Source organism: Rhodoluna sp., from assembly GCF_024641065.1.
In the GTDB taxonomy this organism is placed as follows: Bacteria; Actinomycetota; Actinomycetes; order Actinomycetales; family Microbacteriaceae; genus Rhodoluna.
Genome location: NZ_JAHEDV010000002.1, coordinates 1 through 56,259, shown reverse-complemented (window position 1 = coordinate 56,259; position 56,259 = coordinate 1). Strand labels below are relative to the sequence as shown.

The 56,259-nt window shown below is 52.5% G+C and carries 57 protein-coding genes and 4 tRNA genes (1 of these 61 only partly in view); 47 read left to right on the top strand and 14 right to left on the bottom strand.

The window, feature by feature from the left end; translation table 11 throughout:
• The 3 genes in view from Q0L26_RS02390 to Q0L26_RS02380 are tightly spaced (at most 19 nt apart) and all read left to right on the top strand, a layout consistent with a single transcriptional unit that may run on beyond the window.
• A protein-coding gene (locus Q0L26_RS02390; protein WP_296646864.1) for a helix-turn-helix transcriptional regulator crosses the window boundary here: on the top strand, positions 1–773 show its 3' portion. 109 nt of this gene lie to the left of the window's left edge; 773 of the gene's 882 nt are visible here — the last part of the coding sequence; the start codon falls outside the window, past its left edge; it ends in the stop codon at positions 771–773.
• Positions 774–792: 19 nt separating this feature from the next.
• Positions 793–1,302: an amino-acid N-acetyltransferase gene (locus Q0L26_RS02385; protein WP_296646863.1), complete on the top strand. Its 510-nt coding sequence runs from the start codon at positions 793–795 to the stop codon at positions 1,300–1,302.
• An 11-nt stretch (positions 1,303–1,313) separates the two neighbouring features.
• Positions 1,314–1,979: a hypothetical protein gene (locus Q0L26_RS02380; RefSeq protein WP_296646860.1), complete on the top strand. Its 666-nt coding sequence runs from the start codon at positions 1,314–1,316 to the stop codon at positions 1,977–1,979.
• Positions 1,980–1,983: 4 nt separating this feature from the next.
• Here the strand turns inward: Q0L26_RS02380 and Q0L26_RS02375 are convergent, their stop codons facing one another.
• On the bottom strand, positions 1,984–2,673 hold the full coding sequence (locus Q0L26_RS02375; protein WP_296646858.1) for a LuxR C-terminal-related transcriptional regulator: 690 nt from the start codon (positions 2,671–2,673) through the stop codon (positions 1,984–1,986).
• A gap of 302 nt (positions 2,674–2,975) precedes the next feature.
• Between Q0L26_RS02375 and Q0L26_RS02370 the strand changes: the two genes are divergently transcribed.
• Both Q0L26_RS02370 and Q0L26_RS02365 read left to right on the top strand, forming a co-directional pair.
• Positions 2,976–4,076, top strand: a complete 1,101-nt coding sequence (locus Q0L26_RS02370) for a hypothetical protein (protein ID WP_296646855.1) — start codon at positions 2,976–2,978, stop codon at positions 4,074–4,076.
• 85 nt (positions 4,077–4,161) lie between these two features.
• Positions 4,162–4,587, top strand: coding sequence for a hypothetical protein (locus tag Q0L26_RS02365; protein ID WP_296646853.1), 426 nt, complete (start codon positions 4,162–4,164; stop codon positions 4,585–4,587).
• On the opposite strand, the gene radA is transcribed toward Q0L26_RS02365, so the two are convergent.
• Positions 4,565–5,899: a DNA repair protein RadA gene (gene radA, locus Q0L26_RS02360; RefSeq protein ID WP_296646850.1), complete on the bottom strand. Its 1,335-nt coding sequence runs from the start codon at positions 5,897–5,899 to the stop codon at positions 4,565–4,567. The genes Q0L26_RS02365 and radA overlap by 23 nt on opposite strands.
• Positions 5,900–5,950: 51 nt before the next feature.
• Here radA and proC point away from each other — a divergent pair, with 51 nt between their 5' ends.
• On the top strand, positions 5,951–6,781 hold the full coding sequence (gene proC / locus Q0L26_RS02355; RefSeq protein ID WP_296646848.1) for a pyrroline-5-carboxylate reductase: 831 nt from the start codon (positions 5,951–5,953) through the stop codon (positions 6,779–6,781).
• On the opposite strand, the gene Q0L26_RS02350 is transcribed toward proC, so the two are convergent.
• Both Q0L26_RS02350 and Q0L26_RS02345 read right to left on the bottom strand, forming a co-directional pair.
• A complete protein-coding gene (locus tag Q0L26_RS02350; RefSeq protein ID WP_296646845.1) occupies positions 6,746–7,402 on the bottom strand; it encodes a TetR/AcrR family transcriptional regulator in 657 nt (218 codons plus the stop codon). The genes proC and Q0L26_RS02350 overlap by 36 nt on opposite strands.
• Before the next feature lie 83 nt (positions 7,403–7,485).
• Positions 7,486–8,169 (bottom strand): aquaporin, encoded by a 684-nt coding sequence (locus Q0L26_RS02345; protein WP_296646843.1) that lies wholly within the window; start codon positions 8,167–8,169, stop codon positions 7,486–7,488.
• A 162-nt stretch (positions 8,170–8,331) separates the two neighbouring features.
• On the opposite strand from Q0L26_RS02345, the gene Q0L26_RS02340 reads away from it, so the two are divergent.
• Complete coding sequence (locus Q0L26_RS02340) at positions 8,332–8,430, top strand: AURKAIP1/COX24 domain-containing protein (protein ID WP_005504750.1); 99 nt, start codon at positions 8,332–8,334, stop codon at positions 8,428–8,430.
• A gap of 69 nt (positions 8,431–8,499) precedes the next feature.
• Here the strand turns inward: Q0L26_RS02340 and Q0L26_RS02335 are convergent, their stop codons facing one another.
• Positions 8,500–9,213 (bottom strand): HAD-IB family hydrolase, encoded by a 714-nt coding sequence (locus tag Q0L26_RS02335; protein WP_296646840.1) that lies wholly within the window; start codon positions 9,211–9,213, stop codon positions 8,500–8,502.
• Positions 9,214–9,264: 51 nt separating this feature from the next.
• Here Q0L26_RS02335 and Q0L26_RS02330 point away from each other — a divergent pair, with 51 nt between their 5' ends.
• From Q0L26_RS02330 to Q0L26_RS02315, 4 genes are all read left to right on the top strand, one after another.
• Positions 9,265–9,570 (top strand): glutaredoxin family protein, encoded by a 306-nt coding sequence (locus tag Q0L26_RS02330; protein ID WP_296646838.1) that lies wholly within the window; start codon positions 9,265–9,267, stop codon positions 9,568–9,570.
• Positions 9,571–9,766: 196 nt separating this feature from the next.
• Positions 9,767–10,360, top strand: coding sequence for a helix-turn-helix transcriptional regulator (locus tag Q0L26_RS02325; RefSeq protein ID WP_296646835.1), 594 nt, complete (start codon positions 9,767–9,769; stop codon positions 10,358–10,360).
• Positions 10,361–10,374: 14 nt separating this feature from the next.
• Positions 10,375–11,094, top strand: coding sequence for an ABC transporter ATP-binding protein (locus tag Q0L26_RS02320; protein WP_296646833.1), 720 nt, complete (start codon positions 10,375–10,377; stop codon positions 11,092–11,094).
• A gap of 58 nt (positions 11,095–11,152) precedes the next feature.
• The gene (locus tag Q0L26_RS02315) at positions 11,153–14,041 is read left to right on the top strand and encodes an ABC transporter permease (RefSeq protein WP_296646830.1); all 2,889 of its coding nucleotides are present in this window, start codon (positions 11,153–11,155) and stop codon (positions 14,039–14,041) included.
• Between the two features lie 68 nt (positions 14,042–14,109).
• On the opposite strand, the gene aspS is transcribed toward Q0L26_RS02315, so the two are convergent.
• Positions 14,110–15,435, bottom strand: coding sequence for an aspartate--tRNA(Asn) ligase (gene aspS, locus Q0L26_RS02310; RefSeq protein ID WP_296646828.1), 1,326 nt, complete (start codon positions 15,433–15,435; stop codon positions 14,110–14,112).
• Between the two features lie 35 nt (positions 15,436–15,470).
• On the opposite strand from aspS, the gene Q0L26_RS02305 reads away from it, so the two are divergent.
• From Q0L26_RS02305 to Q0L26_RS02265, 9 genes are read left to right on the top strand one after another with little or no spacing between them, the layout of a single operon-like run.
• Positions 15,471–16,106 carry a histidine phosphatase family protein gene (locus tag Q0L26_RS02305; RefSeq protein ID WP_296646825.1) on the top strand — a complete coding sequence of 212 codons (636 nt, stop codon included), beginning with the start codon at positions 15,471–15,473 and terminating at the stop codon, positions 16,104–16,106.
• Entirely contained in the window at positions 16,103–16,705 is a 603-nt protein-coding gene (locus tag Q0L26_RS02300; RefSeq protein ID WP_296646824.1) for a TlpA disulfide reductase family protein, read from the top strand. Before Q0L26_RS02305 ends, Q0L26_RS02300 begins: the two co-directional genes overlap by 4 nt.
• A gap of 5 nt (positions 16,706–16,710) precedes the next feature.
• Positions 16,711–17,436, top strand: coding sequence for a cytochrome c biogenesis protein CcdA (locus Q0L26_RS02295; RefSeq protein ID WP_296646821.1), 726 nt, complete (start codon positions 16,711–16,713; stop codon positions 17,434–17,436).
• Positions 17,414–19,018 carry a cytochrome c biogenesis protein ResB gene (locus tag Q0L26_RS02290; RefSeq protein ID WP_296646819.1) on the top strand — a complete coding sequence of 535 codons (1,605 nt, stop codon included), beginning with the start codon at positions 17,414–17,416 and terminating at the stop codon, positions 19,016–19,018. The genes Q0L26_RS02295 and Q0L26_RS02290 overlap by 23 nt, the downstream gene beginning before the upstream one ends.
• A 2-nt stretch (positions 19,019–19,020) precedes the next feature.
• Positions 19,021–19,935, top strand: coding sequence for a c-type cytochrome biogenesis protein CcsB (gene ccsB / locus Q0L26_RS02285; RefSeq protein ID WP_296646816.1), 915 nt, complete (start codon positions 19,021–19,023; stop codon positions 19,933–19,935).
• Entirely contained in the window at positions 19,922–20,911 is a 990-nt protein-coding gene (locus Q0L26_RS02280; RefSeq protein ID WP_296646814.1) for an o-succinylbenzoate synthase, read from the top strand. The genes ccsB and Q0L26_RS02280 overlap by 14 nt, the downstream gene beginning before the upstream one ends.
• 17 nt (positions 20,912–20,928) lie before the next feature.
• Positions 20,929–21,840: a 1,4-dihydroxy-2-naphthoyl-CoA synthase gene (locus Q0L26_RS02275; protein WP_296646812.1), complete on the top strand. Its 912-nt coding sequence runs from the start codon at positions 20,929–20,931 to the stop codon at positions 21,838–21,840.
• Positions 21,828–22,946 carry an AMP-binding protein gene (locus Q0L26_RS02270; protein WP_296646810.1) on the top strand — a complete coding sequence of 373 codons (1,119 nt, stop codon included), beginning with the start codon at positions 21,828–21,830 and terminating at the stop codon, positions 22,944–22,946. The genes Q0L26_RS02275 and Q0L26_RS02270 overlap by 13 nt, the downstream gene beginning before the upstream one ends.
• The gene (locus tag Q0L26_RS02265; RefSeq protein WP_296646808.1) at positions 22,946–23,839 is read left to right on the top strand and encodes a 1,4-dihydroxy-2-naphthoate polyprenyltransferase; all 894 of its coding nucleotides are present in this window, start codon (positions 22,946–22,948) and stop codon (positions 23,837–23,839) included. The genes Q0L26_RS02270 and Q0L26_RS02265 overlap by 1 nt, the downstream gene beginning before the upstream one ends.
• Here the strand turns inward: Q0L26_RS02265 and Q0L26_RS02260 are convergent.
• Positions 23,829–24,095 carry a DUF4229 domain-containing protein gene (locus Q0L26_RS02260; RefSeq protein WP_296646806.1) on the bottom strand — a complete coding sequence of 89 codons (267 nt, stop codon included), beginning with the start codon at positions 24,093–24,095 and terminating at the stop codon, positions 23,829–23,831. The genes Q0L26_RS02265 and Q0L26_RS02260 overlap by 11 nt on opposite strands.
• Before the next feature lie 38 nt (positions 24,096–24,133).
• Between Q0L26_RS02260 and Q0L26_RS02255 the strand changes: the two genes are divergently transcribed.
• Positions 24,134–24,361: a hypothetical protein gene (locus Q0L26_RS02255; protein ID WP_296646804.1), complete on the top strand. Its 228-nt coding sequence runs from the start codon at positions 24,134–24,136 to the stop codon at positions 24,359–24,361.
• Positions 24,342–25,928, top strand: coding sequence for a 2-succinyl-5-enolpyruvyl-6-hydroxy-3-cyclohexene-1-carboxylic-acid synthase (gene menD, locus Q0L26_RS02250; RefSeq protein ID WP_296646801.1), 1,587 nt, complete (start codon positions 24,342–24,344; stop codon positions 25,926–25,928). Before Q0L26_RS02255 ends, menD begins: the two co-directional genes overlap by 20 nt.
• On the opposite strand, the gene Q0L26_RS02245 is transcribed toward menD, so the two are convergent.
• Complete coding sequence (locus Q0L26_RS02245) at positions 25,921–27,153, bottom strand: isochorismate synthase (protein ID WP_296646798.1); 1,233 nt, start codon at positions 27,151–27,153, stop codon at positions 25,921–25,923. The genes menD and Q0L26_RS02245 overlap by 8 nt on opposite strands.
• Before the next feature lie 123 nt (positions 27,154–27,276).
• Here Q0L26_RS02245 and Q0L26_RS02240 point away from each other — a divergent pair, with 123 nt between their 5' ends.
• Genes Q0L26_RS02240 through Q0L26_RS02225 form a run of 4 tightly spaced genes read left to right on the top strand, consistent with a single transcriptional unit; the run spans position 27,277 to position 30,958 of the window.
• Positions 27,277–27,861 (top strand): hypothetical protein, encoded by a 585-nt coding sequence (locus Q0L26_RS02240; protein ID WP_296646796.1) that lies wholly within the window; start codon positions 27,277–27,279, stop codon positions 27,859–27,861.
• A gap of 47 nt (positions 27,862–27,908) precedes the next feature.
• On the top strand, positions 27,909–28,673 hold the full coding sequence (locus tag Q0L26_RS02235; RefSeq protein WP_296646793.1) for a class I SAM-dependent methyltransferase: 765 nt from the start codon (positions 27,909–27,911) through the stop codon (positions 28,671–28,673).
• The gene (locus Q0L26_RS02230) at positions 28,670–29,680 is read left to right on the top strand and encodes a polyprenyl synthetase family protein (protein WP_296646790.1); all 1,011 of its coding nucleotides are present in this window, start codon (positions 28,670–28,672) and stop codon (positions 29,678–29,680) included. Before Q0L26_RS02235 ends, Q0L26_RS02230 begins: the two co-directional genes overlap by 4 nt.
• Before the next feature lie 6 nt (positions 29,681–29,686).
• Positions 29,687–30,958 carry an MFS transporter gene (locus tag Q0L26_RS02225; RefSeq protein ID WP_296646789.1) on the top strand — a complete coding sequence of 424 codons (1,272 nt, stop codon included), beginning with the start codon at positions 29,687–29,689 and terminating at the stop codon, positions 30,956–30,958.
• 113 nt (positions 30,959–31,071) lie between these two features.
• On the opposite strand, the gene Q0L26_RS02220 is transcribed toward Q0L26_RS02225, so the two are convergent.
• Together Q0L26_RS02220 and Q0L26_RS02215 are read right to left on the bottom strand one after the other, a co-directional pair.
• The gene (locus Q0L26_RS02220) at positions 31,072–31,560 is read right to left on the bottom strand and encodes a YajQ family cyclic di-GMP-binding protein (protein WP_296646787.1); all 489 of its coding nucleotides are present in this window, start codon (positions 31,558–31,560) and stop codon (positions 31,072–31,074) included.
• Between the two features lie 35 nt (positions 31,561–31,595).
• Positions 31,596–32,627, bottom strand: coding sequence for a LacI family DNA-binding transcriptional regulator (locus Q0L26_RS02215; protein ID WP_296646785.1), 1,032 nt, complete (start codon positions 32,625–32,627; stop codon positions 31,596–31,598).
• A gap of 160 nt (positions 32,628–32,787) precedes the next feature.
• Here Q0L26_RS02215 and Q0L26_RS02210 point away from each other — a divergent pair.
• A tRNA-Tyr gene (locus Q0L26_RS02210) sits at positions 32,788–32,869 on the top strand.
• A 52-nt stretch (positions 32,870–32,921) separates the two neighbouring features.
• Here the strand turns inward: Q0L26_RS02210 and Q0L26_RS02205 are convergent.
• On the bottom strand, positions 32,922–33,881 hold the full coding sequence (locus Q0L26_RS02205; protein ID WP_296646784.1) for a sodium-dependent bicarbonate transport family permease: 960 nt from the start codon (positions 33,879–33,881) through the stop codon (positions 32,922–32,924).
• A gap of 87 nt (positions 33,882–33,968) precedes the next feature.
• Here Q0L26_RS02205 and Q0L26_RS02200 point away from each other — a divergent pair, with 87 nt between their 5' ends.
• The 8 genes from Q0L26_RS02200 (at position 33,969) to Q0L26_RS02165 (ending at position 42,069) form a co-directional block, all read left to right on the top strand.
• Complete coding sequence (locus tag Q0L26_RS02200; protein WP_296646779.1) at positions 33,969–34,916, top strand: TerC family protein; 948 nt, start codon at positions 33,969–33,971, stop codon at positions 34,914–34,916.
• Positions 34,917–34,920: 4 nt separating this feature from the next.
• Entirely contained in the window at positions 34,921–35,190 is a 270-nt protein-coding gene (locus Q0L26_RS02195; RefSeq protein ID WP_296646778.1) for a helix-turn-helix domain-containing protein, read from the top strand.
• Positions 35,191–35,234: 44 nt separating this feature from the next.
• Positions 35,235–36,527 (top strand): MFS transporter, encoded by a 1,293-nt coding sequence (locus Q0L26_RS02190; protein ID WP_296646776.1) that lies wholly within the window; start codon positions 35,235–35,237, stop codon positions 36,525–36,527.
• A gap of 148 nt (positions 36,528–36,675) precedes the next feature.
• Positions 36,676–37,695 carry a hypothetical protein gene (locus Q0L26_RS02185; protein WP_296646773.1) on the top strand — a complete coding sequence of 340 codons (1,020 nt, stop codon included), beginning with the start codon at positions 36,676–36,678 and terminating at the stop codon, positions 37,693–37,695.
• A complete protein-coding gene (locus Q0L26_RS02180; protein WP_296646770.1) occupies positions 37,695–38,156 on the top strand; it encodes a hypothetical protein in 462 nt (153 codons plus the stop codon). The genes Q0L26_RS02185 and Q0L26_RS02180 overlap by 1 nt, the downstream gene beginning before the upstream one ends.
• A gap of 101 nt (positions 38,157–38,257) precedes the next feature.
• Positions 38,258–38,665, top strand: a complete 408-nt coding sequence (locus Q0L26_RS02175; RefSeq protein ID WP_296646769.1) for a hotdog domain-containing protein — start codon at positions 38,258–38,260, stop codon at positions 38,663–38,665.
• 89 nt (positions 38,666–38,754) lie between these two features.
• Positions 38,755–40,848 (top strand): MMPL family transporter, encoded by a 2,094-nt coding sequence (locus tag Q0L26_RS02170; RefSeq protein WP_296646765.1) that lies wholly within the window; start codon positions 38,755–38,757, stop codon positions 40,846–40,848.
• Between the two features lie 3 nt (positions 40,849–40,851).
• On the top strand, positions 40,852–42,069 hold the full coding sequence (locus Q0L26_RS02165; protein ID WP_296646762.1) for an MFS transporter: 1,218 nt from the start codon (positions 40,852–40,854) through the stop codon (positions 42,067–42,069).
• On the opposite strand, the gene Q0L26_RS02160 is transcribed toward Q0L26_RS02165, so the two are convergent.
• Both Q0L26_RS02160 and Q0L26_RS02155 read right to left on the bottom strand, forming a co-directional pair.
• The gene (locus Q0L26_RS02160; protein ID WP_296646760.1) at positions 42,066–43,757 is read right to left on the bottom strand and encodes a glycoside hydrolase family 13 protein; all 1,692 of its coding nucleotides are present in this window, start codon (positions 43,755–43,757) and stop codon (positions 42,066–42,068) included. The two genes, Q0L26_RS02165 and Q0L26_RS02160, sit on opposite strands and share 4 nt — an antisense overlap.
• An 11-nt stretch (positions 43,758–43,768) precedes the next feature.
• Complete coding sequence (locus Q0L26_RS02155) at positions 43,769–45,472, bottom strand: glycoside hydrolase family 13 protein (RefSeq protein WP_296646757.1); 1,704 nt, start codon at positions 45,470–45,472, stop codon at positions 43,769–43,771.
• A gap of 160 nt (positions 45,473–45,632) precedes the next feature.
• Here Q0L26_RS02155 and Q0L26_RS02150 point away from each other — a divergent pair, with 160 nt between their 5' ends.
• From Q0L26_RS02150 to Q0L26_RS02110, 9 genes are all read left to right on the top strand, one after another.
• On the top strand, positions 45,633–46,823 hold the full coding sequence (locus Q0L26_RS02150; RefSeq protein WP_296646754.1) for an extracellular solute-binding protein: 1,191 nt from the start codon (positions 45,633–45,635) through the stop codon (positions 46,821–46,823).
• A gap of 147 nt (positions 46,824–46,970) precedes the next feature.
• A complete protein-coding gene (locus tag Q0L26_RS02145; protein WP_296646752.1) occupies positions 46,971–48,593 on the top strand; it encodes an ABC transporter permease subunit in 1,623 nt (540 codons plus the stop codon).
• Positions 48,594–48,664: 71 nt separating this feature from the next.
• Positions 48,665–49,522 carry a sugar ABC transporter permease gene (locus Q0L26_RS02140; protein WP_296647222.1) on the top strand — a complete coding sequence of 286 codons (858 nt, stop codon included), beginning with the start codon at positions 48,665–48,667 and terminating at the stop codon, positions 49,520–49,522.
• 34 nt (positions 49,523–49,556) lie between these two features.
• Positions 49,557–51,404, top strand: coding sequence for a glycoside hydrolase family 13 protein (locus Q0L26_RS02135; RefSeq protein WP_296646749.1), 1,848 nt, complete (start codon positions 49,557–49,559; stop codon positions 51,402–51,404).
• Between the two features lie 47 nt (positions 51,405–51,451).
• Positions 51,452–51,523: transfer RNA gene (locus tag Q0L26_RS02130), tRNA-Thr, on the top strand.
• Between the two features lie 35 nt (positions 51,524–51,558).
• Positions 51,559–51,635 (top strand) — tRNA-Met (locus Q0L26_RS02125).
• A 56-nt stretch (positions 51,636–51,691) separates the two neighbouring features.
• Entirely contained in the window at positions 51,692–52,135 is a 444-nt protein-coding gene (locus Q0L26_RS02120; protein ID WP_296646747.1) for a MaoC family dehydratase N-terminal domain-containing protein, read from the top strand.
• Positions 52,135–52,557, top strand: coding sequence for a MaoC family dehydratase (locus Q0L26_RS02115; protein ID WP_296646743.1), 423 nt, complete (start codon positions 52,135–52,137; stop codon positions 52,555–52,557). The genes Q0L26_RS02120 and Q0L26_RS02115 overlap by 1 nt, the downstream gene beginning before the upstream one ends.
• On the top strand, positions 52,557–53,597 hold the full coding sequence (locus tag Q0L26_RS02110) for a UDP-N-acetylmuramate dehydrogenase (RefSeq protein WP_296646740.1): 1,041 nt from the start codon (positions 52,557–52,559) through the stop codon (positions 53,595–53,597). Before Q0L26_RS02115 ends, Q0L26_RS02110 begins: the two co-directional genes overlap by 1 nt.
• Positions 53,598–53,666: 69 nt before the next feature.
• Here Q0L26_RS02110 and Q0L26_RS02105 read toward each other — a convergent pair whose 3' ends face one another.
• Positions 53,667–54,869 carry a pyridoxal phosphate-dependent aminotransferase gene (locus Q0L26_RS02105; RefSeq protein WP_296646739.1) on the bottom strand — a complete coding sequence of 401 codons (1,203 nt, stop codon included), beginning with the start codon at positions 54,867–54,869 and terminating at the stop codon, positions 53,667–53,669.
• 179 nt (positions 54,870–55,048) lie between these two features.
• Here Q0L26_RS02105 and Q0L26_RS02100 point away from each other — a divergent pair.
• From Q0L26_RS02100 to nusG, 3 genes are all read left to right on the top strand, one after another.
• Positions 55,049–55,121 (top strand) — tRNA-Trp (locus Q0L26_RS02100).
• 55 nt (positions 55,122–55,176) lie between these two features.
• A complete protein-coding gene (gene secE / locus Q0L26_RS02095; RefSeq protein WP_296646736.1) occupies positions 55,177–55,446 on the top strand; it encodes a preprotein translocase subunit SecE in 270 nt (89 codons plus the stop codon).
• 19 nt (positions 55,447–55,465) lie between these two features.
• On the top strand, positions 55,466–56,259 hold a 794-nt coding region (nusG, locus tag Q0L26_RS02090; RefSeq protein ID WP_296646735.1), incomplete at its 3' end, for a transcription termination/antitermination protein NusG.

Sequence of the window (56,259 nt, the reverse complement as noted above, 5' to 3'; positions counted from 1 at the left end):
TTCGCCGTGAAGAGGTTGCCATGCTCGCAGGGGTCAGTAACGACTATTACGTTCGGCTTGAGCGAGGGCATCTCGAAGGCGCCTCTGACTCGGTGTTGAATGCCCTGGCTCGAGCTCTGCAACTTGATGCAACCGAGACTGGCTATCTATTCGACCTAGCTCGTGCTGCGCGAATTGCACTGCCCTCAAAGGGGCCAAGTGTTGCCCGAGGCCTGCGCCCAAATGTCGCCAGAATTCTCGACGCGATTCACGATGTGCCGGTCTTCGTCACCAGCACCCGGCTTGAATTGCTCGGAGCCAACAAACTGGGCCAAGCTCTATACTCACCAATTTTTGAGAGCGGCATCGCTCAGATGAACATCGCACGCTGGATCTTTCTCGACGAGAAAGCAAAAGATTTCTATGTCGACTATCCAAAGATTGCAGACAGTGCCGTCGGAACCCTGCGCCTCGAGGCCCTGCGATCTGCCGATGACCCTAAGTTCACGAGCCTGATCGGCGAGCTTTCATCCAAGTCAGAATTGTTCAGAAATCTGTGGGCCAAGCACCGAGTTTTCAAGCATCCGGGCGGGGTGAAATCATTCAATCACCCGCTGGTTGGTTTGGTCACTCTCACCTATGAACCGTTTCAGGTGATTGCTGACACCGGAGTGGGCATGAACATTTATACGGCCGAACCAGGCAGTGAGACTGAAGAAAAACTCAAGATTATTGGTGCTTGGGCCGCTGAAAACCAGGGTGCCCAGCCTGCCGCTTCAACGATTGATGCCTAGTTTCGGTTAGCCTTAAGGCATGACTCACAGCCAAATTCGGGTTCGCCCAGCGCGCACCAGCGATGTTCGCTCGATTCAGGCTATTCGCCAGCCACTTGAGGGTTCTCGCGTGCTGCTAGGTCACGAACTGGTTGGTCTCTATGAGGCTGTGCCCGAATTTTTAGTTGCCTTGGATGAAAACGACTTTGTGGTCGGAGCCGGCGCTCTTCACATCATGTGGGAAGACCTGGCTGAAGTTCGTTCAATGGTCGTCGCCGAGCACATGCGTGGGCACGGTGTGGGTCGAGCACTGCTCGAGGCACTGGTGGCTCGCGCGGCTGAACTTGGCATTGCCCGAGTCTTCTGCCTTACCTTCGAGGTTGAGTTTTTTGCCAAGAGCGGTTTTGTTGAAATCTCGGATGTTCCGGTCGACCCAGACACCTATGCACAAATGGTGCGCTCTCACGATGATGGTGTGGCTGAGTTTCTTGACCTCGCACGCGTGAAGCAGAACACCCTTGGCAACACTCGAATGCTCAAGACTCTCTAGGGCGAATCTCAATGGCTGCACCTAGAAAACCACGCCCTGCTTCGAACGCTAAGAAGCCTAATTTTGCCGTTCGCCGCGTTGTGGCCTTGGTTTTGGTGGTCGCGATTGTTGCCGTGGTTTGGTCGCTGCTCAGCGGTCTAATCGGTTTGGTGACTGGCATGGTTGCGGGTGCCCCTGCGGCGTCGCCTAGCCCTAGCTCAACTGTTTCTGCATCGTCAGTTGCTAGTTCGACCCCATCAGCGTCTTCGGCGGCCGGCCCTATTTGTGAGAGAAAGTCAGTGTCAATCGAGGCGCTGGTGGCTGACCAGAACGGTTCATCCAAGGATGTTTTCACCCAGGGCGAGAACCCATTCTTTGGCTATCGAATTACCAATAACTCAACAGAAACCTGCTTTTATGAGGTTGGCACCGCGCAGACTTTCTTTGTGGTTTCAACCGATGGCCAAGTTATCTGGGATAGCCACGATTGCGACCGCACGGACGTGACGAGTGTGCTGATGCAGTTCAAGCCAGGTGAATCGAGAACCAGTGCTTTCAGTGACTGGGCTCGTGTTTTCTCATCGGCGGCAGGTTGTGGCGCTGATCAGACTCCGGCAACAAACGGAACGGTCTATGGTTTATCGGCCATTGTGAATGGTGCAACCTCGAGCTCAAAGGCCATGTTCTCGCTCGAATAAGTGGCTAAATCACGCCTTGCTGTCTCGCTAATTTGACTGCTTGATAGCGGCTCTTTGCGCCGAGAATCTTGAATATTCGGCTCGATTCTTGTTTGATTGAGGACTCGCTGAGGTTGAGCAAAACGCCAATTTCGCGGTTGGTCATGCCCTTGCCGATTGCCACCAGAACCTTGAGTTGGCGTTCAGAAAGCTGATCGAGCGTCAAGAAATCGGGGTTGTTTTGTTGCCAGCGAGGTTCACTGTCTTCTAGGTATCGGCGACCAGAATAAATGTCGGCAGCAATTTCTGCCGCAAGTTGAAGTAATTCGAATTCAGGCTGCCCGATCGATATTTGATGCAGAGGTTCTCCGAAAACGAGACCTATCGCCCCAACATGTTTTGAAGTTGAAGAGAACGGCAGGGCTAAGAAGCTTTCGCCGACTGTGTCGTTAAACACGCTAGAGTTCGCCGAATACTGGCTGTTGTTTCGGTTGCTGGTTTGAGGTTTTCCCGAAACTATTGCCGTCGTCAAAAGCGAGTGATCCCATACATTCAACACTTGCCCACGGGTGTTTCTTGAGAACACTCCGTAACAGCCGGTCCAAGCCAGTTGGCTATTTTCATTAACTGTGCAAATGAGTGCACCGATAACTCCAAGCTGGTGAAGTGCTCGATGAACCAGGTGCTTGCAGAAGCTGTCACCGTTTTTAGACACGGCAAAAGCCTGCAGCAGTGACCTGCCGAGGTTAGCGTCGAGAGACTCGCTTTTGATGCCCAAAATAAACCAACTTACTTTACGCCCCCTCGATTTGGAATGCTAATAAAGTTCGAGACTAGCCCCTTGGTCTGACTTTGATTTTCAGGCAGGCTTGTCCGATTTTGACCGGTCAATGTACGACTTTGCCCATTGTTTGCCTGCTTAGGCCTATTGCCCCAAAGGCTCTTCATGTTGCGATTGAAAGGCAAAAGAATTCGACCGTAATCCTTAACCAACGGTCGGGGGATAGGAAAAAAATCATGAAGAAATCATCAAAGGCAATGTTGGTGGCCCTTGCCACAGCATCGCTGGCAATTGGTGGTTTGGTTCCAGCTCAGGCTGCTACCGGATCATTGCAGATCTGTAAGAACACAACCTCAGGTTGGTTGTCATTGAAGACCAACTGTTTTGCAACTGACGTTCGCATCACCAACATCTCATCTCTAATTGGCCCTGCGGGTGCAACTGGCGCCGCAGGCCTTCCTGGCGCTATCGGGCCTATCGGCCTCACTGGCCCAGCAGGGGCACCAGGAATCGCGGGAGCCACCGGCGCAACCGGTGCAACTGGTGCTGCAGGTGTTGCCGGCCCAATTGGATTGACTGGCGCTGACGGCGTTAGCGCATTTGAAACCGCAGTTGAATATGGCTTTGTTGGAACCGCGCAAGAGTGGCTTGCGAGCCTAGTTGGCCCTCAGGGAATCACTGGCCTTGCAGGCGTTGACGGCCTCGATGGTGTTGACGGCATCGATGGTGTTGACGGCATCGATGGCGCACAGGGCATCCAAGGCCTTCCTGGTGAAGTTGGCCCTCAGGGTCCAATTGGTTTGACTGGCTTGCAGGGCATCCAGGGACTTCAGGGTGAACAAGGTATCCAGGGTATCCCAGGCGTATCAAACGTAGCTGGTCCAACCGGCCCAACCGGTGTTCAAGGCCAGAGCGCATACGACGTTGCCATTGAGTACGGATTTGTCGGCACTCACGATGAGTGGCTCGCAAGTCTTGTTGGTCCTCAGGGTGAAGCTGGCGTTTCAAACGTTGCTGGCCCTACCGGCCCTACTGGTGAGCAGGGTATCCAGGGTGAGCAGGGTATCCAGGGTGTGCAAGGTATTCAAGGTGAAACCGGCGCAACCGGCCCACAGGGTGAGCAGGGTATCCAGGGTATTCAAGGTGCAACTGGTGCAACTGGTTCACAGGGCCCAGCAGGTAATGATGGTGCCGGTCTTGACGACGCTACCGCAGGTGATCCTTGTGTAGTAACTATCGGACAAAACGACCCACAAAACGGTACCTTCCGTTGGGTTGAAATTCTGGCCGGTAGCCATCTGTACACCATGGCTTGTGACACCACTCCTGTTCAGTAATTGAGTAGTCACTAAAAAGCTGAATCGCTAGCCGGTCTTGTTCCCCCTGACCGGCTAGCGATTCGTTTATATCTGAAAGAAAAGAATGACTGTGATTCAAAAACGCGACAACAAATCAACCGGCACACTCTTGCTTGTTTTCTACATGCTGACTCTGGCTTCATACCCGGAGTTCTTTTTCTACAACCCATTTGAAAACCCACTGCCAGCAGTTGGCGCATTGCAAATGGTTTCACTAATTGGCTGGATCTGCACTGGCATCGTTGCTCCAACCATGCTGATCGCAGGTGCAAACATCGCCGACGCCAAGCGTGGTTTTTTGGTCTTCGCATTGGCATGGCCTGCATCGCTAATCGTGCTGCACGCAACCCTGCTAGCGCTATCAGGAAACCCGTTCCTTACCTACCTGGTGCAAGAACCGTTCTTCTTGTTCACCGACATCATTGCTCCGGCGATTCTGTTCAGCGTTTGGCGAGCAGCCAGAAGAGCTACCAGTTCAAACCAAGGCTAAGCGCAGCCTTTAAATCGCCCACACCTGAGTCGACAGAGCGAATAAAGCCAAGACGAGTTGCTTCATTGGCACGAATTTTGGCATTCGACACTTTGCGAATCTCGCCGGCAAGTGAGATCTCGCCAAAGGCAACCAGGTTGTGGGCGATTGGCTTGTCTTGCACTGCAGATGAGATTGCCAAAGCAATCGCTAAATCTGACGCTGGTTCAGTTAGCCGCACGCCGCCAACGGTGGAAACATAGACATCCATGTCGCTGACTCTAAGGCCAGCTCGGCGCTCAAGAACGGCCAAAAGCATGGCTACACGAGCTGAATCAACACCGTTGGTCACGCGCCTAGGCTGAGGCGTCGAGCTCTTTACCACAAGCGCCTGAACCTCAGCAATCAGGGGTCTTTTGCCTTCAACGGTGACTGTCACGCAGGTTCCCGAGACTGGTGCGTCGCCGCGAGATAGAAACATTGCGCTCGGGTCTTCAACTTCGTTGATGCCGTCGCCAGTCATTTCAAAACAGCCGACCTCATCGGTTGGGCCAAAGCGATTCTTCATAGAGCGAACAAACCTGAGTGAAGTCTGGCGATCTCCCTCAAAATGGCAAACCACATCCACCAGGTGTTCAAGTGCGCGGGGGCCGGCGATGTTTCCGTCTTTCGTAACGTGACCCACCAGAATTACTGGCAATGCCCGTTCTTTGGCAACTCGAATCAGGTTCGCCGCAACTTCGCGAATCTGAGATGGCATTCCGGCGGCACCATCTATTTCGGCCGCTGCAATGGTTTGCACAGAGTCAACGACCAACAACTCTGGGTTGATTGCGTCGATTTGACCGAGAACGGTAGATAGGTCAGTCTCTGAGGCTATAAAAAGGTTGTCGCTCATCGCGCCAGTGCGCTCAGCTCGCAGACGAATTTGGCCCACCGATTCTTCACCCGAAACATAGAGCACACGCTTGCTTGACTTGGCAGTATTGGCGGCAACTTCGAGCAACAAAGTGCTCTTGCCAACACCCGGCTCACCCGAAAGCAAAATAACGGCACCAGGCACAAGGCCGCCACCCAATACACGGTCAAACTCGCCAACCTGAGTCGACCAAGCGGTTACTCGCTCGGTAGAAACATCTGTGATGGGTTTAGCTGCCGATGATCCAACGATCGAAACTGCCCGAACATTGCGCACGGTTCCTAGCCCTCGGCCGCCACCGGCTTTGCCTTCTTGCATTGTGTCCCACGCTTGGCATTCACCGCAGCGACCAACCCATTTAGCGGTGGTCCAGCCACACTCGGTGCAGGTGAAAGTGTTCTTTGCGACAGCCATGCAATAAAACTACCAAGGCTCTATGACAGTGGCCTCGCCTAAACTGAAGTGGTGAATATCAAGCGCATCGCAATTCTTGGCACCGGCTCAATGGGCGGGGCAATTCTGGCTGGCCTGCTGAAGTCGGGCTTCGACCCAAACCAAATTTCGGTTACTACCAAGAGCGCCGAAAGCGCCGATCGCTTGACCGACGAACTTGGTGTCTTGAGCTTCGCGATGGAGAACGGCGAAGATGCAAACCAAATGGCGGTTGCAGGTGCAAACGTGGTCTTGGTTGGAGTAAAGCCAGCCCAGGTGGTTGAGGTTCTTGCCGACGTTGCCGATACTTTGAACGACAACGCATTGGTTATTAGTGTTGCAGCTGGCGTTACCACCGCATCGATGGAGGCAGTCTTGCCTGAAGACGTAGGCGTGGTTCGAGCAATGCCTAACACCCCTGCCCTAATTGGTCGCGGAATGACCGGAATCGCCGCCGGAGAGCGCGCTACCGAATGGGCTATCGACACCACCAAAGAATTATTTGAGACTGTTGGCAAAGTGTTGGTGGTTGAAGAAAGTCGCATTGACGCCTTGACAACGATCTCTGGCTCTGGCCCGGCATATGTTTTCTACCTCATTGAAAAACTCACTGAAGCCGCCAAGCATCAAGGGTTTAGCGACTCTGAGGCAGCGCTACTTGTGAATGAAACCTTCTTGGGTGCAGCCGAGCTGGTGGCAAGTTCACCAAAATCGCCAGCTGAATTGCGAAAGCAAGTCACTAGCCCGAACGGCACAACTGAACGAGCAATTGCTCGAATCGAGCAGACAGACTTAACTCAGATGTTTGTTGAAGCCACCGACGCAGCTTTAGCTCGCGCTCGCGACCTTGCTGCGGGTAAATAGTCCACCAAAACAGGTGAGCATGGTCTGGTTCCAGTCTTGCTCGCTTACCGGATTAGTGTCGAGCTCGGCAATGATCTTGCCGTGAAGCATTCCCAAAACCATCACAGCAGCGGCGCGGGGAACAACATGTTCACGCAGCATTTTACGCTCTTTCAAAAGAGTCATCACTCGAGTCACGCCGTCGGTTAGCTCGCTCTGAGCCTCGGCTAGGGCTTGGCGAAGAGCCGGGCGACCAATGGTGTTTCCGACAATTGCTGCCCGTTCGCTAGCCGGCAGGCGCTCGTAGTGAGAAGTCAAAAAGGTGAGCATCTCGTCATAGTGCTCGGCAAGCTCTTTGGTCGAGTGCATGTTTTCAATCCATGCGGTTACGCGACAAATGTCTTCGCGCACGGTCTCGGTGAAGTTATGAACATAAGTTGCACGAATCAGGCCATCGCGATCGCCAAAGTGGTGATAAATCGAACCGATTGACACTCGGGCGGCTTTAGAGATTTCTTGAATGCGCACTGACGCCTCGCCGCCAGCCTTCAGAGCTTTGTCAGCCTCAGAGATTACAAGCGCAATTGTGTCTACTGCGCGAACCTGCTTCGGCTGCGGCACTGCTTTGTTGTTCGACGGCATTTGCCCCTCGTTCCCTATTTTCTAGAAAGTATGGCCTAAATCTTCTAGAAAGAACAGGGCAACAGGCAAACTTTATTCCCGAATTATGCCTTTTTTGTACGATTGCTGGCCTTAGCCGCCGCAACCTTCTTGGCTGGCTTTGAAGGCTTGGCCGTGAAAACAGCAAGGCCGATGAGCCCGGTAAGCATGCCTGCTGCCTGGGCAACCACAAACCATGCCACTGTCTGAAGGTCTTGTTCGCCAGCGAACATCAGGGCGATCGAAACTGCAGGGTTACCTTGCGCGCCTGTTGGCGTGAAGCCGATGCCAGCAATTACCCAAACCGGAATAACAATGCCTAAAAGCTGCGCTCGCTTCTGAAAAATCAAGTAACCGACCAAGAAGATTAGGCCGCCGGTGAAAACCCACTCGCTGATTAGCAGTGGAAACTCCGGAACGGTTCCGACCTCAGGCAATGAAAGGGCGGCGCCCCACATTGCGCGACCGATGACTGCACCGCAAACTGCGCCAATGACCTGAGCACCAATGAATCCGGCGAACAATGCGCCGGTGAGGGTCTTTTTAGAGAAGAAATAAAGCGAGATCAGAGGGTTCAAGTGAGCGCCACTGATGTTTACGGTTACCAGAATTGCCAGAGCCACGGTGATGCCGATTGCAAATTGCGGCACTGCCTTGGTGCTTGCAACTGCAGCGGTGAACGAGATGGCAATCAACGTGGTGCCGAGAAGTTCAGCAATTAGTTTTTGCACGGTTGCGTTAATTTTCAAGGGGCAGATTCCTTTAGCTGAATTGGCGCGAATTATGCCAAGTATAAATTGCACCGAGTTAGCGCTCGGGCAACCAAAGGTGAATTCACTGGGCTAGAATAGAGAAATCGTTTTGCTTGTTGCCGATCTGGCAGATAAGCATCCAAAAACTGTGAGGTCCCTATGGGTTCAGTAATTAAGAAGCGCCGCAAGCGTATGTCTAAGAAGAAGCACCGCAAGTTGCTTCGCAAGACTCGCCACCAGCGTCGCAATAAGAAGTAAGTCGCTAAACCGGCTTACTCAACAAAAATCCCGTCAAGTCATCTTGACGGGTTTCTTGTTTAACCAGGATTATTTGTTGGCTCGCAGTTCGCGCTTTTTGAAATCTAGAATCGGCCACTCGGCCGCGGTGGCATAGCGCTTGAGAGCTGCATCGGGGTTCACCGCGATCGCGTGACCAACTGCGGTTAGCAGTGGCAAATCATTCACGCTGTCGCTGTATGCATAAGAACGCTTCAGGCTAATGTTGCGCTCTTTGGCCAAAGCCTTGATGGCCTTGCGCTTGTGCTTGCCGTGAAGGGTTTCGCCAACCAACTTGCCGGTCAAAATTCCGTCTTTGCGCTCAACCAGGGTGCCAAGGCCGCCAGTTAGGCCCAAGCGGTGAGCAATAACGTCGGCAATTTCTTTGGGTGTAGCGGTAACCAACCAAACCTCGCGGCCAGCAGCAATGTGTTCACGTGCAAGGCGCACGGTCTCTGGCCAAAGCTTCGGGGCGATGTAGTTTTCATAAACTTCGTCGGTCAAGGCCGCTAGCTCATTTGCCTTGTGGCCCTCGATCAAACCAAGCGCACGATCGCGAATTTCATCCACGGTGTTTAGGGTCTCACCGCGGGCAATAAAGCGGGCCTGCTGCCAAGCGAATCGCCAAAAATCGGTGCGGTTAAAGAAGCCCTTTTTGAAGGCAGCTTTGCCAAAAAGAAAACTGCTCGAACCTCGCAAAATGGTGTTGTCAACGTCAAAGAACGCGGCTTCGATCTTTGGCAAATCATTTGGGGTTTTGGGCACGGTTTAAGTGTAGTTGCCAGCGGGTTCAAGGCCCTGCCATAGGCTAAAAGGGTGAACATTGAACTGACTCTTTTGGGCAAGCCTGGCTGTCATCTGTGCGATGACGCCCGTGCCGCAATTCAAGAGGTGCTCAACGATTTTCGGGCTGCGAACCCGGCGGCGGTCATCAATTTGATTGAAAAAAACATCTTGGATGACGAGTCCCTGCAGCTCAAGTACTTCGAAGAAATTCCGGTGCTGCTAATTGATGGCAAAGTTCACAACTACTGGCGCATCGATAAAGCTCGCTTGGCTAAGGCCCTGGATGCTTCGATCTCGCGCCCAAGATTTCTAAAAAACAACCGTTGTGTGAGCTAGGGGATTAAATGCGTTGGTTTCTGAAGAAGTTTTGGTTTCCGATTTTGATGATTCTGCTCTCAATCTTGGGCCGCAGGTATCCGTGGGCTGCGAAAGCCAAAGAAGTGATTTCTAAATTCATCTAATTTCAGCAGTTCAACTCGCCGATTAATCGGCGGATTTGCTTAATACTTACTGGGTATGTATTAATTGCAACATGAGCGTAAAACACAGCTTGCTTGCGATTTTGAACCTTGGCGATTGCCACGGCTATCAATTGCGCCACGAACTTGAAAGTCGCACGGGCGACACCTGGCCTATCAACGTTGGGCAGATCTATTCGACCCTCGAGCGTCTCGAGCGCGATGGCTTGGTTTCAGCAAGCGATGTCAACGCCGACGGGCAGATTCGCTATTCGATCACTGCTAACGGCCGCATCGAGGCCGCTCGCTGGCTAACTAGCCCGGTAGAACGAACCCAGCAAAATCGCGATGAACTTGCCATGAAACTTGCGCTGGCTGTGACCTTGCCAGGGGTTGACGTTGAAAGAATCTTGAGCGTTCAACGTTTAGCTGCGCTTCAGAATCTTCAGTTGCTAACAACTGCAAAGAAAAACTCAGATGAAAGCCAAGCCAGCGACCTGGCCTGGATCTTGGTTATTGATTCGCAAGTCTTTAGCGCAGAGGCCGAGCTTCGCTGGCTAGATCACGTCGAGGGGCTGCTAAGCAAGAGCGCAGCTCGAGGCCTTGAGACTCAAATCAGTATTCAACGAAATCTGGCCCGTCGCGGTCGTCCGGCCAAAATCAAATAGTAGGGGGCAACAAAATGTCAGAAATTCTCATCAACCTGAGTGGAATCAGAAAAACCTATGGGTCAGGCGACACTGCCGTTGAAGCCCTCAAAGGCGTAGACCTTCAGGTGAGCGAGGGCGAGCTTGTTGCCATCATGGGCGCATCTGGCTCTGGCAAGTCAACCTTGCTTTCAATCGCCGGGGGTCTCGAGAAACCAACCCAAGGTTCAGCAATGGTTGCCGGTTTTGAACTATTCGCGAGCAGCCCAACCGTGATTGCCCGCCTACGTCGCCAAACCCTCGGATACGTCTTTCAAGACTTCAACTTGATTCCGGCGCTCAGTGTGATTGAGAACGTGGCACTCCCGCTAGAACTAGACGGTGAAAAGCGCTCAAAGGCTAGAACTGCGGCGCTAGAAGCACTGAAGACCATGGGCATTGAAGAATTGGCAAAGCGCTTTCCAGATGAAATCTCAGGTGGTCAGCGCCAGCGCGTTGCGATTGCCCGTAGCATCGTTGGCCCGCGCAAAGTGATTCTGGCTGACGAGCCAACCGGTGCTCTCGATAGCCGAACTGGCGAGGCGGTTATCCGTGCGCTTCGTTCACGAATTGATGCAGGTGCCGGCGGCATTCTGGTAACCCACGATGCAAAGAATGCAGCCTGGGCCGACCGCATCTTGATCATTCGCGACGGCCTAATCGTTGACGAAACCAAGACTCAGCGTGACCTAAACGGGTTGATCGAAAATGCTTAGTAAATCGAGAGCAAATGCAAATAGCCGCCTGCTGGCCTTAACTTTGGCAAGGCGCTCGATGAAGCGAAATCTGCTTCAGTCGGCGCTAATTATTTTGGTAATTGCAATGCCAGTTGCCGCCGGAGCCTTCGGGCTGGTTTACAACGAAAGCACCAAACCAAATGCCGCTGAGTCGGTTGAAATGTCACTGGGCAAAACCCAGGCTCGACTGCACGCCGATGCGCTGCCTGACCTAAATAACTATCAGGTGCCAACCGAGGGTGAGGCTTTTCAATTCACCAGAGATGGCTCATGGGTTGAACCAGACCAAGGTGCGGCGATGGTTGACCCTCGAACCCTTTTGACTGGTTACAAATGGATTCCCGAGCGAATTGACACGGCAACTGTAAAGACTGCCAGTGGTCAAGGAAACATCACTTTGGTTGAGGGTGAAGCCTGGAACCCAGAGCTTGAAGGAAGATTCTTCGATCTAGTCGGCAATGCTCCAAAGAACGACCACGAGATCATGGTGAACAAGCAAGCACTCGAACGCTTGGGTGTAGCTATCGGAGACAACGTAACTCTGGTTCAGTCAGGTGATTCGTTTAAGGTTGTCGGTACCCTCGAATTTGTAAAAGCGGCTCGCAATGCTTCAGTGGTTTACGCAATGCCCGGCTCAATCTCGAGTGTTCCAGTGGCACTTGAAAGCTACAGTTTCTATGCGATCGGTGACAAAGCTGTTGAATGGTCGCAAATCGATGCCATGAACAAGCAGGGTGTCGGAGTTCTGTCTCGCGCTGTGATTTTGAACCCACCAGCCGATTCAGAGGTCCCTCTTTACCAGGCGGGTTGGTACAACCAGGGTGGCTTCTTGACTATTCTGAGCCAACTTTTGGCGCTGATTTTCTTGGTGCCACTGGTGCTTTTGCCGGTTGCAGTTCTGGCTGGTTCAGCGTTCTCGTTTGGTGCACGTCGCCAAGCTAAAACGCTCGCGGTTATTTCATCGCTCGGCGCTAATGCCAAACTCCTCAGATTCATCACGGTTGCCAACGGCCTTTGGCTTGGCTTGCTCGGAGGAATTCTCGGAGTTGCAATTGGCACGGCCGCCGCCGCGATTGGGCTGCCTCTATTGACCAATGGGTCACGCGTTGCCTACCCAGGTTTTCATCTGCCATTTTTGCTTCTGCTGATCGCAGGTTTGAGCGGTGCAATAATTGGCGCCATCGTTAGTTTGGTTCCGGCGTATGCAGCGGCCAAGGTTGATGTGCTCAGCACGCTTCGCGGAATTCGCGCCTCGGCCAAAGTGCAAAAGAAATCAGGAATCGGCGGTTTGGTTACTCTCGCTGCCGGAGCCGCAATCTCGCTTGGTGCACTCTTTGGTGTGCAGTATCTAACTGAAGCCATCAGAACCAATGCCATCGACCCGATGACCGGCTTCTCAGTTATGCCAATGTTGCTGTTGGCCATTGCCTGCGGTTCAGCGGTCATGATTATTGGTCTGTTGATTGGTTCAGGCTGGCTGCTGATTCTTGCGCGCACAGTTTTCAAAGGCCTAGGCACAGCTGCAAACTATGCAACCAACGACCTGATCTATAACCGCAAGCGCTACACCTCGGTTATTGCATCGGTGTTGGCAACCTCATTTGTTGGCGCCACCGTGCTCACCATGTTCTTTTCTTTTGGTGAATATGGGCGCGAGAACTACAAACCAAATGGCGAGGTAAACCAGCTGACCTACGACGCCGCATCAATCGGCTGGAGCATGTCAGAGGCAAATGATCTTGAGTTGCTCAAGGCAAGGTATGAAAACCGCGAGACAGTTCTCGACGACACAATCATCACAGCCAACAACATTGCACCGGCAAAGTCGGCCAACGTAATTCAAATGCACCGCCAGTATTCAAGTTTCACTATGAGCCTGCCAATTGGTGCAGAGGGGCAGCAGCCTTATGTTGCGCCAAACCCAAAAATGCTTTGCCCATGGATGGAAGGCAGTGCCTACTTCGATGAGTTCCAGGTGATGCAAAATGAGCAGGATTACGTAGCTCAAGGAGAGCTAACTAGCCGACCTGAACTTCAAGGCTGTGATCAGCTGGCTAACCCAACCGGCCAATTCGTCGTGGCAACTCCGCAGGAGTTCAGAGCGCTAATGGGCGGTCGCGTTGATAACCAGGCTGAAGCAGCGCTTGCTGCCGGTGGCGCGGTGGTATTTCATCCGGGGCTTCTTGAAAACGGCAAGATGAAAATTCAATGGTTTGATTCGGGCGTTGACACCGCACTGTTTGGCCAGGCGCCTTATGGGCCAGATGGAATGCCTTTGCTTGGCAAAGACGGGTTGCCTTTTGAGCTCGGTGAACCAAGCAAGGTTGCCGAGGTGGATGCAGTGGTCAGCAAGTCGAACAACTACATGATGAGCAAAGTGCTTAGCCCGCAGGCTGCTGAAAAACTGGGCATTGACTATTCGCCTTGGTTAGCCGTGGTGAACTTCGCCGACAAACTTGGTTTCGCGCAGACCGACGCGCTCGCTGCGAACATCACCGAGGGCTACATGTATGAGGCTGGTTATTCAGTCGATACCGAATTCATCGCGTGGATCATCACCGCAGCGGTTGCGTTCTTTATCTTGGCGTCAACCTCGATTGCCTTGGGCTTAGCTCAGATCGAGAGCCGAGCTGACCAATCGACACTTGGTTCAATCGGTGCACCTAAGAGGTTCAGGGCAAATGTCTTGGGCGGTCAGGCGCTGGTGCTAACCGGTTTCGGTACCTTGCTTGGTTCGGGCATCGGAATCTTCTTGGCCTGGGCTATAACCTCAGCGGCAGGTGGCACAACCGGAATAGAGATGTTCCACTTGCCTATTGCTCAAACGGTAACGGTTGTTGCTGGAATTCCGCTCGTGGCCGGCCTATTGTTCTGGCTCGGCACACCGGCCCGATCAACCTTTAAGGCTCGTCTGTCGATCGACTAATCAGCGGCAGCCCAAATTGAAAATCCCCCGGCCAAATGGCTGGGGGATTTTCAATAAACCACAGGCTGTTATGGCTCCAAGCGGTTTGGGCCACGGAACAAGAATCCAACTTCACGGATGTTTGGCTGGTGCAAAAGCAACATCAAAACTCGAATTAGACCCATGCCGAAACCACCGTGTGAAGGTGCTCCGTACTTGAAGAAGTCAAGGTAAGTCTGTAGACCCTCTGGCTCTAGACCCTTGGCTTTTACCTGCTCAATCAGAACATCCAAGCGGTGTTCACGCTGGGCGCCGGTAGTGATTTCGGTGCCTCGCCAAATTAGGTCGTAGCTCTTGGTTAGGGCCTGGTTGTCTTCGTGACGCATGTGATAGAACGGGCGCACGGTTGCTGGGTAGTCGGTGACGAAGACGAATTCGTGACCGTGGGTCTCTTGGGCCCAAGCAGCGATTTGACGCTCACCCTCAGGGTCTAGGTCGCCACCGCGTTCAACGGTGTGGCCACGGCCCTTGATGATTTCAATTGCCTCAAGAAGTGGCACACGAGGGAACGGAATAGATGGAACCTGAACCTCAACACCAAAGTGCTTCAAGATTTCTTCGCCGTGCTTTTCTTTCACTGCGCTAATTGCACGGTGTAGCAACTGCTCTTGAATTGCCATCACGTCTTCGTGTGAATCGATCCATGAAACCTCGATGTCAACCGAAACAAATTCGGTTGCGTGACGAGAGGTGAACGATGGGTCGGCACGGAACACAGGGCCAATTTCGAAGATCTTGCCAAGGCCAGACATCATGGCCATCTGCTTGTAGAACTGCGGAGACTGGGCCAGGTAAGCGTGGGTCTCAAAGTATTCAAGTTTGAAAAGTTCTGCGTTTGATTCAGAAGCTGAAGCCATCAACTTAGGTGAGTGAATCTCAACAAAGTCGTTCTCGGCCCAGTACTGGCGCCATGCGTTTTCGATGGTGGTCTGAATGCGGAACACCAAGTTCATCTCAGGGCGGCGCAGGTCAAGGAATCTCCAGTCCATGCGCTTGTCGATTGAGGTGTCATCGGCAATTGGGGTCTCTGGGTCGGCCAGAGTGACAATCTCAAGGTCGTCAAGCTGAATCTCAAGGCCGCCAAGCTTTACGCGCTCGTCGTGCACCAAACGACCGGTGATCCAAACGAATGAACCATTGGTCAAACCCGAAACCTTGGCAGCGAGTGCGTCGTTTTCATCCGGGGCATCGTTGATAACTGGGCGAGGGTAGGTAACCTGCACATCGCCTGATTCATCACGGATGATTACGAACTGAATGCGCTTCTGATCGCGAAGCTTCTCAACCCATCCACCAACGGTAATAACGCCGTCTGGCAGGGCTGCAAGGTCTTTTACTAGGGCACGGGCTCTCATAAGAGTCAAGTTTAGCCGAGGGTAGACTTATAGCTATGCCCGCTGATCGCATCCACCTGGTTCGCCACGGTGAAGTTCACAACCCTGATGGGGTTTTGTATGGCCGGTTGCCGCATTTTGCTCTAAGTGTTCGAGGCCAAGAGATGGCTGCTGTATCGGCTGCGGCTTTGAAAGCCGAACGTCGCCCGGTGAGTGCAGTTATTGCGAGCCCGCTGTTGCGCACTCGCGAATCTGCTGAGCCGATGCAAGAGGCGTTTGGGCTTGAGGTTAGAACCGATCAGCGATTGATCGAACCCCACAATGTTTTCGAAGGTCGCCAGCTAAGTGGCACTCACATTCTGCTTCGCCCGCATTTGTATTTTCACGTGCGCAACCCGTTCTTGCCTAGTTGGGGCGAGCCATACGCGCAGGTTGCCGCTCGAATGCTCGAAGCGATTGAAGAAGCTTGGCGGAATACCCCTGACGGCGATGTTGTTCTGGTTTCACATCAGTTGCCTATCGTGATGGTTCAACGCAGCCTCGCTGGTTTGCCGCTGGCTCATAATCCAAAGAAACGTCGTTGCGCACTTTCAAGCATCACCACGCTTGAGCGCCAGGGCGACAAGTTTGTAGAAATTGATTATCGAGACCCAAACGCGGGTGCCGGTGCAATTGACCGAGGTGCAGTTTGAGAAAGTATCAGCGAGCGCTGCTGAACGGCGCTTTCGTTCTGATGATTATTGCCGTAATCATTGCCAGCCTTACCGGCTGTGCGGCCAATGACGGCCTTGCCAGTCAGTTCAAAGCTGGAGACAACAAAAACTACATCGCCGGCGATGGCAGTGTTACCGAATTTGCCGAAGCGAATCGCAAACCAGCAGTGGTTTGGTCTGGCCTAACCGAGGGCGGCCAAGAATTGGGCAGCGAACAATTGGCGGGCAAAGTTGTGGTCATGAACTACTGGTACGCCGGTTGTGCCCCCTGCCGCGCTGAAGCTCCTGATCTTGTTGCCCTTGCAAAGAAATACCCGGATGTTCAGTTTGTTGGTGTGAACGTTCGCGACACAGCTGAAACTGCTTTGGCTTTCGATCGCAATTTCAACATCACCTGGCCTTCAATCATTGATGCCAAGACTGGTTCGGTTCTTCTCGCATTCACCGGCATTGTTACGCCTCAGGCGGTGCCGACCACCCTGGTAATCGGCAAAGATGGCAAGGTTGCCGCCCGCGTGCTTGGTCGAATTGACCAATCGATTCTCGGCACCCTGATCAAAACCGCCATCGAGGAATAAGCATTTTGAATCCAGGCGAAATCATTCTGAACGGCTCATTGCTAGCCGCGATTCCGCTTGCGTTGCTTGCGGGCCTGGTTTCGTTTCTGAGCCCATGTGTGTTGCCACTGATTCCGGGTTACCTCGGTTTTGTGGCCGGAATGTCTGCGGCTAAATCGCGAGTGGTTCTCGGTGTAGCGCTCTTTATTTTGGGCTTTAGCGCAGTGTTTGTCGGTCTAGGTTCAGCTGCCGGTGGTCTTGGTTCAGTTATTCAAGGTCAAACCGCCGACATCATCCAAAAAATTCTCGGTGCCTTTATCGTGCTTCTCGGTTTGGTGATGATCGGCCAATTTGGGTTCATGCAGAACACCTTCAAATTACAGGTTTCAACCAAACTCGGTTTGATCGGCGCACCGCTCTTGGGTGTTGCTTTTGGTTTGGGTTGGTCACCTTGCATGGGCCCTACATTGGCTGCTGTGTTGGCGCTCTCACTAGATTCTGGTTCGGCTGGCAAGGGCGCGCTTTTGGCAGCCTTTTACTCGCTGGGTCTGGGTTTACCATTCATTGCTATTGCCAGCGGTTTCAGCTGGGCAACCAAGTCGGTCGGCTTCGTCAAGCGCCACATCCGTGCCTTTAATCTCGCCGGTGGCGCTCTGCTTGTTGTGCTCGGTTTGCTGTTGCTAACTGGCCTCTGGAACAACCTAATCGTGCTTATTCAGGAGGTGACCGTTGCCTTCATCCCAGCAATCTAGGCCGTCGCTTGACGCGCCAGAACAACCAATCAACTCACCAACCCTGAGTGTGGCTGGTTGGTCACGTTGGATCTGGCGTCAGATCACATCGATGCGCACAGCACTTTTGCTCTTGCTCATGTTGGCTGTTGCGGCAGTACCGGGCTCGGTGTTTCCGCAGCGTTCAGCCGACCCAAACGGCGTGACTCAATACTTTGACAACAACCCTCAGTTGGCTCCGGTGCTCGACGCAATTCAACTCTTTGATGTCTACACCTCGGCTTGGTTCTCAGCGATTTACATTCTGCTGTTTATATCGCTGATTGGTTGTGTTGTGCCTCGAACTTTGGTTCACGCCAAGGCTCTGCGTTCAGCGCCGCCGGCCGCACCAAGACTGTTTTCGCGAATGCCAGCCAGCCTCAAAGTGAAGACCACCAAGGCGCAGTCAGCCAAGGTTGCCGAGCAAGCTCAAGTGTTGCTCAAGAAACAGGGTTATCGCGTGGTTCGCACCGGTGATGCTGTTTCGGCTGAGCGCGGTTATTTGCGTGAAACCGGAAACCTGGTTTTTCACCTGTCGCTAATTGGTGTGCTGTTAGCCGTTGGAATCGGTGGCGGTCAAAGCTACAGCGGCCAGCGCGTGCTGGTTGAGGGCGAAACTTTCGTAAATAACCTTGCTGGTTTTGACTCTTTTGCGCCTGGCACTTTCTTCAAAGAAGAGCAGCTGGTTCCGTTTTCAGTCACCCTGGATAAATTCGAGGTCGACTTTGACTTTGTCAACCAAACCAATATCGGCACACCACTAGATTTCAGAGCCTCCGTTTCAGCGTTGATTCCACAGAGTGCTCAGAACTCAACCCTTGCCAAAAAAACTGGTGTGATTCGCGTAAACGAGCCACTGGCAATGCCAGGCTCAAACATTTATTTGACCGGTAACGGCTATGCGCCTGAGATCACCATCCGTGATAAAAAAGGCAACATCACCTATTCGGGTGCCACCGCCTTCTTGCCGCAGTCGGCCAAATACACCTCGCTCGGCGTAATCAAGGTGCCAGATGTTGAGAAGCAATTCGGAATCATCTCGTTCTTCTACCCAACCGTTGCCGAGCTAGACACCGGCGCTCTCACATCGCTTTACCCAGCGCCGATTGACCCGCTATTGACCATGAACGTTTATGTCGGTGACCTCGGCCTTGACGGTGGTTCACCTAAGAATGTTTACGCTCTCGACACTTCAGCAATGACTCAGGTTGCCGGTGGCAAGAGTGGCGTCAAGGGTCTGCGCTTGCAGCTGGGCGAAACTGTCAAACTGCCGGGTGATTTGGGCACGGTGACTTTCGACAGCCTCAAGCGCTTTGCATCCTTGGATGTTAGCTACAACCCAGGTGGATTCTGGGTCTTGGTCTTTGCCCTCATGGCACTTGGCGGAGTAACCCTTTCACTGTTGGTACCTAGAAGACGCGTGTGGGTTCGCAAAACCGAGACCGGTTTTGAAGTGGCTGCGTTGGCTCGTGGCGATGACCCTATTCTTGAAAAGGTAGTCGCCGAGGTTGCCGAGGCTCTATCTGGCAAAACTACAAAAACTACAAAATCAGAAAGTAAATAGACATGACCTCTATTGCCCTAAACCCAGAACTGGCAAGCATCTCGCGCTTGATCATCCAGGGTTCAATGCTGTTTTATTCAGCGGCATTCTTGAGCTTTGTCTTTCACCTTTCTCGGTTGGCCAGCACCAAAAAATCACTGCGTCAAGCCGCCACCAAGCTAGAGCGCGCGGGTATTGTTCTGTTGGCAATCGCAGCAGTGATTCACGGTTCTGGCGTAGTGCTTCGAGGCATCGCGGCTTCTCGTGTGCCTTGGGCCAACATGTATGAATTCTCGATCACCGGTTCGTTCATCGTTGTGGTCATTTTCTTGATCGCACTTTTCATCAAAGACATTCGACTGATTGCCACATTTGTTTCTGGCTTTACGCTTTTGATTTTGGGTTCTGCAGACGTGGTTTTTTGGGTGAACGTAAAGTCGCTCATGCCGGCGTTGCAGAGCTACTGGTTGGTTATTCACGTTCTAGTTGCAGTGCTTGCCACCGCATTCTTCAACATCGCGGCGGCGCTGTCTATCGCCTACATTTTCAAGACAGCCAAATGGGTTGAGAATTCAAAGCTCAAATTTGTTGCGCTGCTCAAGCGAATCTTGGGGTTGTTCCCGAGCATCGAAAAGCTTGAGAGCCTGGCCTATCGCTTCAACATCATTGGCTTTATTCTCTGGAGCTTCACCCTCATCGCCGGCGCAATCTGGGCCGAGCGTGCATGGCACCGTTATTGGGGCTGGGACACCAAAGAGGTCTGGACCTTCATCATCTGGACCATCTATGCGGGCTATTTGCACGCGAATGCGACTCGTGGTTGGTCGGGCAAGCGTTCGGCTTGGTTAGCAATTATTGGCTTCGTGGCAATTCTTTTCAACTTCACCGTTGTGAACCTGTTCTTCAAGGGTCTGCACGTTTACAGTGGCCTCAAATAAGCCTTCGCTAATCGAACTGCTCTCGAGTGCGAGAGTGGTGGCTTTGCCATTGCGCAATAAGTTTCGCGGGGTCTTAGAGCGCGAGATTTTGTTATTTGAAGGCCCGAATGGGTGGGCCGAGTGGTCGCCTTTTGTCGAATACTCAGATGAAGAATCAGCAGTTTGGTTGGCTGCGGCAATTGAGTTTGCCTACGGCGACATCGCTCCGGCAAATCGCACCGAGATTTCAGTAAATGCAACATTGCCAGCATTGGCGGCCGACCAGGTCGCTGCTGTTTTGGCCCGCTACGGCAAGTTTGAGACGGTCAAAATCAAGGTCGCTGAACCCGGGCAAAACCTTCAGGCCGACATTGATCGAATCAACGCGGTAATTGAAAACTACCCGGATGTGAAAATTCGTCTAGATGCCAATGGCGGTTTTGATGTTTCAACGGCTCTGAAACTTGCCGAGTACGTTCATGAAGCAGGAATCAAATTTGATTACTTTGAACAGCCAGTTAAGACAATTGCTGAAATGGCAGAGCTCAAGCTAAAGCTTTCGCCGCTTGGCATCAAGATTGCCGCCGACGAATCAGTGCGCAAGGTCAGCGACCCTTTGGCGGTTGCTCAGGCCGGGGCAGCAGACATCCTGGTTCTAAAAGTTGCACCGCTGGGCGGAATCAACCGTGCGTTGCAAATTGCTGCCGAGGCAGGTTTGCCGGTGGTTGTTTCGAGCGCTCTAGATTCTTCGGTGGGGCTCTCGATGGGTGCGCACTTGGCCGCTGCTCTGCCGAACCTTGAATTTGACTGCGGTCTTGCCACCGGCGCGCTGTTGGTTGGCGATGTTGCAAGAACCCCGATCAAACCGGTTGACGGCAAAATTAGTGTGGGCCGAGTTGAAGTTGACCCAGCCAAGCTTGACCTTTTTGAAGCTGAAGACCACCGCATTGATTGGTGGGTTGAGCGTCTCGAACGCGCCTATGCCCATCTCGTTTAGCAAGTTAGGCTGAATTCATGACAACTCAGGTTTCAGAGATTTTCGACGCTTCGATTTGGCACGAGGTGCCTGGTTTTGACTCGCTTGAAGACATCACATATCACAAGCACATGACCCTTGGCATTGTTCGTGTTGCCTTCAACCGGCCTGAGGTTCGCAACGCATTTAGACCAAAGACCGTAGATGAACTTCACCGCGCACTTGATCACGCTCGCATGGATTCAAGAGTGGGCGTGGTGCTTTTGACCGGCAACGGCCCTTCTGCAAAAGATGGTGGCTGGGCTTTTTGTTCAGGCGGCGACCAGCGAGTTCGCGGCCGCGACGGCTATAAATATGCCGAGGGTGAAACTGCAGAAACCATCAACCCAGCTCGAAATGGTCGACTACACATTCTTGAAGTTCAGCGCCTGATTCGTTTCATGCCAAAGGTGGTTATCGCGCTGGTTCCCGGTTGGGCAGCTGGTGGCGGCCACTCATTAAACGTGGTTGCCGACTTGTCTTTGGCAAGTGCCGAGCATGCCAAGTTCAAGCAAACCGATGCCGATGTTGGCTCGTTCGATGCTGGTTACGGCAGTGCCTACCTGGCCCGCCAAACTGGTCAAAAATTTGCACGCGAGATCTTCTTTCTTGGTGCCGAATACAGTGCGCAGCGAGCTTATGAAATGGGTGTCGTGAACGCCGTTGTGCCTCACGCCGAACTTGAAAAAGTTGGCGTTGAGTGGGCCACCGAGATTCTTCGCAAGTCACCGCAGTCAATTCGTATGCTCAAGTTTGCTTTCAACGCTGTTGACGACGGCATTGCCGGGCAGCAACTTTTTGCCGGTGAAGCTACTCGACTGGCCTATGGAACAGACGAGGCTGTTGAAGGGCGCGATTCGTTCTTGCAGAAGCGCGAGCCAGACTGGTCGCCATACCCTTGGCACTTCTAAAGCTGGTTGCAGCCAACGACACTTTCGGCGCGTTGGTCGCAATGACCGATGTTCTAGACGGCAAGTTAGCCCTATTCGTAACCGCACCTGAAGTGAACGGCAAAATGCCTGAAACTTTTGGCCTACCCGATGAAGCTCCTGAAGGCGTAGCCCTAATTGTTGAAAGTTCAGGCTCAACCGGAACCCCAAAACGAATCGAAATTTCTCGTGAAGCTTTGCTGGAATCGGCCAATGCATCTGCGCTTGCACTTGGTTCATTCGAAGGAACCGCTCAGTGGTTATTGGCTCTGCCACTGAATTACATCGCCGGATTGAATGTGCTGGCACGATCTGTTCTTGCCGGCACCCAACCGGTGATGTTGAATACTTCTGTGCCTTTCACGCCCGAGGCATTCTCAAATTCAGTGCGTCACATGACTGGCGACCGCCGCTACACCTCGCTGGTGCCAACTCAGTTGGCTCGTCTAGCCAAGGCAATCGACCAGGATGAATTCTTGCTCTCGCAGCTTCGACGCTTTGACGCAATTTTGGTAGGTGGCCAGGCGCCTCAAGACGAGGTGGTGCAAAAGCTTCGTGCGCTCGATGTCAACATCGTGATCACCTATGGAATGACCGAGACCTGTGGTGGCTGCGTCTATAACTCACAACCATTGGCTGGCGTTGAACTCAAAACTGTAGAAGGGCGCATTGTCATTCGAGGCTCTGTGCTGGCCAACGTTGAAACTGATTCAGATGGCTTTTATCTCACCAACGACGAAGGTATTGTTTATGCCGATGGCCGCCTTGAGGTGCTCGGTCGAATCGACCGAGTGATCGTCTCTGGCGGCATAAAAATATCTCTCGACCGGGTTGAGCAGTTGGCTGCTCAAGTTGCTGGTGTTGCCGAGCTGGCCGCCTCGGCAATTGACGACAGCGAATGGGGGCAACGAGTGGGCATAGTCTTTGTTGGCAGCCCTGAGGTCTCTGAAGACATCGCTAGCGCCTTGGCCGATGACCTAGGCCCAGCAGGTCGACCAGTCAGAATTTTGCGCATTGACGCGCTACCAAAGCTAAACTCGGGCAAGCACGACTTGCTTGCGATCAAGCAAATTTTCGAGGAGAACTAATGTCAAAGAAGAAACTCAGCCCCGTAAAACTTTGGGTTGAAGGCGCACGCTTGCGCACCCTGCCTTTGGCAATCGCTCCGGTGGCAATCGGTATTGGTGCATCAATCGCAGCCAAGTCATTCAGCCCAAACCTCAGCCTTTTGGCTTTGTTGGTTGCGCTGTTTCTTCAGATTGGTGTGAACTTCGCCAACGATTATTCCGATGGCATTCGTGGCACTGATGCTCAGAGAGTCGGGCCACTTCGCCTGACCGGCTCAAATTCAGTGAAGCCAAAGGCTGTCAAATATGTAGCCTTTGCTTTCTTTGCAATGGCGGCGGTTTTCGGTCTATTGATCGTGATTTTCACCCAGCACTGGTGGTTTATTGCGGTTGGCGCAGCGGCAATTACTGCCGCTTGGTTTTACACCGGCGGAAAGAACCCGTACGGCTATTCAGGGTTCGGCGAGATTGTGGTTTTCATTTTCTTTGGCCCTGTTGCGGCTTACGGCACCGCGTTTATTCAAATCGGGCACTTTGATTTGAACTCATTCATGGGTGGTGTCGCAGCCGGTTTCTTCGCGTCAGCTGTTTTGATGGTCAACAACATCCGTGACCGCGAATTTGATGCCAAGGTCGGCAAGTCAACGTTGGCCGTCAAAGTTGGGCACAAGCCGGCTAAAGCACTTTTCATGATCATGCTTTGGCTGCCATTTGTGATTTTGGCGCCGTTCCCGTTCTTTTACCCGGTGACTTTTTTCGCCTGGGTTAGCGTCTTGATTGTGTTGCCGGTAACCCTAATCGTGGCTTCAGCCGAGACCGCCAAAGAGCTTATTTTGGCGCTAAAACTAACCAGCATTGCTGCGTTGGTGTTTGCCGTTCTATTCGGTTATGGCCTAGCGGCTATTACTTTTTAGTTGAATCAACCGCGTCGTCTTCAACGGCGCTGTCGGTGTCAGAAACATTCTTTCGGCGGTTTTCTACCGACTTAGCAATTGCCTCAGAAACTGCGTTGCGCTGCTTGCCAAAGAACAAGAGTGAAATCGAAAGCGAAATTGCCGCGGCAAACAGGGTTGCCAAAATCGGCGGGAATGAAGCCAGCAACATGATGGTCAAGAGCACTGCAAACAGGCCCACGCGAATGACGATGTAGTTGATCCAAGGGTTCTTCATGGAATAAGTCTAAGTTTTTGTCTGGTTAGAGTTAAACCATGAAGTGGTTAGTTTTTGTAGGCATCGCAGTTGGCATTCTTTTGATCTTCACCGCCACCTATGCAATCAGCAACGCGCTAGATAAAAAGCGCCGTCCTAAAACAACCACGCTCGCGCCAGATGACGACCCGCAGTTCCTAAGAGATTTGCGCGAGAAGCTCAACGGCCAGAACCCAGAACCAGACTCTGACCAAGAGCCCAAAGGCGATGATGACTCAAAGCAGTAATTCACCGGCTCAGGTTTTTGCAGCGCACCTTTTGGCCTCGTTCGCTAAGGCGGGTGTTCGCAATTTTTTCATCGCTCCGGGTGCCAGATCTCAGGCTCTGGCAATCGCTGCAGGGCAGTTGGCCAAGGCTGGCAAAATTGACCTCAGAGTTCGCTTGGATGAAAGAAGTCTCGGCTTCACCGCACTAGGCGCAGCATTGATCAGCGGCGAGCCATCGGTGATTATTACCACCTCTGGAACCGCCGTAGCGAACCTGCACCCAGCTGTGTTGGAGGCAAACCACTCGGGCGTTCCGCTGATTCTTTTGACCGCTGACCGACCACACGAACTTCGTGGCGTTGGCGCAAACCAAACCACAAATCAAATTGGCATTTTTGGCGATGCGGTTCGCGAGTGCCTTGACGTGCCAGCTCCAAATGGCAACGATGGTGAAATTCTCGAAGCTGCCCAGATTGCCGTGAATGCCATTTCAAGCGCCATGGGCTATGAGGGTGAGCAGCCTGGCCCGGTTCAGCTAAACCTTGCTTTCAGAGAACCGCTTTCGGCAACATCACCTAATGCTGCCGAATTGAACCCGCGCATTTCACTGCCAGACATCTATGAGCCGCATCCTGAATTTGCTGTTCTTTCAGCTGATCGCCCAACGGTCGTAGTTGCCGGTGCTGGTGCGGGTGACGATGCAGTTGAACTTGCTGAGGCATTCGGCTGGCCACTCTTCGCCGAGCCATCATCTGGTGCTCGAATGGGCTCGAACGTAATTCTTGGCTACCGAAACCTGCTTGAGAACCATCCTGAACTTTCAGGCGATATCTCGCGCGTGATTGTTTTTGGCAAGCCAACTCTCGGTCGCGCAGTCATTCGCTTGCTTTTCAATAGTGAAGTTGAAGTGGTGGTTGTTAGAAGCAAAACCATGGGTCACTTTGATGTTTCTCGTAGAGCAAGTCACGTGGTTGACGAGATCACCGTTGACGACGAAGTTGATTTTGAATGGCTTGAGCGTTGGCGTCAGGCTGATGCCGCGATTGTTCACCAATCCTCAGATGTGCTCGATCGCCGTGCTCTGATTGAGGCAGTTTGGGAGAAAAACACCGGTGCCGACCAGCTTCTGCTTGGTGCCTCGAGACTTATTCGTGAAGCCGATGCTTGGGCTCCGGCAAAGGCTATCCGTGTGTTTTCAAATCGCGGTCTGGCCGGAATTGACGGAACCGTTGCGACCGGAACCGGCATTGCACTCATCGAACGCGAGGGCACTACTCGTGTGCTGCTTGGTGACCTGACTCTGTTGCATGATGCCAGCTCACTTGTCATTGACCCGCTTGATGGTGACCTAAACCTTCAGGTGATTGTTGGCAACGATAACGGCGGCTCTATTTTTGGCGGTCTCGAGATGGCTTCAACCCTAGATAGTGAGACCTTCGAGCGACTGTTCACAACTCCGCAGAACGTAGATTTGTGGCATCTTGCTCAGGCTTATGGTTGGGGCTACGAACGCGTTGAGACTCTTGGTCAGCTTGACGAGGCCTTGGCAAAAACTGGTCGTGTGCTAATCGATGTTCGACTTAGCTAAGCGCTTCGCGAATAGGTCTAAATTTCAAATCAGTTTCGGCGAGCTCAGCCAGTTCGTCTGAACCGGCGACGATTCCGCAACCAGCAAAGGCACGGATGTTGCCTTCGGCAAGTTGAGCCCCGCGCAAGGCAATAGCCCATTCGCCATCGCCATCAGCACCGATCCAGCCAACTGGCCCGGCGTAGCGACCTCTATCGGTCTCTTCAAATTCTTGAATGAATGACAGCGCGGCTTTGGTTGGTGTTCCGGCTACTGCCGCGGTTGGGTGCAGAGCAGCAGCAAGATCAAGCACCGATGAGTTCTCGTTGAGAACACCGTGAACATCGCTGGCAAGGTGCCAAAGGTTTGGCAATGCAAGGCTGAAGGGTTTTTCATCGGCGTCTACGTTTTTGCAGAACGGGGTAAGAGCCTTCACCAAAGAATTCACGGCAAATGCATGTTCAGCCGTGTTCTTCTCAGATGCCGCTAAGGCAGTTGAAATTGCCTGGTCAACCTGAGGGTCTGTGCCTCGGCCAGCTGTGCCGGCCAGCACACGAGCAGAGACCTGACCGTGTGAAACGCGAACTAACAGTTCGGGCGATGCTCCGAACAAGCCATCAACCGAATAGATCCAGCAGGTTGGGTAGGCGTCAGCCATTCGTTTGAGAACTGTTCTCAGATCAAAATACGTTGGAGCCTTGGCAATCAAGTCGCGGGCCACCACAGCCTTTTCGAAATCGCCAGAAGCAATGCCTGCATTTGCCGCTCGAACCAGGTGCTTGAAGTCGTTCGGGGTCACCTCGCCTGCAATCAGCTCGACTGCAGGGTTCTCAAAATAAACGCCGGGCTTAGACCAAAAATCAGCAACATCGGGGGCGTTCTCGCCAACAACCGAAACTGTGGTCAACCACACGCGACCATCACGCTCACCCAAAATGACACGTGGAACAATCAACACGCTCTCGGCTTCGCTCAAGTCAGAGAAAGCGAATGCACCGAAGGCTACAAGGCCTGTTCCCGGCAGTTTCAGGTCATCGTGAATTTCTGAGTTGGCAACCAATGTTTGCCATTGACCAGCAAGGTCTGCAAAGCGGTTTGCGCCTGCCTTGCTCGTTAGCTTGACCACCTCGCCGAAGCCAACTATGCCGCCACCGGCACGGATGAATGCCAGCGGATTCTCTGGCAAGTGGTCGATCAGGCTGAAGTCAGAAGTAGCGATTTCTTGGGTAGAGAGAGCGAGTTTCAACGCATTCCTCCCTGGCTGTGTGTTCGCTGTGAAGGCTCCGAAAACATGGTGCCAACCTATTGATGCTCAGTATCCTGAACTTGAACTTGTAAAAAAAATACTACGCCCGCAAAGGAGGCCAGAATGCGCAAGTCACCAATCGCTTCGCTGCTCATTGCTCTGGCCTTGTCATTCATTGGGCTTTTTGGCGCCTCGGCAGCCAGTGCCGCCCCGCTTGCAACCAGCCCTGCAGGTTCTGGCTTGAGTGCGGGCACACCAGTTGTGCACCTAGAAGACGAAGAAGATGAGCCTGAAGACAGTGAAGACGTCGAAGACTCAGAAGACACTGAAGATTCCAGTGACGATAGCGACGACAGCTCAGACGACTCTGGCACCGGCGCCGATGATTCTGAAGATTCAGATGACGACGGCGGCGCGTTTAATGCCGAAATAGTTGTTCCGCCAACCATCATTCGACCTCATGGCGATCGTGAGCCTGGAGAATTTCCAGAAGAGCGCGGCATAGATCCTGAGTCGGGCAAAAACATCGACACCACCGGAATTCGCGGCCCCCACAAGTCGCCAGAAAAGCAAATTCTTGAGACTGCCAGCGCGGGGCTAACCGCCGTTGGTGTTGGTGTAGTTGGTCTTGGTGCAGTCATGACTGTGAGAGCTGTGCGCAAGCGAAAGGCTGCCGGCGAAACCAACGATTACTTCTACGGCGAATAGTCGCTCTGCCCGCTTCGGCCATCCAAGCCGAAGGTAGGATTGACCTCGTGAGCAAAGCAGATTTGGCTAAAAAGCCAGCAGAAGTAGCAGCCATGTTTGATGACGTGGCACCAACTTACGACCTAACCAATACCTTGCTTTCATTCGGTCAAGACCGTCGCTGGCGCAAAATCGTGCGTGACGCAGTGTTTCCTGAAGCCGGCCAAAAAATTCTTGACCTTGCTGCCGGAACAGGCGCATCATCCGTGGCATTCACCGGGCCAGACATCAAGGTCGTAGCCGGAGACTTCTCTGAGGGCATGTTGGCTGTTGGTCGCAAACGTCACCCTGAGATCGAATTTGTTTTTGCAGATGCCACCCAACTGCCATTCGCTGACAACGAATTTGATGCAGTCACTATCTCGTTCGGGCTTCGCAATGTTGTGAACGTCGACAAAGCGCTCGCCGAAATGTTCAGAGTCACCAAGCCAGGCGGCCGAATCGTCATTTGCGAATTCTCAACTGTCGTGAACCCGGTTCTGAAGCCGCTTTATGAGTTCTATCTCAAGCGTGTTTTGCCATCTCTTTCAGCGGTGGCGACCAAAGCCCCAGATGCCTATGGCTACCTATCTGAGTCAATTTTGGCTTGGCCGAACCAACGCGAGTTGGGTCTGATGGTTAGCAATGCCGGCTACGAGAGCGTTGCCTATCGCAACCTAACTTTTGGCACGGTCGCGATTCACCGTGGACTCAAGCCAAAGGCGGCTGCCAAGAAACCAGCCGCTAAAAAGCCTGCAGCCAAGAAGCCGGTCGCTAAGAAGGCTGCTAAGTGAGCCGTATTTCTCTGCCTAGGCAACTTCGCAAGGTTGCTGATCGTGCGCTTCTAAAGTCACTTGAATCTGGCCTTGAAATCGTTGAAGACCAGCTTTTGGCGGCAACCTCGCACGCCGACAAAATCGCTGGCGCATCTGCCCGTCACCTGGTCGAAGCCGGTGGCAAACGTGTTCGCCCAACCCTGGTTCTGCTTGCTGCTCAACTCGGTGACCCAACCCGCCAAGATGTTCTTGACGCTGCTGTGGTCGTTGAGCTGACCCACCTGGCAACTTTGTATCACGACGATGTCATGGATGATGCCCCAACGCGTCGCGGCGTTCCAACTGCGCAAACTATTTGGGGAAACTCGGTGGCCATTCTCACCGGCGACCTTTTGTTTGCCCGCGCATCTCAGGTGGGTTCGCACCTGGGTCAAGCATCTCTGACCCTGCAGGCTGACACTTTCGAGCGCCTTTGCTTAGGTCAATTGCACGAAACCATCGGTCCTTCAGAATTTGAAGATGCAACCGCACACTACATCCAGGTAATGGCCGACAAAACTGGCTCACTTATCTCGGCTTCGGCACGGCTAGGAATTGTGCTCTCAGGCGCACCAGCTGAGTACGAAGAACCGTTACGGGTTTACGGCGAAAAAGTTGGCGTTGCTTTTCAGTTAATTGACGATGTGATTGATATCTCTGAGGCCGGCCCATCAGGCAAGACTCCGGGCACGGATCTTCGCGCTGGTGTACCTACTTTGCCAGTGTTACTTTTGCGCAAGGCTGCCGCAGCCGGTGATTCTGAGGCCCAGAGCCTGATCGACTTTATCGACGCTGGTCTTGAAGAAGACGCAAAGTTGAACGAGGCTCTGGTTCGATTGCGCAATCACGAAGTAGCCGAACGCTCATACCTTGAGGCAAAGCGTTGGGCCGATGAGGCAGTCGAGGCTCTCGAGATTCTTCCTGAGGGTTCCGTCAAGAATGCCCTAGCCCAGTTCGCTCAAGCCGTTGTCGATCGAACCAACTAGATCAAAATGGCACTAACCGCAGCTCGCGCCAAGACAGTTGGCAATTCAATCCTGGCGATGTTTTTTATCCAAGGATTTGTGCAGACAACTTATTTGCCGCGCATCCCCGAACTGATTAAACAGCTAGAAGTTAGCTTCACCACCTGGGGTCTGATTATTGGTTTGTCCGGTGCTGGTGGAATTCTCGGCCTAATTTTCACCAACCGACTCATCTCGCGATTTGGCACCAAGGTAATGACCATTGTGGGCGGTTCGCTTCAGGCAGCCTTTCTCGGTGCGCTTGCATTCACTAATTCGCCGTTCATCTTTTTTGTTCTTCAGGCGGCTATGGGTTTTGCCGGCAGCATGCTGAACATTGCTCTCAACTCGCAATCAGTTGCCTTGCAAAAAGCGCTTAATAAAGTTGTCATCGGCAAGTTCCACGCTGCTTGGAGTATTGGTGCCGCAAGCTCGGCCGGCATCGCGGGATTCTTTGCGACCTTTATGCCGTTGACTATCCACCTAACTTTGATTCCACTCGTCGGCATTGTGGTGATCTTCTTGGCCGGCAGCAAAATGCTCAGCGGAGCCGAAGATGGGCACGGAAAATCTGGCAAGGCTAGCAAAGCCTCAACCGCAAAAAAGATCCCATTCTTCAAATCACCCGGTCAGGTTTGGCTTTTGGCCGCAGGTCTGTTTACCGGCGTCTTTGGCGAACTAGCCATGATGGACTGGTCAGCGGTTTTTGCAAAAACCACAATGGGGCTCGAACCAGGCGTGGGCGCTATTCCCTACACGGCATTCGCAACCACAATGATCATTGGCCGACTCAGCATTGGCCGCCTAACAAAGCGCTTTCACATCAGCGACCTTTCGCGAATCGGCGGTCTAGTTGGCTCGGTTGCAATGATGTCGGGCGTGCTTGCTGGCGCGCTGCTTTCGAGTACAGATAAAACTCTCGCACTTGTGGTTGCTTCAGCATTGTTCGCGCTTGCTGGTTTGGGCACAGCCCCGCTAGTGCCTTCATTCTTCAGCGCTGCTGGTTATGTCAAGGGGTTGAACACCGCCCAGGTGTTGGCTCGCATGAGCTTGGTGAATACCCTCGTGGTTTTGGTTGCCAAGATTGCACTCGGCGCACTTGCCGAAAGCGCTGGGCTGGTTATTGCGTTTATCTTCCCGACAACCATGATGCTGTTCGCGGCACTCATCGCCGGTGTGGTGGCTAAGCGAGCCAAGAGCAACGAGGCGGCGGCCAATGCGTTCCCTGCCACTGGCGCTATGTCAATTATTCAAGAGTGATTTTTCACGGATGAAAAAAGCCCCGGTTGCCCGGGGCTTTTTTTATTCACTATCTAAAGTTAGTAGCAACCTTTTGGTTCACTATCTAAAGTTAGTACCAACCTTTTGGTTCACTATCTAAAGTTAGTGAACTGAATATCAATGTCTAGGTCTTTACCCTTGAGCAAGGCCATGGTCTCTTGCAGGTCGTCGCGGCTCTTGCTCTGCACGCGAAGTTCGTCACCCTGAATTTGACTCTTGACGCTCTTCGGGCCTTCTTCGCGAATGATCTTCGAAATCTTCTTGGCCTGCTCTTGATCGATACCGTTCTTCAGCTCACCCTCGATGCGGTATTCCTTGCCAGATGCATAAGGCTTGCCATCGACGAAGCTCTTCAACGAGATTCCGCGCTTGACCAGCTTTGACTGAAAAACGTCAAGCACCGCTCGCACGCGGTCTTCGCTCGAAGCCTTCATCAGAATTTTCTCGCCGCTCCAGTCGATTTCTGCGCCTACGCCTTTGAAGTCATAGCGAGACTCGATTTCTTTTTGAGCCTGGGTGAGTGCGTTTGACGCCTCTTGTTTGTCTACTTTGCTTACGATGTCGAATGTTGAATCAGCCATGGGGTTAGTTTACCGAGGCTGAGGGCATCCGTGGCTTAGGCCTCTGTGGCCGGGCGGGCGGTGCTTGATCGCACCAGCAATGAAACCGGCCATTCGACCGATTCGTGGCGGTTCACGCGAACATCTGGGTCGGCGTCGTCAAGAATCTCGAGCAACCACATTGTGGCAGTTTTAGCCTGCTCGCGAACGCGCTGGTTCACGGTGCTTAGGCCAAAGAACTCCGATAGGTCGTGGTTGTCGATGCCGATTACCGAAACATCCTGGGGAACCTGCAAGCCAAGGTCTTTGACGGCCATGATTACGCCGATGGCCATTTCGTCTGAGTTGCAGAAAACCGCAGTCGGTGCGTTGCGTGGGTCGCCAAGCAATTGCTTAGTTCTAAAGAATGCCCCAGGAATCGTGTAGTCGCATTCCATCTTCCAGGCTGGGTTTTGAGTGATGCCGGCTTCTTTGAGAGCATCTAGGTGGCCAAGGGTTCTAAAGTTTGCCTGGTTAAATTCGAGGTCAGAGCCGGTGTAACCACCGAGGTTCGCAATCTTGCGGTGTCCAAGTGAGATCAAGTGTTCGGTGGCAAGCTTGCCGGCGCTAAAGTCATTCATCGCCAAGCTGCGGGCACCCTGGATCGGGCCACCGATTCCAAGCACCGGTCTTTGCAAGCGGTTTAGTGTGTCTAGTTCATCGGCGCTTGGGTTAACTGCAACCGAAAGCAAAGCGTCAACACGCTTGCGACCGAGAAAGTCTTTGAAGATCTTGTCGCGCTGCATTTTGCCGCCGCTGAGGTTATAAAGAGTCAGGTCATAGCCGTGCTCGATCAAAGTCGATTCCATGGTTTCGAGCATGGTGGCAAAGAACCAGCGGTCAACATAAGGCATGATCACACCGATGTTGCGGTTGCGGCCGGTGGCCAGGGTGTAGGCCGAGTGAGAGGCAACATAGCCAAGTTCGGCTGCTGCAGCTTCAACTTTTTGGCGTGCGCGCTCTGAAACGTGGTCTTTGCCGGCTAGTGCACGCGAAACTGTAGCAGTTGAAACTCCTGCAAGTTTTGCAACGTCTTCGATGCCGGCCATGACTACCTTCTGTAAATAATGAAATTTATGTAAGCGCTTTATAAAAGATTGTCAGACTTGCGTAAAACAGGCAAACTGACACACCGATTTCACCACTGGCGGTTATTGGGCTAAACTAGGCAAGCATGTTCGTTGACCCTCGGGTCAAAGTTCGGCAAATGGCTAGTTACCCAAGCGGCCAAAGGGATCTGACTGTAAATCAGCCGGCTCAGCCTTCGGGGGTTCGAATCCCTCACTAGCCACAAAACCCCAGCCCTCCACGGCTGGGGTTTTTTATTACCCTACCGATTTTGACTAGGTGAGCAATCCGGCAAACCAGGTGAGCAGCGGAATTCCGATGAAAAGGTTTATTGGGAACGTGATGCCCAGACTCGTTGTGATGTAGAGGCCAGGTTTCGCCTCTGGCAACGAGAGCCGCACCGCTGCTGGCGCGGCGATGTAAGAGGCGCTTGCGCACAGCAGGCCGAACACCACTGAGCCGCCTTGGCTGATGCCGATGGCTTGGGCAAGCCAAACGCCCGCCATGCCAGCCATTAGCGGAAAGGTCACCGCAAAACCCAGCAAGCCAAAGCCTGCGCTTTTCACCTCTTGAAGGCTTCGACCCGCTTGTATGCCCAACTGCAGCAAGAAAATCGCCAGCATCCCTGAAAAAATACCGCCAAAGAAAGGTTCAACTTTGCTGTATCCCTCGGGGCCTGTCGCTATGCCAATTACAATTCCGCCCAGCAGCAGAACCACCGATTTCGAAGTCAAGACTTCGTTCATGGCAACTGCGAGGGAGCCCTTGGCAGCAGCTTTCTTCGCTAACAGAATTCCAATAATGATTCCTGGAACTTCCATCACCGCTAGCAGCGAAGGCATGTAGCCCTCGACCGTTAAGCCGGAGCTTTCTAAAAAGACCAACCCGGCGGTAAAAGTAACCAGTGAGGTCGAGCCGTAATGGGCGGCGATCGCACCCCGGTTTATTTTGTCTAACGGCGTCAGGGCTCTGAGGCTGAAAAACACTACAACCGGAATTAGCCCACCGACGAATACCGACACCAGAACAGGCAACCAAACCTGGCTTGCGGGCGTTGTGCTCAAGGCGACTCCGCCTTTGATTCCGATCGACAAAAGCAGATACATAGATAAAAATTCGAAAACCGGCCCCGGAACCTGAAGGCTGCTTTTCATTAGCACCAAAGTAATTCCAAGAAGAAAAGCTAAAACCGGCACAGAGGTGAGGTTCACAAGGGCGAGCTGAAGAGAATCCAAATCAATTTCCTTACCTGACAAACTTGACAGGAATAAGAATACAGGAAAAACTATTCATTAATAAAAATACCTATGAAAGGCTTTTCAGTGAACGTTGAATTCTGGATGTGGGCGGCAGTTTTGGGCGCAATCCTTCTGATGCTCTTGGTTGATCTTTTCGCTCATCGAAAAGCGCACGAAATTTCTATCAAAGAAGCTGCATTGTGGTCAGGCTTCTGGGTCGCCACCGGAATTGCGTTTGGAATCTTGATTTGGAACCAGTTCGGCGCGGAATATGGGCAGCAATATTTCGCGGGGTTCCTGATTGAGAAATCATTAGCCATCGACAACGTATTTATCTGGGCAATCATCTTCACCAGCTTTGCTGTGCCAAGAAAATACCAGCACAGGGTCTTGTTCCTCGGTGTTCTAGGTGCTCTCGTGTTTAGAGGAATCTTTATTGCCGCCGGTTCGGTAATCATTGAGAGCTTCGCTTGGGTTCTCTACATATTTGCCGCATTCCTCATCTTTACCGGCGTGCAAATGCTGCGTAAACAAGCAGAACACGATGACCCCTCTAAGTCGGCTTTCTTTCAATGGTTCTCACGCGTTGTTCCATCAACCAACCAATACGATGGGCAAAAACTATTGGTCCGCAAGGGTGCCAAAGTTCTCGCCACGCCGCTACTCATGGTCTTGGTGCTGATCGAGCTAACAGACATCGTTTTTGCCGTCGACTCGATTCCCGCGATTTTTGCGGTTACTTCGGAGCCATTCCTGGTATTCACGGCCAACGCTTTCGCGATACTTGGCTTGCGAGCCATGTACTTCTTGTTGGCCGACATGATGCATCGATTTGTATATCTAAAGCTCGGCCTTGCGTTAGTGCTGATTTGGGTGGGCGCCAAGATGGGCTTGCACGACATTGTGAAAATCCCAACATCTGTTTCACTGCTAGTCATTGTCGGGATCCTCAGCATCGCAATAATTGCCAGCTTTAGGGCAACCAAAACGACCCAGAAAGCAGAGGAGGAAGCAGCAAAAGTGCGAGAATAATGGCATGGCTAATTGGACTTTTCTCACCCATCACGGACACGTGCTGGTCGCGATTGCCCAGGATGCTGACCTAACGATTGACCAGATTTCAGCAAGGGTTGGTATAACAGCCCGAGCTACAGCTGGAATTCTCAATGATTTGGTCGATGCCGGATATCTGGTGAAAGAGAAGGTCGGGCGAAACAACCGCTATACGGTTCACGGTGAGCTTGCCATGCGTCACCCGCTCAACGAACGCACGAGTGTTGCCGACCTGCTGGCATTATTTGGCTAGCTGAGCCTCGCTCGCGTGTTCTAGGGCATGGCAGAATTACTCGGATGAGTGAACAAAGCCAAACAGCACAAGAAGTAACCTCCTTGGGCGAAGAAAAGCCAAGCGCCAACATGATCGGCTGGCAAAAGCGGGTTTCGCTTTTCATGACCGGGCAAGCGGTCTCGATGTTCGGTTCATTCCTAGTTCAATACGCCATCATGTGGCACCTAACCTTGACAACCAAGTCAGGGCTTGTACTTGCGTTGGCCGCCATCTTCGGGTTTTTACCGCAGGCAATTGTTTCAGTCTTCGCAGGCGTGTGGGCGGATCGAGTGAATCGAAAAGCAATGATTATGGTTGCCGATGCCGTGATTGCTCTGTCAACACTCGGTTTGGCCTTGTTCATGCTTTCTGGCATTGAAGACCTGTGGCTGATATTTCTTGTGATGGCGGTTAGATCGACAGGCGCGGGTGTTCAGATGCCTGCTGTCTCAGCTCTCTTACCTCAGGTTGTGCCAACCGACAAGCTCATGCGCATCAACGGCATAAACAGCAGCATCCAGTCGGCGATCGGGCTGCTTGCTCCCGTTGCGGCAGCGGCCGTGTATTCATCCATGTCGCTGGTTTCAGTATTTTTCATCGATGTAGTCACGGCAATTATCGGAATCGGTTTGCTGTCACTTGTATCGGTACCTCTGCTTGAGCGAGTGAGCACAGGTGAAAAGCCTTCGTATTTCACCGACCTGGCCGACGGGCTCAAGTATGCATTCGGTCACGATTTGGTGCGCTGGGTTTTGGGCATTTTTGCTGTCGTGTTTTTGCTAACCGTTGCGCCGTCAAACCTCTCACCACTCATGGTCGCTAGAAACTTTGGTGCCGAAGTATGGAAACTTACGGTTCTTGAGATTTGTTTCGGTGTTGGAATGGCTATCGGTGGCGGTTTGATGGCCATATTTGCCAAGAAAGCCAACCGAATTTCGATGATTATTGGAACATCGATTCTGTTCGGCATTCTGGCTGTTGGTCTAGGCTTCACAACCAATCTGATCGTGTTTTATGTACTTTTCTTCATCATTGGTTTGCTGGTTCCAGCTTTCTTCACTTCGGCGATGACGCTATTGCAAGAGACCGTTGAACCCGAGCGTCAAGGCCGAGTTTTTGGTTTTGTCGGAATTGTAATTTCAGTTGCCATGCCAATCGGCATGTCGATTCTCGGCCCACTTGCCGACGTTATTCGAGTTGAGCATCTGATGGTTGCCGCAGGCTCAGCCATGGTGGTGGTTGCTTTGATCGCACTTTTGCTGCCTTCAGGCCGCCGGGCAATTGAGGCAGCGCACGCTTCAAGCGGCGTGAAATAAAAGCCGTCCACCAGCGATAACTTGGGCAGCCTGGCCCATGAGGCAATCCTGTCAATCCTCAGGGCTTGTGCTAGATTCGTCGTAAATAAATTTCCATTGGGGAGGAAATATCTTGAAAAAATCCAGTTCGAAAACAGTAAGCGTCATTTTGGCGTTCATCCTTGTTTTAGCGCCAGTGCCTTTGGGGGCCTCCGCGGAAGAATCGTCGCAGATTGCAAATGGTGACTGGTCAATCGAGGTTGCCGGAGGTTTTGCACAAGTAACCTGGGATGTTCAGCGCTACGATGCAGATGTGACTGTCGAAGACAGCGATGGTCTGCTTGGAGTTGGCGGGAGTGAAGGTTCACTAAATCTTGGTTTCACAGGTAATTCCGAATTAGAAATCACACTCTCTATGCGGGCTCCATTGTCCAAACCTGAGGCAGCCGAAATCGCCATCGAACGCGGTGTTGACATCAAAGAAGTGCTGAGTTCGGTGGAATACCACGAGGTTAGTCACCTTCGAATCTCTCCCGATGGTGGTTTTGGTGAAGTGAGCGCAGATGCGGCCACTCTACCCGCCTACTCGATTCTTCGGTACATGACGTTCATTCCTGAGGCATACGTTGCAGCACCGGGTCCAGTATGTACCGGCGGAGACCTAACCAAGACTTATAGGTTTGCTGGAGACGACAGATCTTTTGGGCCAGGCAACACGAGCTTTCGAACCAAATTTGATGTAAAGATCGACTGGCTGAATCAAGGGGCAGTCACAAAGACCGTGAGTGTTGGTGAAACAATCAGACAGGTTCGATTCAGCGACGGATCCTGGTCTTCGGGCGTTAAAAGGACCGCTTTAGACAGCACTATGCGCTTAAACCTTGACGGAGTTCAAAGGTCCGATTTCGTGTCATTCAACATCGAACAGGACGTGACAAATCCATTTTGCAGCGTTCTGACTAATGGAATCTACTTCAATTACGACGTCACCGTCTCCAGATCAGGGGCCTACTCTTTCAAGGGAAGCGCTATCAAAGTCCCGAATCATGAGGTTTACATTAAAGACCAAGATAATCCGTCGTGGTCGATTATTGCGAGACGTTCCTATCCCACATTTGATTGTTTGAACCAACTCCTATTCACTGCCAATTCATGCATGTATACCAATTCAATTTCTGGAGTGAGGTAATGAACAAGCTCAACTGGCTTTCCAGAACAGCTCTTGCTCTTTTCGTGATCCAACTATTGCCGCTGGCCTGGTTAGTCGTGACTTCGGTTTTGAAGATGAATGACGATTCTGTTGGTGCGAATGAAATACTCGGTGGCTATGTGTATTACATTTACTTTTTTTTCTTGAGCTCAGTTAGTACCTTGCCTATGGCACTTGGGACGCTGGCATTCATTTTTGCCTTGACGATTAGGTTGTCAAAATATACATTGAAAACGCAAAGGCGTCTGCGCGCCTTGAATCTACTTGCAATGCCATGGGTTGCGTCGTCATTTTTTGCACTAGACCTCATTTTGTTGCCGAAAGAAGGCGTTTGGGTTGCTTCTGCGCTCGTGACACGGCTATGGGTGATTGCGACCCTCGCACTCATCTGGTTCATCTTTAACTTTAAAGTCGACAAAACTCCCCGAGTCAGCCTTTAGACGCGGACTGTCATTCACTGAACTATCTTTCTGCCTCTTACTGTGGTCAAATGTTTGTTAAAACAAAGCACTAGCCAAAGCTGTCTAGAAAGTGACCATCCGTGTCAGAAATTGAATTCACCACCCGCAAATGGGTGCGCCCAGAAGACCTGAACGCCAATGGAACGCTCTTTGGTGGCAGCTTGCTTCGTTGGATTGATGAAGAGGCAACTATCTATGCGATCTTGCAGCTTGGAAATCGCCGTGTGGTTACCAAAATCATCTCTGAGATTAACTTTGTGGCATCGGCTATTGAAGGCGACCTAATCGAGATTGGTCTGATTGCCACCAAGTTTGGAACAACTTCAATAACCATGAGGGCCGAGGCTCGCAACATGGTTTCTCGCAAGAACATTTTGACTGTCGACCACATCGTTTTTGTTGGTCTTGACGCCGAAGGTCGCCCACTTCCTCACGGTTACACCACAGCGACGCACGACCGCGATCGAATGCCAATCGAGCATTCCTAAGAATATTTGGAATCAAGCAACTAGGCTTTTGGTTGACGCTCGAGAGGTGCTGAAACAGCGCTGGTAAGGGCATAGCCAAGGGGATTCGTATGAACGCGTTTTTGAAATTTATCACCGGAAAAAAGACTGCGCCGGTGACTCTATTAATCGGTCTAATTTTTGCCGGACTAGCCTTTGGTCCCTTGGCACCCGACGCCACCGAGACGAATCCGGGTGTTGGCCTGCCGGCTTCAGCTGAGTCGGTGCTGGCAGACGAAAAGTTAGCAACGCTGCCAGGTTCTGACTCAACCGCTGCAGTGATTGTCTATGCCTCGGATGACAAGTTCACAACCGAGCAGCTCACTTGGTTGCAGGGAACCTTTGACCCAATGGCTCAGATGTTGGTGGGCGGAGCGAATGAGAAGTTCACAGAGTTCACCAATCTAGAAGTGAACGGCCAAGCTTTTGTGCCGCCGGCCGCTGTTTCAGAAAATGGCAAAGTTGCCGTGATTACTGTTCCACTCGAGGTCTCAGAAGAGGTCGAGGTAATCACCGAGCGCGTTACTGAAATGCGTGAGATCGCCGCTGAAGATGCTCCAGCTGGAATGGATGTCTATGTCACCGGACCTGAAGGTTTTCAGGCAGACCTAGCCGGAGTGTTTGCCGGTGCTGACTTTGCACTCTTGCTCTCGACCGTGGTGGTCGTAGCCTTCTTGCTTTTGGTGACCTACCGCAGCCCAACCCTTTGGTTGATTCCACTATTGGTCGTTGGCACCGCCGATGGCATGTCTCGCGGTCTAGCCGTTCAGGTTGCAAACTTCTTTGGAATCACCCCTGACGCTTCAGTAACAGGCATTCTTTCAGTTTTGGTGTTTGGTGCTGGAACCAACTACGCACTGCTTTTGATCGCTCGTTACCGCGAAGAGCTGCTCGTAGTCGAAGATCGCCATGCAGCCATGATCAAGGCTGTTCGCGGCGCTGGCCCGGCGATTATTGCCTCGGGCTCTACCGTTACCCTTGCGCTGCTAACTCTGAGCTTTGCTGATCTTGCCGGCAACCGTGCGCTTGGCCTAGTCTGTGCCACTGGCGTGGTTATCGCGATGATTTCGGCGCTCGTGATTCTGCCTGCAGCGCTCGTTGTCTTTGGCCGAGGCCTATTCTGGCCTTTCATTCCAAAGTTCGGCGGGGTCAACAAGAGTGACAAAGGCCTCTGGGCAAAACTCGGTCGTGGTGTTAGCAAGAAGCCAGCCTTGGTTTCAGTTGTCGGTTTTCTGGTGCTTGGTGCGCTTGCGCTTGGTGCCTCAAACATCCAGGTAGGTCTAGCCAGCACCGACCGATTCTTGAAAACACCTGAAGCAGTTACCGGTCAGCAAGTTCTAGCCGAGGCGTTCCCGGCCGGGCAAACCAGCCCAACTCTTGTGGTCGCAAACGCTGACCAAGCTGAGGCCGTGAAGACGGCAGCCGAGGGTGTCGATGGTGTTTCTTCGGTGTCAATTTCAAACAACAGCACCGATGCCCTTGCCAAGCTTGAGGTAGTTCTCGAGGGTGAAGCCCAATCAGATGAGGCCTACGCAACCATCGTTGACCTGCGCGATGCAGTTCACTCGGTTGATGGAGCCGACGCCCTTGTCGGTGGCTTGGATGCTCAAGCGCTTGAGGTCAAGGATGCATATGCGCACGACCAAGTGATCGTGATTCCACTCATCCTAGGTTTGGTTTTCATCGTGCTTGTGTTGTTGCTTCGTGCACTGGTTGCGCCGATTCTGTTGCTCACCACCGTGGTTGCTTCGTTCTTTGCCTCGATGGGTGCGGGTTGGTTGCTGTTCACGAACGTATTCGGGTTCCCAGCACTTGACCTGAGTGTGTTCCTCTACAGCTTCTTGTTCTTGGTTGCCCTTGGTGTTGACTACAACATCTTCTTGGTGACTCGAGCTAAAGAGGAGGCCGTTCACCTGGGTGCCAAGCAAGGCATGATCAAAGCATTGAGTTCAACCGGTGGCGTAATCACCAGCGCGGGTATTTTGCTTGCCGCTGTGTTTGCCGTTCTGGGTGTATTGCCGCTGGTGGCACTTGCTCAGATTGGTGTGATTGTTTGCATCGGTGTGCTGCTCGACACACTTTTGGTTAGAACCGTGATCGTGCCAGCACTCGCTTTCATCAGCAAGAAGAATTTCTACTGGCCTTCAAAGAACTACCAGGACTAACCAGTGGCGCGAGTTAGGTCGGGGTCAGCGAAAAGCGATTCTCGCAGACCTGTTTGGCTAACTCGCAACCTCTTTGCGATTTCGTGGGTTTCACTGCTTCAAGATGCAGCCAGCGAAATGCTTTACCCGCTGATGCCCATATTTTTGAATTCGGTTTTAGGCGCACCCGCCGCCATCGTTGGCGCTATTGAAGGTGCCGCCGAAGGCGCCATGTCGTTGACTAAATTGGCCTCGAACTGGATCAATCGGTGGATGCCTCGAAAAGCTATGGTGGCTTTTGGTTATGGCGGCGCTGCCATCGGAAAAATCATCATCGCCATGGCAGCAGCCTGGCCGGTGGTCATGATTGGGCGTGTGGTTGACCGGCTCGGCAAAGGCTTGAGGTCAGCGGCGAGAGATGCCATTTTGGTGCACGGTGTTGATGCGGGTGATCGCGGCAAAGTCATTGGTTTTCACCGCACCAGCGACACCCTGGGTGCCGTAATCGGGCCAGCTTTGGCTCTAGCCCTGCTGTCAATTTTCGACGGAAATCTCAGATCGGTGCTTTGGGTCGCGGTGATTCCTGCCTTGCTTTCGACTGCAGCGGTTTTCTTCATCAAAGACCAAGACCATGCCAACCGCAAGCGCCCAAAGGTTGTATCAAAGGCTGCCAAGCCAGCAACTCAACTCGCGCCAAAACTACAATTGCTCATTTGGATGCTGGCTATTTTCTCACTGGCTAATTTTCCTGATGCGTTGATTTTGCTTCACCTTAGCCAAGAGGGATTCGCCGTTACCGAAGTAGTAGGCCTCTACCTGCTGTTCAACATTGCTTATGCAACGATGAGTTTTCCGTTTGGTTTGCTTGCTGATCGAATGAAACCGCAGCACGTCTACGCCATCGGCCTGTTGTGTTTTTCGATCGCATACGCAGGTTTCGCTATCACAACCGACAAAACCTTCGCAGCCCTACTAGTTATTGTTTATGGCGGGTTCGCTGCTGCTAACGATGTGGTTGGCAAGTCTTGGGTTTCGAGAATTGCTCAAGACAATCAGCAGTTGTTAGTGCAATCTAGGCTTCAAGGTCTAAGCGGGCTCGGGCTACTTTTCGCCGGCATATGGGCAGGCTTAGCTTGGAATGTTGGCGCCGGATTCGGCACCATTCCGTTGCTAATTTCTGCAGCTTTTGGTCTGGTCGCAGCTGCAGTTATAGCCCGCACAAAATTGGGCCAAGTCGTTTAGCTCAACTGAAGCCAAACGGTTTGGTCGGCAACCAGCGGGTGGCCGTCTTTCATGCCGTGAAGGCTTGAGGCTAGAATTTTGCCCTCTGGCAGGTTGATTGGTTCGTGGCCAAAGTTGTGAACAATCAGGATGTGGTTGTTGCGGTAGCCAAGAACGTTTTCGCCCAAGAACTGTGGTGACCACTCGAACGAACCCTCGCCTAGGCCAAGTTCGCGACGAGTTCGCAACGCGTGCTTGTAGAGCTCAAGAGTTGAACCCTCGACACCTTCTTGCTGGTCGCGCGAATAGCCGGCATAGATCTCTGGCTGAGGCAACCAGGCTTTTCCGGTGGTGTTGAAGCCGTTAGCAGCGCCAACCCCTGATTCCCAAGGCAAAGGAACACGGCAGCCATCGCGCCCGACTCGCGCGCCATTGGTTCTGAAGAAGGTTGGGTCTTGGCGGTACTCGTCTGCCAGCGTGGTGTGTTCCGGCAGGCCAAGTTCTTCACCCTGATAGATGTATGAAGACCCTGGCAAGCCGAGCATGAACAAAGTTGCACCTCGAGCGCGGCGCAGGCCAAGCTCGCGGTCTGGCTGCGGGTCGTTTGGCCCTACTCCATCGCTGTCGGTCGGCTTAACCTTTAGACCACCAAAACGGCTAGCGTGACGCAAAACATCGTGGTTGTTCAAAACCCAGGTGCTTGGTGCGCCGACTGAGTCGAAAGCCTCAAAACTTTCGTTGATGGTGTTGAACAGGGTTTGTGCCTGCCACTCGCTGTTCAAGAATCTGAAGTTGAAGGTCTGGTGAAACTCATCTGAGCGAACCCAAAGCGCCATGAATGAAAGCGGAAGAACATAAGCCTCACCGCACATTGCTCGGTCGCCAGGGTAACTGTCGAGAATTGCACGCCATTTTCTAAAAATCGGGTGCACAGATTCTTGGAACCACATCGGCGGGCTGGCTTCGCCCTCAATAAAACCGGCTCCGGCGCGGGCTAGATCTGGGTGGTCTGGCAAACCCTCAGCCTTGCCCATGGCGTGTGGCTGGTCGACTCTAAAGCCATCTGCGCCTCGGTCTAGCCAGAATCTCAAAATGTCTTCAAAGGCTTCTTGAACCTTCGGGTTCTCCCAGTTCAAATCAGGCTGGGATGAATCAAAGAGGTGGCAGTACCACTGGCCAGCAGTGCCATCTGGGTTGGTAGTGCGGGTCCAGGCTGGTCCGCCAAATAGGCTCAGCCAGTTGTTCGGCGGCAAATCGCCGTTCTCGCCTTTGCCGTCTTTGAAGTGATAGAAAGCGCGTTCAGCCGAGCCTTCGGGCGCGGCCAAGGCTGCCTCGAACCATTTGTGTGCACTGCTGGTGTGGTTGGGAACCAGGTCAACTAGAACGCGCAGCCCGAGTTCGTGAGCACGAGCAACCATGTCATCAAAATCGGCAAGGGTGCCAAACAGCGGGTCAACATCCATGTAGTCAGAGACGTCGTAACCAGCATCTTTTTGCGGCGAGCGCATAAACGGCGAAAGCCAAATTGCATCGATGCCCAGGGCTGCGAGTGAAGCTAAACGCGAGGTGATGCCAGGCAGGTCACCCATGCCGTCGCCGTTTGAGTCAGCAAATGAGCGTGGGTAAACCTGATAGATAACTGCCGAACGCCACCACTCCTCACCAAGGCGAGCAAGGTGATGGGGTGCGTTTGAGATATCCAGCTTCATAACTGGCTATTTTAGAGCTTGATCCACACGGTTTGGTCATGTTCTAGCTCGCCCTCGATAGTGAGGTCGTGCTGGGTGGTGACCAAAATTTCTCCAGCTGGGATAACCACCGGCTCGCCGCCGATGTTGCTCAAGACCAAGACACCGTTGTTGATGTAGGCGAGAGTGCTTTCATCCTGGTATTCAGGGGCCCATTTGAAGTTGCCCGCACCAAGCGAGAGTTCTTTGCGCACTTTGAGCATGCGCTTATATAGCTCGAGCGTTGAACCAGCAACGCCTTCTTGAAGGTCACGGGCATAGCGCGCATAGCTGCTCGGTTGAGGCAACCATGATTCACCGGTGGTAGAGAATCCGTTCGATTCGTTCACCTTTGATTCCCAAGGCAATGGAACTCGACAGCCGTCACGACCAACACGTTCACCGTTGGTTCTAAAGAAGGTTGGGTCTTGGCGATACGCCCCGCCAAGCGAGGTGTGCTCAGGTAGACCAAGCTCTTCACCCTGATACATGTAGGCGCCGCCAGGTAGTGCAAACATGAAAGCACTGGCTGCGCGGGCGCGACGAAGGCCCAAGGCTTCATCTGGCTGAGCAAACTCTGGGCCGATTCCATCACCCTGCGGTGGCAGGGTGCCTGGCTCATAAGCAAATCGTGTTGCGTGGCGAATCACGTCGTGGTTCGAAAGCACCCAGGTACTCGGGGCGCCGACAGCGCCAAATTCCTTCAGAGATTCGGTCACCACTTTGTGCAGGGATGCTTTGTCCCAAGGACACTCCAAGAAACCAAAGTTGAATGCCTGGTGGTATTCATCTGGGCGAACCCACTGGGCCATGCGAGACAGTGGCATGATCCACGCTTCGGCTGCCATTAGGCGGTCGTCATACTCGTCTACAACTTCACGCCAGCGACGAATCACCGGGTGCACCTCTGGCTGACCCCAGTATGGGTTCATCTCTTCAAGCTCTTCGAGGGTCATTTCGGCCTCGGTCTTGGCTCCACCCATTGTGGTGTCAATAACCTTGGTGTCAGGCAGTCCAACGCGCTTCATCATGCCGTGGGCTACGTCGATTCTGAATCCGGCAGCGCCACGATCTAGCCAGAAACGCAACACGTCATCGAACATGTCGAGCACGGCCGGGTTGGTCCAGTCAAAGTCAGGCTGGGTTGAGTCAAAGATGTGCAAATACCACTGGCCAGGGGTGCCGTCAGGATTAGCGATGCGAGTCCAAGCGTTTCCGCCGAAAACCGAAGGCCAGTTGTTCGGTGGCAAGTCGCCATTTTTGCCTTTGCCGTCTCTGAAGATATACATGCCGCGCTCAGGCGAGCCCTCAGGTGCTTTAAGCGCAGCCTGGAACAATTCGTGCTGGTCAGAAGAGTGGTTCGGCACGAGGTCAACAATCACCTTGATTCCGAATTTTCTGCAAGCGCTTACAAGATTGTCGAAATCTACAAGATTGCCGAACAAAGGGTCGATATCTTTGTAATCCGACACGTCATATCCGGCGTCTTTTTGTGGTGACTTGAAGAACGGCGAGCACCAAATTGCGTCGATTCCAAGGGCCGCCAAAGCCGGGATGCGGTCCGTAATCCCTTTCAAATCGCCCATTCCGTCGCCATTGCCGTCGGCAAAGCTGCGCGGATAGATCTGATAAATCACAGATGAGCGCCACCATTCGGCATTGGGAACGGTCTCAAAAAGAATTTCGTTGTTCGACATGAACACCACTATAAGGGTGGTTTATCTTCCGTGATTCAATCGTTATTCATGTAAGCGATTACAAATTTGACGCATCCGATTTCGAGGAGAAAAGTAGGTCTTGCTTGCCTATCCAGGCAATAAACAGAAAAACGAAATTTCGCAACGAAAGGTGAAATTAGTGAAGAAGAACATGCGTGGCGCATTCGCCGCTGGAGCAATTGCTCTAACCGCAATGCTTACTTTCTCTGGCTGTGCTTCAGACCCGAAGCCAACCACCGATGTCCTAGACATCTGGGTTGACAAGCTAGAAGCTGTAGCTCTTGAGGGCTCAGCAGCCAAGTTCGAAGAAGAGACTGGCATCAAGATCAACCTCGTTATCAAAGAGGGCGACCCAATCGAAGACTTCAAGGTTGCTGGTCCTGCCGGCGAAGGCCCTGACGTAATCCTTGGCGCACACGACAAGGTTGGTGCACTTGTTGCCGACGGTCTAGTTGCTCCAATCGACCTAGGTTCAAAGAAGGGTGACTTCCGCGAGAACGCAATCGCAGCTTTCACCTACGACAGCAACCTATACGGCATGCCTTACACCATCGAGAACATTGCTCTCGTATGTAACACCGAGAAGGTTCCTTCACAGCCGACCTGGGAAGACCTAAAGGGTGTGGGCGTTGCTCTAAGCCTTAACGGTGGAACTGGTGACCCTTACCACATGTACTCAATCCAGACCTCATTCGGTTCAAAGGTCTTCAAGCGTGACGCTGACGGCAACTACACCTCTGAGCTAGACATGGCAAACGGTGGCGCAGAGTTCGCTAACTGGCTTGCAACCGAAGGCGCAGAAGTTCTTGACCCAGAGTCAACCTGGGACTCAAGCGTTGCTGCTCTTGCAGACGGCACCAAGGCATGTTGGATCACTGGCCCATGGGCACAGGGTGCAGGCGATGGCGCGATTGACCTAAAGTCAGGCGCTTACAGCATCTACAGCATCCCATCAGTTGGTGGCCAGGACTCAGTACAGTTCATGGGTTCACGCGGTTTCTACATCTCTTCATACGCAACTGACAAGCTATACGCTCAGAAGTTCGTTGTTGACTACGTAGGTACTGAAGAAGTTCAGACTGCAATGTTCGAGGCCGGCGGCCGTATCCCAGCTCACAAGGCTGCATTCGAAGCTGCTTCAGAAGACCCAATCGTCAAGGGCTTTGGTGCTGCTGGCGTAAAGGCTGAGCCAATGCCTGCAATCCCTGCAATGGCAGCTGTTTGGTCAGCATGGGGCGCAACTGAGATCGCAATCCTTCAGAAGAAGGGCGACCCAGCTGAGCTTTGGACCAAGATGATCGCAGACATCGAAGCTGCAATCGCTGGCTAATAGCCTCAAAAGATAGTGGGTGCCGGGGTTCAGCAATGAGCCCCGGCATCACTCTCTAGGCCACCGGCCAATAGTTTTACCGATACACAGATTTACCAACAGCTAGATTTAGCTCGACACAGCAGAACCAGAAGCGGGGCAAATGCCATGGCAAAGACCGAACTAGAACCAACGACCAAACCTGCAAAGGTAAAGATTCGTCGAGGTCAGCTAGATGACGGCGGAACCCCAAGCCTGCACGGCACCATCATCAAGATCATCCTTCTTGGTCTGGTAGATGCAGCAGCCCTTTTTGCTTTCATGTCTCTGATCAGTCAGAGCAACTTCGGTATCGCCGCACTTCTTGCCGGCGTGACCCTCCTAATGAACTTTGTTTACCTGAAGCGCGGATTGCTTCCGGGTAAGTACCTGATGCCAGGCCTTATCTTTATGGCCATCTTCCAGGTTTATGTTGTTGGCTTCTCGGGCTACATTGCCTTCACCAACTTTGGTGGCGGCCACATGAGCTCAAAAGAAGACTCAATCACCGCTATTCAGCAGAGCTCAGCTTTTCCGGTTGAGGGTGCAACTGTTTACCCATTGACCGTGGTTGAAAACGCTGAAAACAAGCCTTTTTACCTCATCACCATCAACGATGACCCAGAGCACCTTAAGGTTCTGGTTGGTGGCAAAGACGTGCCTCTCGCTGAGGTAACCGGCGCAACCATCGAAGAGGGCAAGGCTGTTGAGGCCCCTGGTTACACCGAGATGAAGTTCAAAGAATTCGCAGACCGCCAGGATGAAATTCTGCCGATGCGCGTGTTCTTGAACGATGGTTCTGGTCTGTTCTACAAGACTCCAAATGGCGAAGACGCCACTCAGTACCAAGACAAAGTAATTTTCAACGCCACCGAAGACTCAGTGCTTCGTGTTGAAGATCAGGTTCTGTTTACTGACCGTGGCCACGGCGCCTACGAGTCGGCCGATGGCGAAATGATTCTTCCTGGTTGGAGAGCTGAAGTTGGCTTCGACAACTTCGTGAAGGCCGTCACCAACGAGCGCATCCGTGAACCGCTTTTGATGGTTACTCTCTGGACCTTCGCGTTCGCATTGCTAACCGTGTTCTTCACCTTTGCAATGGGTCTTGGTCTTGCCATGTTGTTCAACGACGAACGCATTCGCGGTCGCAAGATTTATCGAATTGCCATGGTTCTGCCTTATGCGTTCCCTGCCTTCTTGTCAGCCCTGATTTGGCAATCGATGTTCAACCGCAAAGAAGGTTTCATCAACCAGGTGATTCTTGGCGGCATGGATATTTCTTGGTTGTCTGACCCGACGCTCGCCAAGGTAGCAGTGCTGTTGGTTAACTTCTGGCTTGGTTTCCCATACATGTTCTTGATCGCAACCGGTGCTCTCCAGTCGATTCCTGCTGAGCTCACCGAATCGGCAAAGATCGACGGTGCAAGTGCTTGGCAGCAGTTCCGCTATGTCAAGTTGCCGTTGCTTCTAGTTTCAGTTTCACCACTGTTGATTGGTTCGTTTGCCTTCAACTTCAACAACTTCACACTTATCTATCTGGTCACCGGCGGTGGCCCGAAGGTTGTTGAAGCTGATATGAACGTTGGTCACACCGACATCTTGATCACCCTGGTTTACAAGATCGCCTTCAACACCGGTAGCGGCGCAAACTACGGTTTGGCCAGCGCTTTCTCGATTCTGATCTTCCTTGTGGTCGGAACCATCTCTTACATCGGCTTCCGCCGCACCCGCACCCTAGAGGACGTGAACTAATGGAGCTATCAACTAAGCAACAGGAGAAGCAAGCAGCCAAGGCTGTTCGTCAGCTCTCAACCATCAAGCACATGGGCCTCGGCAAATGGATGTCTCAAATTGGTTGGCGCCACGTGGTCGGCATCGTCGTGGTCATCTACGCGCTGTTCCCGATTGTTTACATCATCTCGGGTTCGGTGAACCCTGGCGGAACCCTAACCTCAGGCAACCGCTTGTTCCCAGGTTTCACATTCGACAACTACATCGCGTTGTTCACTGACCCATACCGCCCTTTCGCTGACTGGTTCAAGAACACCCTTTATGTTTCGACCGTCGCCTCTCTCGGCAGCGTATTCCTTTCATCCTTGGCTGCCTATGCATTCTCACGCATGCGTTTTATTGGCCGTCGCGTTGGTTTGCTAAGCCTGATTTTGTTCCAGATGTTCCCTCAGATTTTGGCTTTGGTCGCAATCTTTGGTTTGTTGGTTGAAATCGGAAAGGTATTCCCAGCGATTGGTAACGGAACCCACATCGGCCTTATCTTGGTCTACCTTGGTGGAGCCCTTGGCGGTAACACCTACTTGATGTACGGCTTCTTTAACACCATTCCAAAAGAGCTTGATGAAGCCGCCAAGATCGACGGTGCAACCCACACCCAGATCTTCTTCGGAATGATTCTGCGCCTGACCGCTCCGATTCTTGCGGTTATCTTCTTGCTGAGCTTCATTGGCCTTTCAAGCGACTTTATTCTTGCCAGCATCTTGCTTGAAAAGCCTGAAGACAAGACCCTTGCGGTTGGTCTTTATGGCTACATCGCTGACAAGATGAACCAAGAGTGGACAATCTTCGCGGCTGGTGCGGTGCTTGCCTCGCTACCAATTGTTGGATTGTTCCTTTACCTTCAGAAGTACATTGTTTCTGGCCTCACCGGCGGTGCGGTTAAGGGTTAACGAGTCGCCCAATTGACTCAGATTGCGTAGCAACATGTCATCACTGCCTCACGCCCTCAGCCCACACCACGACGGGTCAGCGCTATATGTACTGAACCAGAAGCCAAAACTCTTGGATGATGTGCGTCTTCGGGTGCGCATTCACGAGTCAATCGGTGATGTGGCTGAAGTGAGGGTTCGCTCAAGCGAGAGCGGCGAGGCTTTCCCGAGTGCACCGGCAAAGCGTAAGAAGCTTGCCAGTGGATGGTCTTGGTATGAAGCTCAACTGACCATGCACAACCCAAAGGTCAACTATCGCTGGATGATCAAGCTCACCAACGGAAACATTCTTTGGTTGAACACCCTCGGTCTTCATGTAATCGACCAGCCCGACATCAACGACTTCAGAATTAACGTTTTTTCTTCAGCACCGGCCTGGGGCCCGAGCACCATTCTGTATGAGGCTTTTCCAGACCGATTCGCTCGTTCGGCCAAAGCTGATTCTCAGGTGTTGCCTGACTGGGCGATCAAAGCTGAATGGAATGAAACGGTAATCGGTCGAGGCCCAGGCACATCTGAGCAGTTCTTCGGTGGCGACCTGTGGGGAGTAATCAATCATCTGGATCACCTTGAAAAACTTGGCGTGAACGTGCTTTACCTCACTCCGATTTTTCCGGCGAGATCTAACCACCGCTACGACGCCAGTTCATTCGACGAGGTAGACCCGCTACTAGGCGGCAACAAGGCTTTGGTTGCTTTGGTGAATGCTGCTCACGAGAAAGGCATCCGAGTTATTGGTGACCTAACCTCTAACCACTCGGGCGCCGCTCATGAATGGTTCAAGGCCGCGTTCAAGAACCCAAAGGCCCCAGAATCTGATTTCTACTACTTCAGTGATGGCAATAAAAAGTATGACTCTTGGTTCGGTGTAGCCAGCCTTCCTAAGTTCAACTGGAAGTCGGCAGAACTTCGCAAGCGTTTTATCGAGGGCAAGTCTTCGGTAGTAGCAAAGTGGCTCAAGGCCCCATTCAACTTGGATGGCTGGCGAATTGACGTAGCCAACATGACTGGGCGCATCCGCGATGAAGACATGTATCTAGAGGTAGCCCAGATCGTTCGCAAAACTATGGTTTCGGTGAATCCAGACACCATCATGCTCGGTGAATACACCGGCGACGCCGCCTATGAGGTGCAGGGCGACGGCTGGCAGGGCGCGATGACCTATGCAAACTTCACCCGCCCGCTGTTCCGTTGGTTGCAAAAGCCGGCAGGCGAAAAAGAACTTCAGAACATTGGTTTCATCTCGCGTGAAGAGACCGGCCGAGAGTTTGTCGAGAGCCACATCAAGTTTGCAGCTGGGTTTCCTTGGCACGTTCGCATGAACAACATGAACGCGCTTGACACTCACGACACCCCCCGCTTCAAGACCTACACATTGCCTGGTGCACAAAAAGTCGCAGCCGCTATGCAGTTCACGTTCCCGGGCATCCCGCTAATTTGGGCCGGTGATGAATTCGGCTTGGATGGATTCAACGGCGAAAATTCACGCACTCCGCTGCCTTGGAATAATGAGCGCGAGCATGATGCCTCGATGATTGAGGTCTATTCAAAGCTGGCAGAAATTCGCACCAAGAATATCGCTCTTACCGAAGGTAGTTTGCGATTCCTAGCGGTTACTGACGAGGCCGTTTTGTTTGTGCGCGAGCACGCGAAGCAAAACATCCTGGTTCTTGCAGCTCGCTCGAAGACTTCAAAGCTGGCCATACCTGTGGCCGCTCTTGAGGGGCTAAAGGCGGCGGAATTGTTGTTTGGCAGCGGCGAAATTAAGGTCGGCAAAAACAAGGCCAAGTTCTCTGAAGGGCAGATGAGCGTTAGCATCTGGCGTTTGACACCGTCTAACTAAAAGTGCTAAAGTCTTCTGGTGTCTGGCGTCAAGCCTAGATTCAAATCGCCCCGATAGCTCAGTGGTAGAGCACTTCCATGGTAAGGAAGGGGTCGCCAGTTCAATCCTGGCTCGGGGCTCGAAACAAATAACCAGTTACCGCAAGGTAATACCCGGCTGGGTAGCTCAGGTGGTTAGAGCACACGACTCATAATCGTGGGGTCGCGGGTTCGAGTCCCGCCCTAGCTACCAACTCCCTCTAGATTCTTCTAGGGGGTTTTCTTGTTTCTAGTTCGTAGACTAGAGCCGTGGTAAATCCAAATGTGCAGGGCAAAACTTATCCGGCAACCAGCCCATATCTGGTTGGTCGCGAGAAGATCCGCGAATTCGCCCACGCGGTTAAATCAACCAACCCGATGAATCTCGACGTGTTCGCGGCCCAAGCTGCTGGCTACGACGATGTCATTGCACCGCCAACATTTGCAGTGGTAATTCAAGAGCGAAGCCTGGCCACTGTGCTGGCTGACCCTGAAGCCGACATCGATTTCAGCCGAGTGGTTCACGGCGATCAGCGCTTCATTCACGCTCGACCAATCGTTGCCGGCGATGAGCTAACCAGTGTGCTCGAGGTAGCCAGTGTCAAGTCACTTGGTGCGCACTCTATGGTCACGTTCGAAACCAAGATTTTTGACATTGAAAAAGCGCTGGTTTGCACCGCCATCTCAACGCTGGTTGTTAGAGGAGACGAGTAATGGCTCACATCAACATTGCTTCTCTCGAAGTTGGCCAAGAAATTGGTACCACCGAATTCTTGCTCACCCGTGACTCGCTGGTTCGCTATGCAGGTGCATCTGGTGACTTCAACTCAATTCACTACCGCGACGACATCGCTGCTGCCGTAGGTCTGCCAGGTGTGCTTGCCCACGGAATGCTCACCATGGGTGCTGCTGTTCAGGTAGCAGTTGACTGGGTTGGCGATGCTGGTCGTATTGCCGACTATCAGGTGCGCTTCACTAAGCCAGTTGTGGTTGACCCGGTTGATGGCGCTGTTCTGGTTGTTACCGGCAAGGTCGGGGCCATCGACGAAGAGAACCGTTTGGTTCGAATCGACCTCACTGCGGTGTTCAACGAAACCACTGTGCTCGGCAAAGCCCAGGCTCAGGTTCGCGTTTAATGACCCAAGCACTAAGTGAGCTAACTAGCATCCGTGTTGGTGGCGTGCCGGCAGAGATTTTCGAGGCCAAAACGCGCGAAGACCTAATCGAGCACACTCTGGGCGTTTGGCGCTCAGGTGATGACTGGTTGGTGCTTGGCGGCGGCTCAAATATGGTTGTTGCCGATGACATCAGCGAGCTGAGAATCATCAAGGTTTCAAACCTTGGCATCGAGCCAGTGCGTCAGCGCGATGAGTCGCGAGTGACTGTGCGAGTGCAAGCCGGTGAAAACTGGGACGCATTTGTTGCTCAAATGATTGAGCAGGGCCTAGCCGGTTTTGAAGCGATGAGCGGCATTCCCGGGACAGTCGGTGCCGGACCGGTGCAAAACATCGGCGCCTATGGTCAAGAGTTGAGCGATTGCATGGTGCGCCTCGAATTTCTCGATTATGAGACTCAAGAGCTTGCAATTCTCGAAACTAAAGATCTGCAGTTTGGTTATCGAGACAGCGCAATCAAGCGCGGTCGACCAGGCGTAATTACTTGGGTTGAGTTTGAATTACAAAACTTGGATGGCCTAAGTCGCCCGCTCTATTCAACTCAGATTGCTGCCGAACTTGGCGTTGAAATGGGAGCTCAGGTTCCACTGCTCGATGTGCGTAATGCAGTTCTCAAACTGCGCTCGCAGAAGGGCATGGTGCTTGATGCCAATGACCCAGATTCAGTTAGTTGCGGTTCTTTTTTCACTAATCCGATGGTCAGCGACGCATTTGCTCGCACCTTACCTGAGAGCGCGCCGCGCTATGAAAACCAAGATGACGATGGCCTGACTGTGAAACTTTCAGCCGCTTGGTTGATCGAAAATGCCGGCATCAAAAAAGGCTTTTCGATCGCTGGTTCAAACGCTGCAATTTCTTCAAAGCACACACTGGCAATCACAAACCGCGGTGGAGCAACTGCCGCTGAAATTATTCAGCTTGCCGAGTTTGTGCAGACTCAGGTTTCGAATAAGTTCGGCATCAACCTTGTTCCCGAACCAAACTTCATTGGGTCGTTCTAGCATCATTTGATTCATGCGACTTAAAAGCTAATGGCCTCCCGAGGGAGGCCATTAGCTTTATCCAAGTGCTTATTTAGCAAACAATGCCTGAAGACGCTGAATGCCTTCAAGAAGAGGTGCATCGCCAAGTGCGTAGCTCAAACGAACATAGCCCGATGGGCCGAAAGCCTCACCAGGAACCAAGGCAACCTCGGCCGCATCCAAGATGTAATCGCAAAGCTCAAGCGAGGTGTTGATCTGCTTGCCGCCCCATTCGCGACCCAACAGAGCTGTTACATCTGAATAGACATAGAAAGCGCCCTGAGGGGTAGGTGCTAGCCAGCCATCAATCTTGTTCAACTCGGCAACTGCAATCTGGCGGCGACGGTCAAAAGCCTCGCGCATTGCATAAACGTCGTCTTGTGGGCCAGTCAATGCAGCAAGCGCTGCCTTCTGCGAAATGTTTGAAACGTTAGAAGAAAGGTGTGACTGCAAGTTGCCAGCCGCCTTCATCGCATCAAGCGGGCCAGCCATCCAGCCCAAACGCCAACCGGTCATCGCATAGGTCTTGGCTACGCCATTTACCAGGATGGTTCGGTCAAGCAATTCAGGAACGGCCTCGGTGATTGAAACAGCCTTCACGCCGTCGTAGGTGAGGTTCTGGTAGATCTCGTCGGTAATTACCCAAAGACCATTCTCAAGAGCCCACTCGCCGATTGCCTCGGTCTCTTCACGGGTGTAAACCGAACCGGTTGGGTTCGATGGTGATACAAAAAGCAAGACTTTTGAACGTGGTGTGCGTGCAGCCTCAAGCTGAGCAACAGTCACCTTGTAGTTCTGGTCTGCGCCAGCAAAAACCTCAACCGGGGTTCCGCCAGCAAGACGAATCGCCTCTGGGTAGGTTGTCCAGTATGGGGTAGGCATTAGAACTTCGTCACCTGGATCGACGATGGTTGCAAAAGCCTGATAGACAGCTTGCTTGCCGCCATTGGTGACAACCACCTGGGCAGCAGAAATCTCAGTGCCCGAGTCGATGCGGGTCTTGTGAGCAATTGCTTCGCGAAGGTCAGGCAGGCCGATAGCCGGTGTGTAGCGGTGGTTCTTAGGGTCACGCACGGCAATGGCAGCGGCCTCAACAATGTGAGCCGGGGTGGCAAAGTCAGGTTCACCAGCAGCATAAGAAATTACTGGGCGGCCTTCGGCTTGCAAAGATTTTGCCTTGGCATCAACTTTTAGAGTTGCCGATTCAGCAATCGAACCAATACGTTTTGAGATTCTCGGAAAGTCAGTCACGAGGTAAAGCCTACTAAAGTCACAAATCGGGCTTTGCATTAACTTGCCCCAAGGTCTAAAGTATTTAGAGGTAGTTTGACAACTTCCGAAGCCTAATCTGGCAACTTAATCATTCTTTAGATTCAATCTAGAAGTGTGCCTTTTGACAGATGGTTTTGGGTTGGCAACCTAGCCCATAAAGGGTGGTGGCTCAATTGGTAGAGCATCGGTCTCCAAAACCGAGGGTTGCAGGTTCGAGTCCTGTCCGCCCTGCTAACAAGCAGTAACTGTTTCGGAACAACCGTTTCGACCAACAAAGGAATGTCAAATGGCAGATGAGCAAGAACAGGTCACCGAAGACCTAGTCGAGCGCGCGAAGGCTGATAAAGCATCGAAGCGCAACATCTTTGGCCGCATTGCACTTTTCTTGAAGCAGAGCGTTGGCGAGCTAAGAAAGGTCACCCGACCTACCTGGCCTGAGCTTCGTAACTACACCGGCGTTGTGCTGGCATTCGTAGTTGTTGTGATGGTAATCATCTCGGCTCTCGACTGGCTTTTCTACCAGGGTGTTGTTTTCGTCTTCACCCCAACCGCTTAAGTAAGTAAGGAACACCACATTGAGTGAATCAGAACGCACCGAACTAGAGGCTCTTGCCGAGGTTCAGGACGTTGCTGCTGAGCAGATCATTGCTGAAGCAGATGCCGACCTTGCCGACTTGGCTGCAGACGCAGCAGCAGAACTTGAGCAAGACCTCGAGCTTGAAGAAGCAATTGCTGAGGTTGAGGCTGACAAGGCTGCAGATTCAGACATGACTGAAGAGGGTGCACCAGAAGACCCTTACCGCGAGTTCCGCGCAGAGCTTCGCCGCCAGCCTGGCAAGTGGTACGTAATCCACAGCTACGCCGGCTACGAGAAGCGTGTTAAGCAGAACATCGAGAACCGCAAACTTGCTCTAGAGGGCGGCGACGACATCTTCCAGATCGAAGTTCCGATGGAAGACACCATCGAGATCAAGAACGGTCAGCGCAAGTTGGTCACCAAGGTTCGCATCCCTGGTTATGTTTTGATCCGCATGGAGATGAACGAAGAGTCTTGGTCACTAGTTCGCCACACCCCAGCCGTTACCGGTTTTGTTGGCAACTCACAGAACCCAACCCCACTTCGCCCAGACGAGGCATTCAACATGCTGAAGACTCTTTACGTTCTACCTGAAGAGGCAGAGGCTAAGGCAGCTGCTAAGGGTGGCGTTGCAGTCAAGGGCAAGGCAAAGGCTGTTCCAGTCAACTTCAACTACAAGGTTGGCGAGAGCATCATGATCAAGGATGGTTCGTTCGCGGGTCTTCCTGGAACCATCAGCGAGATCAAGCCAGAGAGCGGCAAGCTCACTGTTCTTGTTTCACTGTTCGAGCG

What these genes read in the sequence shown, in the direction of transcription:
- Q0L26_RS02135 (WP_296646749.1), top strand. Translation starts at nt 49,557, where the DNA reads ATGTCATCACTGCCTCACGCCCTCAGCCCACACCACGACGGGTCAGCG.
- Q0L26_RS02275 (WP_296646812.1), top strand. Translation starts at nt 20,929, where the DNA reads ATGACAACTCAGGTTTCAGAGATTTTCGACGCTTCGATTTGGCACGAG.
- radA (WP_296646850.1), bottom strand. Translation starts at nt 5,899, where the DNA reads ATGGCTGTCGCAAAGAACACTTTCACCTGCACCGAGTGTGGCTGGACC.
- Q0L26_RS02365 (WP_296646853.1), top strand. Translation starts at nt 4,162, where the DNA reads ATGACTGTGATTCAAAAACGCGACAACAAATCAACCGGCACACTCTTG.
- Q0L26_RS02320 (WP_296646833.1), top strand. Translation starts at nt 10,375, where the DNA reads ATGTCAGAAATTCTCATCAACCTGAGTGGAATCAGAAAAACCTATGGG.
- Q0L26_RS02240 (WP_296646796.1), top strand. Translation starts at nt 27,277, where the DNA reads ATGCGCAAGTCACCAATCGCTTCGCTGCTCATTGCTCTGGCCTTGTCA.
- Q0L26_RS02115 (WP_296646743.1), top strand. Translation starts at nt 52,135, where the DNA reads ATGGCTCACATCAACATTGCTTCTCTCGAAGTTGGCCAAGAAATTGGT.
- Q0L26_RS02260 (WP_296646806.1), bottom strand. Translation starts at nt 24,095, where the DNA reads ATGAAGAACCCTTGGATCAACTACATCGTCATTCGCGTGGGCCTGTTT.
- Q0L26_RS02315 (WP_296646830.1), top strand. Translation starts at nt 11,153, where the DNA reads ATGAAGCGAAATCTGCTTCAGTCGGCGCTAATTATTTTGGTAATTGCA.
- menD (WP_296646801.1), top strand. Translation starts at nt 24,342, where the DNA reads ATGATGACTCAAAGCAGTAATTCACCGGCTCAGGTTTTTGCAGCGCAC.
- Q0L26_RS02160 (WP_296646760.1), bottom strand. Translation starts at nt 43,757, where the DNA reads ATGAAGCTGGATATCTCAAACGCACCCCATCACCTTGCTCGCCTTGGT.
- Q0L26_RS02265 (WP_296646808.1), top strand. Translation starts at nt 22,946, where the DNA reads ATGTCAAAGAAGAAACTCAGCCCCGTAAAACTTTGGGTTGAAGGCGCA.
- Q0L26_RS02155 (WP_296646757.1), bottom strand. Translation starts at nt 45,472, where the DNA reads ATGTCGAACAACGAAATTCTTTTTGAGACCGTTCCCAATGCCGAATGG.
- Q0L26_RS02325 (WP_296646835.1), top strand. Translation starts at nt 9,767, where the DNA reads ATGAGCGTAAAACACAGCTTGCTTGCGATTTTGAACCTTGGCGATTGC.
- Q0L26_RS02220 (WP_296646787.1), bottom strand. Translation starts at nt 31,560, where the DNA reads ATGGCTGATTCAACATTCGACATCGTAAGCAAAGTAGACAAACAAGAG.
- Q0L26_RS02190 (WP_296646776.1), top strand. Translation starts at nt 35,235, where the DNA reads ATGAGTGAACAAAGCCAAACAGCACAAGAAGTAACCTCCTTGGGCGAA.
- Q0L26_RS02170 (WP_296646765.1), top strand. Translation starts at nt 38,755, where the DNA reads ATGAACGCGTTTTTGAAATTTATCACCGGAAAAAAGACTGCGCCGGTG.
- aspS (WP_296646828.1), bottom strand. Translation starts at nt 15,435, where the DNA reads ATGAGAGCCCGTGCCCTAGTAAAAGACCTTGCAGCCCTGCCAGACGGC.
- Q0L26_RS02180 (WP_296646770.1), top strand. Translation starts at nt 37,695, where the DNA reads ATGAACAAGCTCAACTGGCTTTCCAGAACAGCTCTTGCTCTTTTCGTG.
- Q0L26_RS02370 (WP_296646855.1), top strand. Translation starts at nt 2,976, where the DNA reads ATGAAGAAATCATCAAAGGCAATGTTGGTGGCCCTTGCCACAGCATCG.
- Q0L26_RS02140 (WP_296647222.1), top strand. Translation starts at nt 48,665, where the DNA reads ATGGGCCTCGGCAAATGGATGTCTCAAATTGGTTGGCGCCACGTGGTC.
- Q0L26_RS02305 (WP_296646825.1), top strand. Translation starts at nt 15,471, where the DNA reads ATGCCCGCTGATCGCATCCACCTGGTTCGCCACGGTGAAGTTCACAAC.
- secE (WP_296646736.1), top strand. Translation starts at nt 55,177, where the DNA reads ATGGCAGATGAGCAAGAACAGGTCACCGAAGACCTAGTCGAGCGCGCG.
- Q0L26_RS02380 (WP_296646860.1), top strand. Translation starts at nt 1,314, where the DNA reads ATGGCTGCACCTAGAAAACCACGCCCTGCTTCGAACGCTAAGAAGCCT.
- Q0L26_RS02225 (WP_296646789.1), top strand. Translation starts at nt 29,687, where the DNA reads ATGGCACTAACCGCAGCTCGCGCCAAGACAGTTGGCAATTCAATCCTG.
- Q0L26_RS02385 (WP_296646863.1), top strand. Translation starts at nt 793, where the DNA reads ATGACTCACAGCCAAATTCGGGTTCGCCCAGCGCGCACCAGCGATGTT.
- Q0L26_RS02145 (WP_296646752.1), top strand. Translation starts at nt 46,971, where the DNA reads ATGGCAAAGACCGAACTAGAACCAACGACCAAACCTGCAAAGGTAAAG.
- Q0L26_RS02350 (WP_296646845.1), bottom strand. Translation starts at nt 7,402, where the DNA reads ATGCCGTCGAACAACAAAGCAGTGCCGCAGCCGAAGCAGGTTCGCGCA.
- Q0L26_RS02195 (WP_296646778.1), top strand. Translation starts at nt 34,921, where the DNA reads ATGGCTAATTGGACTTTTCTCACCCATCACGGACACGTGCTGGTCGCG.
- Q0L26_RS02340 (WP_005504750.1), top strand. Translation starts at nt 8,332, where the DNA reads ATGGGTTCAGTAATTAAGAAGCGCCGCAAGCGTATGTCTAAGAAGAAG.
- Q0L26_RS02255 (WP_296646804.1), top strand. Translation starts at nt 24,134, where the DNA reads ATGAAGTGGTTAGTTTTTGTAGGCATCGCAGTTGGCATTCTTTTGATC.
- ccsB (WP_296646816.1), top strand. Translation starts at nt 19,021, where the DNA reads ATGACCTCTATTGCCCTAAACCCAGAACTGGCAAGCATCTCGCGCTTG.
- Q0L26_RS02110 (WP_296646740.1), top strand. Translation starts at nt 52,557, where the DNA reads ATGACCCAAGCACTAAGTGAGCTAACTAGCATCCGTGTTGGTGGCGTG.
- Q0L26_RS02215 (WP_296646785.1), bottom strand. Translation starts at nt 32,627, where the DNA reads ATGGCCGGCATCGAAGACGTTGCAAAACTTGCAGGAGTTTCAACTGCT.